This is a genomic window from Noviherbaspirillum phoenicis, from assembly GCF_047237965.1.
Lineage (GTDB): Bacteria > Pseudomonadota > Gammaproteobacteria > Burkholderiales > Burkholderiaceae_D > Noviherbaspirillum_A.
Map to the genome: position 1 here is coordinate 2449003 of NZ_JBDFLX010000001.1, position 54999 is coordinate 2504001.

Annotated in this window: 56 protein-coding genes, 2 tRNA genes and 1 riboswitch (2 of these 59 cut by a window edge); of the genes, 16 read left to right on the plus strand and 42 right to left on the minus strand. The window is 64.9% G+C overall.

Going from position 1 to position 54999, the window contains the following annotated elements:
- Positions 1-40, plus strand: the end of a protein-coding gene (locus tag ABC383_RS11035; protein ID WP_413013924.1) for a transglycosylase SLT domain-containing protein. Its footprint begins 929 nt before the window's first position; the window shows 40 of its 969 coding nt (coding positions 930-969); its start codon lies beyond the left edge, outside the window; its stop codon occupies positions 38-40.
- A 67-nt stretch (positions 41-107) separates the two neighbouring features.
- Here ABC383_RS11035 and ABC383_RS11040 read toward each other — a convergent pair whose 3' ends face one another.
- From ABC383_RS11040 to glyA, 15 genes are all read right to left on the minus strand, one after another.
- A complete protein-coding gene (locus ABC383_RS11040) occupies positions 108-1274 on the minus strand; it encodes a pyridoxal phosphate-dependent aminotransferase (RefSeq protein ID WP_413013925.1) in 1167 nt (388 codons plus the stop codon).
- A gap of 109 nt (positions 1275-1383) precedes the next feature.
- Complete coding sequence (nusB, locus tag ABC383_RS11045) at positions 1384-1854, minus strand: transcription antitermination factor NusB (RefSeq protein WP_413013926.1); 471 nt, start codon at positions 1852-1854, stop codon at positions 1384-1386.
- A gap of 69 nt (positions 1855-1923) precedes the next feature.
- The gene (gene ribH, locus ABC383_RS11050; protein WP_217345727.1) at positions 1924-2409 is read right to left on the minus strand and encodes a 6,7-dimethyl-8-ribityllumazine synthase; all 486 of its coding nucleotides are present in this window, start codon (positions 2407-2409) and stop codon (positions 1924-1926) included.
- Between the two features lie 83 nt (positions 2410-2492).
- On the minus strand, positions 2493-3608 hold the full coding sequence (gene ribBA, locus ABC383_RS11055) for a bifunctional 3,4-dihydroxy-2-butanone-4-phosphate synthase/GTP cyclohydrolase II (protein WP_413013928.1): 1116 nt from the start codon (positions 3606-3608) through the stop codon (positions 2493-2495).
- Positions 3609-3678: 70 nt separating this feature from the next.
- Positions 3679-4605 carry a serine O-acetyltransferase EpsC gene (gene epsC / locus ABC383_RS11060; protein ID WP_413013930.1) on the minus strand — a complete coding sequence of 309 codons (927 nt, stop codon included), beginning with the start codon at positions 4603-4605 and terminating at the stop codon, positions 3679-3681.
- Between the two features lie 158 nt (positions 4606-4763).
- Positions 4764-5384: a riboflavin synthase gene (locus tag ABC383_RS11065; RefSeq protein WP_413013931.1), complete on the minus strand. Its 621-nt coding sequence runs from the start codon at positions 5382-5384 to the stop codon at positions 4764-4766.
- Between the two features lie 13 nt (positions 5385-5397).
- Positions 5398-6489, minus strand: coding sequence for a bifunctional diaminohydroxyphosphoribosylaminopyrimidine deaminase/5-amino-6-(5-phosphoribosylamino)uracil reductase RibD (gene ribD / locus ABC383_RS11070; RefSeq protein ID WP_413013933.1), 1092 nt, complete (start codon positions 6487-6489; stop codon positions 5398-5400).
- Between the two features lie 33 nt (positions 6490-6522).
- On the minus strand, positions 6523-7038 hold the full coding sequence (locus ABC383_RS11075; RefSeq protein ID WP_413013935.1) for a GspH/FimT family protein: 516 nt from the start codon (positions 7036-7038) through the stop codon (positions 6523-6525).
- Entirely contained in the window at positions 7035-7499 is a 465-nt protein-coding gene (locus ABC383_RS11080; RefSeq protein ID WP_413013937.1) for a type IV pilin protein, read from the minus strand. Before ABC383_RS11080 ends, ABC383_RS11075 begins: the two co-directional genes overlap by 4 nt.
- On the minus strand, positions 7480-9489 hold the full coding sequence (locus tag ABC383_RS11085) for a pilus assembly protein (protein WP_413013939.1): 2010 nt from the start codon (positions 9487-9489) through the stop codon (positions 7480-7482). The genes ABC383_RS11080 and ABC383_RS11085 overlap by 20 nt, the downstream gene beginning before the upstream one ends.
- 1 nt (position 9490) lies before the next feature.
- Entirely contained in the window at positions 9491-10081 is a 591-nt protein-coding gene (locus tag ABC383_RS11090) for a pilus assembly PilX family protein (RefSeq protein WP_413013940.1), read from the minus strand.
- Positions 10078-10953: a PilW family protein gene (locus ABC383_RS11095; protein WP_413013942.1), complete on the minus strand. Its 876-nt coding sequence runs from the start codon at positions 10951-10953 to the stop codon at positions 10078-10080. The genes ABC383_RS11090 and ABC383_RS11095 overlap by 4 nt, the downstream gene beginning before the upstream one ends.
- The gene (locus ABC383_RS11100; RefSeq protein WP_413013943.1) at positions 10950-11375 is read right to left on the minus strand and encodes a prepilin-type N-terminal cleavage/methylation domain-containing protein; all 426 of its coding nucleotides are present in this window, start codon (positions 11373-11375) and stop codon (positions 10950-10952) included. The genes ABC383_RS11095 and ABC383_RS11100 overlap by 4 nt, the downstream gene beginning before the upstream one ends.
- Positions 11376-11584: 209 nt before the next feature.
- Positions 11585-12055 carry a transcriptional regulator NrdR gene (nrdR, locus tag ABC383_RS11105; RefSeq protein WP_413013944.1) on the minus strand — a complete coding sequence of 157 codons (471 nt, stop codon included), beginning with the start codon at positions 12053-12055 and terminating at the stop codon, positions 11585-11587.
- Positions 12056-12163: 108 nt separating this feature from the next.
- On the minus strand, positions 12164-13411 hold the full coding sequence (gene glyA / locus ABC383_RS11110) for a serine hydroxymethyltransferase (RefSeq protein WP_413013946.1): 1248 nt from the start codon (positions 13409-13411) through the stop codon (positions 12164-12166).
- 99 nt (positions 13412-13510) lie between these two features.
- Positions 13511-13615: riboswitch (ZMP/ZTP riboswitch) on the minus strand.
- A 129-nt stretch (positions 13616-13744) separates the two neighbouring features.
- Between glyA and ABC383_RS11115 the strand changes: the two genes are divergently transcribed.
- The 10 genes from ABC383_RS11115 (at position 13745) to ABC383_RS11160 (ending at position 20249) form a co-directional block, all read left to right on the plus strand.
- Positions 13745-14494 carry an SDR family NAD(P)-dependent oxidoreductase gene (locus ABC383_RS11115; RefSeq protein WP_413013947.1) on the plus strand — a complete coding sequence of 250 codons (750 nt, stop codon included), beginning with the start codon at positions 13745-13747 and terminating at the stop codon, positions 14492-14494.
- A 60-nt stretch (positions 14495-14554) separates the two neighbouring features.
- Positions 14555-14980, plus strand: coding sequence for a tol-pal system-associated acyl-CoA thioesterase (gene ybgC, locus ABC383_RS11120; RefSeq protein WP_413013948.1), 426 nt, complete (start codon positions 14555-14557; stop codon positions 14978-14980).
- Positions 14981-15074: 94 nt separating this feature from the next.
- A complete protein-coding gene (gene tolQ / locus ABC383_RS11125) occupies positions 15075-15773 on the plus strand; it encodes a protein TolQ (RefSeq protein WP_194711527.1) in 699 nt (232 codons plus the stop codon).
- On the plus strand, positions 15773-16204 hold the full coding sequence (locus tag ABC383_RS11130) for an ExbD/TolR family protein (protein WP_413013950.1): 432 nt from the start codon (positions 15773-15775) through the stop codon (positions 16202-16204). The genes tolQ and ABC383_RS11130 overlap by 1 nt, the downstream gene beginning before the upstream one ends.
- A gap of 16 nt (positions 16205-16220) precedes the next feature.
- Entirely contained in the window at positions 16221-17297 is a 1077-nt protein-coding gene (gene tolA / locus ABC383_RS11135) for a cell envelope integrity protein TolA (RefSeq protein ID WP_413013951.1), read from the plus strand.
- 3 nt (positions 17298-17300) lie between these two features.
- On the plus strand, positions 17301-18578 hold the full coding sequence (gene tolB, locus ABC383_RS11140; protein ID WP_413013953.1) for a Tol-Pal system beta propeller repeat protein TolB: 1278 nt from the start codon (positions 17301-17303) through the stop codon (positions 18576-18578).
- A 28-nt stretch (positions 18579-18606) separates the two neighbouring features.
- Positions 18607-19137, plus strand: a complete 531-nt coding sequence (pal, locus tag ABC383_RS11145) for a peptidoglycan-associated lipoprotein Pal (protein WP_413013955.1) — start codon at positions 18607-18609, stop codon at positions 19135-19137.
- A 5-nt stretch (positions 19138-19142) separates the two neighbouring features.
- The gene (gene ybgF / locus ABC383_RS11150; RefSeq protein WP_413013956.1) at positions 19143-19892 is read left to right on the plus strand and encodes a tol-pal system protein YbgF; all 750 of its coding nucleotides are present in this window, start codon (positions 19143-19145) and stop codon (positions 19890-19892) included.
- Positions 19893-19978: 86 nt separating this feature from the next.
- Positions 19979-20054 (plus strand) — tRNA-Lys (locus tag ABC383_RS11155).
- Between the two features lie 119 nt (positions 20055-20173).
- Positions 20174-20249 (plus strand) — tRNA-Lys (locus tag ABC383_RS11160).
- Positions 20250-21189: 940 nt separating this feature from the next.
- On the opposite strand, the gene cydB is transcribed toward ABC383_RS11160, so the two are convergent.
- The 3 genes from cydB to ABC383_RS11175 all read right to left on the minus strand — a co-directional run bounded on the left by cydB (position 21190) and on the right by ABC383_RS11175 (position 23876).
- The gene (gene cydB / locus ABC383_RS11165) at positions 21190-22203 is read right to left on the minus strand and encodes a cytochrome d ubiquinol oxidase subunit II (RefSeq protein ID WP_413013958.1); all 1014 of its coding nucleotides are present in this window, start codon (positions 22201-22203) and stop codon (positions 21190-21192) included.
- Positions 22200-23597, minus strand: a complete 1398-nt coding sequence (locus tag ABC383_RS11170; protein ID WP_413013960.1) for a cytochrome ubiquinol oxidase subunit I — start codon at positions 23595-23597, stop codon at positions 22200-22202. The genes cydB and ABC383_RS11170 overlap by 4 nt, the downstream gene beginning before the upstream one ends.
- 126 nt (positions 23598-23723) lie before the next feature.
- A complete protein-coding gene (locus ABC383_RS11175; protein ID WP_413013962.1) occupies positions 23724-23876 on the minus strand; it encodes a hypothetical protein in 153 nt (50 codons plus the stop codon).
- 50 nt (positions 23877-23926) lie between these two features.
- Here ABC383_RS11175 and ABC383_RS11180 point away from each other — a divergent pair, with 50 nt between their 5' ends.
- Positions 23927-25159, plus strand: a complete 1233-nt coding sequence (locus tag ABC383_RS11180; RefSeq protein ID WP_413013964.1) for a PEP-CTERM sorting domain-containing protein — start codon at positions 23927-23929, stop codon at positions 25157-25159.
- Positions 25160-25261: 102 nt separating this feature from the next.
- Complete coding sequence (locus ABC383_RS11185) at positions 25262-25462, plus strand: heavy-metal-associated domain-containing protein (RefSeq protein WP_413013966.1); 201 nt, start codon at positions 25262-25264, stop codon at positions 25460-25462.
- Between the two features lie 90 nt (positions 25463-25552).
- Here ABC383_RS11185 and aspS read toward each other — a convergent pair whose 3' ends face one another.
- The 13 genes from aspS to ABC383_RS11250 all read right to left on the minus strand — a co-directional run bounded on the left by aspS (position 25553) and on the right by ABC383_RS11250 (position 40011).
- A complete protein-coding gene (gene aspS, locus ABC383_RS11190) occupies positions 25553-27352 on the minus strand; it encodes an aspartate--tRNA ligase (RefSeq protein WP_413016307.1) in 1800 nt (599 codons plus the stop codon).
- 11 nt (positions 27353-27363) lie between these two features.
- The gene (locus ABC383_RS11195; RefSeq protein WP_413013968.1) at positions 27364-28035 is read right to left on the minus strand and encodes a DUF502 domain-containing protein; all 672 of its coding nucleotides are present in this window, start codon (positions 28033-28035) and stop codon (positions 27364-27366) included.
- 39 nt (positions 28036-28074) lie between these two features.
- Positions 28075-28368 carry an FmdB family zinc ribbon protein gene (locus ABC383_RS11200; RefSeq protein ID WP_413016309.1) on the minus strand — a complete coding sequence of 98 codons (294 nt, stop codon included), beginning with the start codon at positions 28366-28368 and terminating at the stop codon, positions 28075-28077.
- Between the two features lie 66 nt (positions 28369-28434).
- Positions 28435-29871: a high affinity choline transporter 1 gene (locus ABC383_RS11205; RefSeq protein ID WP_413013970.1), complete on the minus strand. Its 1437-nt coding sequence runs from the start codon at positions 29869-29871 to the stop codon at positions 28435-28437.
- 88 nt (positions 29872-29959) lie between these two features.
- Positions 29960-31531, minus strand: a complete 1572-nt coding sequence (gene ubiB, locus ABC383_RS11210) for a ubiquinone biosynthesis regulatory protein kinase UbiB (RefSeq protein WP_413013972.1) — start codon at positions 31529-31531, stop codon at positions 29960-29962.
- Entirely contained in the window at positions 31528-32103 is a 576-nt protein-coding gene (locus ABC383_RS11215; protein WP_413013973.1) for a ubiquinone biosynthesis accessory factor UbiJ, read from the minus strand. Before ABC383_RS11215 ends, ubiB begins: the two co-directional genes overlap by 4 nt.
- 78 nt (positions 32104-32181) lie before the next feature.
- Positions 32182-33090, minus strand: coding sequence for a Tim44 domain-containing protein (locus ABC383_RS11220; protein ID WP_413013975.1), 909 nt, complete (start codon positions 33088-33090; stop codon positions 32182-32184).
- A gap of 9 nt (positions 33091-33099) precedes the next feature.
- Positions 33100-33831 (minus strand): bifunctional demethylmenaquinone methyltransferase/2-methoxy-6-polyprenyl-1,4-benzoquinol methylase UbiE, encoded by a 732-nt coding sequence (gene ubiE, locus ABC383_RS11225; protein WP_413013977.1) that lies wholly within the window; start codon positions 33829-33831, stop codon positions 33100-33102.
- 136 nt (positions 33832-33967) lie between these two features.
- A complete protein-coding gene (locus tag ABC383_RS11230; RefSeq protein ID WP_413013978.1) occupies positions 33968-34489 on the minus strand; it encodes a GNAT family N-acetyltransferase in 522 nt (173 codons plus the stop codon).
- A gap of 395 nt (positions 34490-34884) precedes the next feature.
- Positions 34885-36327, minus strand: coding sequence for an HDOD domain-containing protein (locus ABC383_RS11235; RefSeq protein WP_413013980.1), 1443 nt, complete (start codon positions 36325-36327; stop codon positions 34885-34887).
- A gap of 22 nt (positions 36328-36349) precedes the next feature.
- On the minus strand, positions 36350-38050 hold the full coding sequence (locus ABC383_RS11240) for a putative bifunctional diguanylate cyclase/phosphodiesterase (protein ID WP_413013982.1): 1701 nt from the start codon (positions 38048-38050) through the stop codon (positions 36350-36352).
- A gap of 218 nt (positions 38051-38268) precedes the next feature.
- Positions 38269-39300 carry an LLM class flavin-dependent oxidoreductase gene (locus ABC383_RS11245; protein WP_413013984.1) on the minus strand — a complete coding sequence of 344 codons (1032 nt, stop codon included), beginning with the start codon at positions 39298-39300 and terminating at the stop codon, positions 38269-38271.
- A 111-nt stretch (positions 39301-39411) separates the two neighbouring features.
- Positions 39412-40011: a hypothetical protein gene (locus ABC383_RS11250; protein WP_413013986.1), complete on the minus strand. Its 600-nt coding sequence runs from the start codon at positions 40009-40011 to the stop codon at positions 39412-39414.
- A 282-nt stretch (positions 40012-40293) separates the two neighbouring features.
- On the opposite strand from ABC383_RS11250, the gene fnr reads away from it, so the two are divergent.
- A complete protein-coding gene (gene fnr / locus ABC383_RS11255) occupies positions 40294-41055 on the plus strand; it encodes a fumarate/nitrate reduction transcriptional regulator Fnr (protein ID WP_413013988.1) in 762 nt (253 codons plus the stop codon).
- Positions 41056-41072: 17 nt separating this feature from the next.
- On the opposite strand, the gene ABC383_RS11260 is transcribed toward fnr, so the two are convergent.
- From ABC383_RS11260 to ccoN, 7 genes are read right to left on the minus strand one after another with little or no spacing between them, the layout of a single operon-like run.
- A complete protein-coding gene (locus ABC383_RS11260; RefSeq protein WP_413013990.1) occupies positions 41073-41312 on the minus strand; it encodes a hypothetical protein in 240 nt (79 codons plus the stop codon).
- 11 nt (positions 41313-41323) lie between these two features.
- Positions 41324-41845: a FixH family protein gene (locus ABC383_RS11265; protein ID WP_413013992.1), complete on the minus strand. Its 522-nt coding sequence runs from the start codon at positions 41843-41845 to the stop codon at positions 41324-41326.
- A 12-nt stretch (positions 41846-41857) separates the two neighbouring features.
- Complete coding sequence (ccoG, locus tag ABC383_RS11270; protein ID WP_413013994.1) at positions 41858-43270, minus strand: cytochrome c oxidase accessory protein CcoG; 1413 nt, start codon at positions 43268-43270, stop codon at positions 41858-41860.
- Positions 43271-43299: 29 nt separating this feature from the next.
- Positions 43300-44235, minus strand: coding sequence for a cytochrome-c oxidase, cbb3-type subunit III (ccoP, locus tag ABC383_RS11275; RefSeq protein ID WP_413013996.1), 936 nt, complete (start codon positions 44233-44235; stop codon positions 43300-43302).
- On the minus strand, positions 44228-44416 hold the full coding sequence (locus tag ABC383_RS11280) for a cbb3-type cytochrome oxidase subunit 3 (protein WP_413013997.1): 189 nt from the start codon (positions 44414-44416) through the stop codon (positions 44228-44230). Before ABC383_RS11280 ends, ccoP begins: the two co-directional genes overlap by 8 nt.
- 28 nt (positions 44417-44444) lie before the next feature.
- Positions 44445-45059 (minus strand): cytochrome-c oxidase, cbb3-type subunit II, encoded by a 615-nt coding sequence (gene ccoO, locus ABC383_RS11285; RefSeq protein WP_413013999.1) that lies wholly within the window; start codon positions 45057-45059, stop codon positions 44445-44447.
- Between the two features lie 21 nt (positions 45060-45080).
- On the minus strand, positions 45081-46508 hold the full coding sequence (ccoN, locus tag ABC383_RS11290) for a cytochrome-c oxidase, cbb3-type subunit I (RefSeq protein ID WP_413014000.1): 1428 nt from the start codon (positions 46506-46508) through the stop codon (positions 45081-45083).
- Between the two features lie 886 nt (positions 46509-47394).
- Between ccoN and ABC383_RS11295 the strand changes: the two genes are divergently transcribed.
- Entirely contained in the window at positions 47395-48543 is a 1149-nt protein-coding gene (locus tag ABC383_RS11295; RefSeq protein WP_413011093.1) for an IS481 family transposase, read from the plus strand.
- Positions 48544-49144: 601 nt separating this feature from the next.
- Here the strand turns inward: ABC383_RS11295 and ccoS are convergent.
- Genes ccoS through hemN form a run of 4 tightly spaced genes read right to left on the minus strand, consistent with a single transcriptional unit; the run spans position 49145 to position 53943 of the window.
- Positions 49145-49297 carry a cbb3-type cytochrome oxidase assembly protein CcoS gene (gene ccoS, locus ABC383_RS11300; protein WP_413014002.1) on the minus strand — a complete coding sequence of 51 codons (153 nt, stop codon included), beginning with the start codon at positions 49295-49297 and terminating at the stop codon, positions 49145-49147.
- A gap of 3 nt (positions 49298-49300) precedes the next feature.
- Positions 49301-51748, minus strand: a complete 2448-nt coding sequence (locus ABC383_RS11305; RefSeq protein WP_413014004.1) for a heavy metal translocating P-type ATPase — start codon at positions 51746-51748, stop codon at positions 49301-49303.
- Positions 51745-52515, minus strand: coding sequence for a sulfite exporter TauE/SafE family protein (locus ABC383_RS11310; RefSeq protein ID WP_413014006.1), 771 nt, complete (start codon positions 52513-52515; stop codon positions 51745-51747). The genes ABC383_RS11305 and ABC383_RS11310 overlap by 4 nt, the downstream gene beginning before the upstream one ends.
- A gap of 6 nt (positions 52516-52521) precedes the next feature.
- Positions 52522-53943 (minus strand): oxygen-independent coproporphyrinogen III oxidase, encoded by a 1422-nt coding sequence (gene hemN / locus ABC383_RS11315; protein ID WP_413014007.1) that lies wholly within the window; start codon positions 53941-53943, stop codon positions 52522-52524.
- 295 nt (positions 53944-54238) lie between these two features.
- On the opposite strand from hemN, the gene ABC383_RS11320 reads away from it, so the two are divergent.
- Positions 54239-54999 carry the 5' portion of a multidrug effflux MFS transporter gene (locus ABC383_RS11320; protein WP_413014009.1) on the plus strand. Its footprint extends 490 nt past the window's final position, so 761 of the gene's 1251 nt are visible here — the first part of the coding sequence; its start codon is at positions 54239-54241; its stop codon lies beyond the right edge, outside the window.

Sequence of the window (54999 nt, forward strand, 5' to 3'; positions counted from 1 at the left end):
GAACACGCAGGACCGGGACGGCATCGTCGCCGCGCTCTGACAGCTTGGCGGTCTCCCAGCCTGATCGCCTTCCAACCTGAAAGCCGCCGGCAGCCCGGCGGCTTTTTTCATGCCTTGAAAAACACGCGCAGCCGGCTGACCGCTTCCTGCAGGTTTTCCATCGACGTCGCATAGGAAACCCGGATGTACTGGTGAGCGGTGTACGGCCCAAAGTCCAGGCCAGGCACCATCACCACGCCCGCCTCGTTGAGCATCTGCAGCGTCAGGCGGTCGGCATCGTCGGACAGCGCGCTGCAATCGGCATACACGTAGAACGCGCCATCCGGCGTCACCGGCACGTTGAATCCCAGTTCCCGCAGGGCCGGCACGATATAGTCGCGCCGGCGCCGGAACTCGGCCTTGCGCTCTTCATAAATGGCTATCGCTTCCGGCGTGAAGCAGGCCACGCCGGCATGCTGGGCGATGCTGGAAGCGCAGATGAACAGGTTTTGCGCCAGTTTCTCGATGGCCCGGACCATGTTTTCCGGCACCACCAGCCAGCCCAGGCGCCAGCCCGTCATGTTGAAGTACTTGGAAAAGCTGTTGATGACGATGATGTCCTCGCCCAGCGACAGCGCCGAGAACGGCGCCTCATCGTAGGTCAGCCCCTGGTAGATCTCGTCGACGATAGTGAAGCCGCCCTTCTCCCGCACCATGCCGGCGATGCGGCCCAATTCGTCATGCGCGATCGAGGTGCCGGTGGGATTCGACGGCGAAGCCAGCAGCACGCCGCGGGTGGCGTCGTTCCAGTGTTCCCGCACCATCGCCTCAGACAGCTGGAAGCGGTGTTCCGGGCCGCTGGGCACCATGCGCGCCCGGCCTTCGAAGGCGGCAACGAAATGCCGGTTGCAGGGATAGGACGGGTCGGGCATCAGCACTTCGCTGCCCGGCTCCACCAGCGCCGCGCAGGCCAGGAGCAGCGCCGCCGAGGCGCCGGCGGTGATGATGATGCGGCCGGGCGCGATGTCTAAGCCATACACCTGGCGGTAATGGTCGGAAATCGCATCGCGCAGCGCCGGCAGCCCGGTCGCGGCGGTGTATTGCAGCTGGCCGTCGGCCATCGCGCGGGTGGCGGCCGCCACCACCGGCGGCGGCGCGGTGAAGTCCGGCTCGCCGATGCCCATGTGGATGATGCTGCGCCCTTCCCGCTCCAGCCGGGTCGCCATCTTGGCCAGCTCCATGACATGAAACGGTGCGATATGGTCGAGGCGGGAGGCGAGATGGTTCAGATCCATGAACAGCAATCCTTGACGGTCGGGGTGGGAACGGGAAAGTGATGCGGCCGGAGCAGGCTCCGGCCGGAAGTGTGATGCTTGCAGCCTGCTTGCCGGGCGCTGTTCAGGCTCAGGCGCCGCGGGCGGCGCCGGTTTCCACCGTGCGCACCCTGGCGGCCAGCTTGTCGAGCACGCCGTTGACGTACTTGTGGCCGTCGATGCCGCCGAAGGACTTGGTCAGCTCGACCGCCTCGTTGATCACCACCTTGTAGGGAATCTCCAGGTGGTGTTCCAGCTCATAGGCGCCGATCAGCAGCGCCGCATGCTCGATCGGCGAGAGCTGGTCCAGCGGCCTGTCGATCAGCGGCGCGATCTGGGCGCGCAGCTTGGCGACGTCGCGGATGGCGCCGTGCAGCACCGTGTCGAAATGCGCGGCATCGGCCTTGTCGAAGCCATGCGCCTGGCGGATATGGGCGTCGATCACGCCCGAGTCTTCATTGTTGAGCAGCCACTGGTAGAGGCCCTGGAGCGCGAACTCGCGCGCGCGGTGGCGCGGGGTGCGGTTCTTGCTGGGATTGGCATGCTGGGATTTCTGGTTCATGACGGCCTTGGTCCGCGCGAGGCGGACATACGTTCGGATTAACTAGGTAAGGGGAAGCGTCCTTTCGGATCACTCTTCTTCGCTGACTTCGGCCAGCTCTTCCAGCGCCATCGCCAGATTGGCCATCTCGACCGCGACGCGGCCGGCATCGGCGCCCTTCTCTGCCATGCGCACTTCCGCCTGCTCATCGTTTTCGGTGGTGAGCACCGCATTGGCGATCGGGATGCCGTAGTCGAGGCCGACGCGGGTGATGCCGGCGCCGGACTCGTTGGACACCAGTTCGAAGTGATAGGTCTCGCCGCGGATCACCGCGCCGAGCGCGACCAGCGCGTCGAACTGGTGGGTTTCCGCCATTTTCTGCAGCGCCAGCGGGATTTCCAGCGCGCCGGGAACGGTGACATGCAGCACGTCCTCGTCGGCCACGCCGAGGCGCTTCAGTTCGGCCAGGCAGGCGGAGAGCAGGCCATGGCAGACATCCTCGTTGAAACGGGCCTGGACGATACCGATACGCAGACCCTGGCCGTCCAGGTTGCTTTCATAGATGCCAACTGTCATTTTCTTCCTTCGTGCGCCTAAGCGTCATTCGTTGATCAGCGGAGACGGCAGCCTGCAGGCGCGCCGCCTCCCGAGTAGTCTGTTTAATTTTCCGGGCAGGCCCGAAAGCCCATCACTTCCAGGTCGAAGCCTGTCATGGACGGCATCTTGCGCGGGCTTGCCAGCAGCGTCATCTTGCCCACGCCCAGGTCTTTCAGGATCTGGGCGCCGATGCCATAGGTGCGCAGGTCCATGCGCGCGCTGCGCGACGGGGCACGCTCCTGCTGCGGCGCGGCCAGCGCTTCGAACTGGGCAAACATCTGGTCGGCCGATTCCTCGCAGTTGAGCAGCACCACCACGCCGCGCTCGGCCGCCTTGATGGCTTCCAGCGCCGAGGCCATGGTCCAGGAGTGGGTGGTCACTTGGTTTTCCAGCAGGTCCAGGATCGACACCGGCTGGTGTACCCGCACCAGGCTTTCCAGTTCCGGCGACAGCTCGCCCTGCACCAGCGCCAGGTGCGCGCCGCGGCTGGGCTTGTCGCGATAGGCGATGGCGCGGAAGGTGCCGTGCGCGGTCTGCATGGTGCGCTCGGCCACCCGTTCGACGATGCTCTCGTGCTGGCTGCGGTAATGGATCAGGTCGGCAATCGTGCCGATCTTCAGGTTGTGTTCGCGGCCGAATTCGATCAGGTCGGGCAGGCGCGCCATGCTGCCGTCGTCCTTCATGATCTCGCAGATCACCGCGGCCGGCGTCAGGCCCGCCAGTTCGGCGAAGTCGCAACCGGCTTCGGTATGGCCGGCGCGCATCAGCACGCCGCCCTTGACGGCCTTCAGCGGAAAGATATGGCCGGGCTGCACGATGTCGGACGGCCTGGCGTTGCGCGCCACCGCGGTCTTGATGGTGGTGGCGCGGTCGGCCGCGGAAATGCCCGTGGTCACGCCTTCGGCGGCCTCGATCGATACGGTGAAATTGGTGCCGTAGGACGTGCCGTTACGGGAAGTCATCATCGCCAGGTTGAGCTGGTCGCAGCGCTCCTCGGTCAGCGTCAGGCAGATCAGGCCGCGGCCGTATTTGGCCATGAAGTTGATGGCTTCGGGAGTGACGAACTCGGCGGCGAGCACCAGGTCGCCCTCGTTTTCGCGGTCTTCCTCGTCGACCAGGATGACCATGCGGCCGGCGCGCAGCTCGGCAACGATTTCTTGCGTAGTTGAAAGAGACATAAGACAGTTCCAGGGACAGACCGCTATTTTAATGGATTTGCCATGCGGCCCGGCGCTTATTGCCGCCCGATCATTCCGGGCAATTGCTGCGGGCGTCGGCCTGGGACACATTGCTGCCCGGCGCCACGTCATGGGTCAGCCAGACATTGCCGCCTATGGTCGAGCCGCGGCCGATGGTGATGCGGCCAAGGATGGTGGCGCCGGCATAGATCACCACGTCGTCCTCGACGATGGGATGACGGGCATTGCCCTTGATCAGCGCGCCGGTGGCGTCGGCCGGGAAACGGCGCGCGCCCAGGGTGACGGCCTGGTACAGGCGCACATGCTGGCCGATGATCGCGGTTTCTCCAATGACCACGCCGGTGCCGTGGTCGATGAAGAAGCTGCCGCCGATCTGCGCCGCCGGATGGATGTCGATGCCGGTGTCGGAATGGGCGATGTCGGAAATCAGCCGCGCCACCAGCTTGGCGTCGAGCCGGTACAGCGCGTGCGCCAGCCGGTAGTAGATCACGGCCACGGTGCCGGGATAGCACAGCAGGATCTCGGAGATGCTGGTGGCCGCCGGATCGCCCTGGTAAGCGGCCTGCAGATCGCTGACCAGCAGCGCCCGGATCGCCGGCAACTGGCTGGCGAATTCACGGGTGATCTGCTGCGCCCGCTCGGTCAGCTGCGCGCCGGTGAGCTTGCCGGCGTCGGTGCCGAACACCAGTCCGCGGCGCACCTGCTCCGACAGCAGCGACAGCGTGGTGTTGAGGGTATCGCCGACGAAGTAGTCGATGCTTTCGTCGGTCAGCCCGGCGCGGCCGTAATGCGTCGGAAACAGCGCCGCGCACAGGCCCTGCAGTATGCCCACCAGCGCCGCCTTGGAAGGCAGTTCACGGATATTGCCCTGGTACCGGATCTTGTGCGTGACCTCGCGCGAATCGCGCAGTTGCGCGACCACCGTGTCGAGGTTCCAGTGTGCCGGGGCGGAAGCGCCGGGAAGGGTGTCAGCCATAGTGTGTCCTGTCGGTCTGGTGCCGGTCGATGCGGATCGACGGCCTTGGATTGCAATGTCCCCGGATTATAGAAGCGCATTGCAAAACGCACAGGAAGCGCCCGCGCGACGAGGCCGCGCCAGGAGCGTGGCGACCGGGCGCCGCGCTCCAATGCGGGTCAGGACACGCCCTTGGCGCTCAGCATGCGCTCGACATAACGCGCAATCAGGTCGATTTCCAGGTTCACCTTGCTGCCGGCCTGCAGGTGCTTCAGGGTGGTGACCTGTATCGTGTGCGGGATCAAGTTGATCGAGAACTCGCAGCCGCCGGCGGTATCTTCCACCCGGTTCACGGTCAGCGACACGCCGTTGACCACGATGGAACCCTTGTAGGCCAGGTACTTGCCCAGTTCGCGCGGCGCTTCCACCACCAGCTCCCAGGACTCGCCCACCGGCTCGAAACGGCGCACCGTGCCCAGGCCGTCGACATGGCCCGACACCAGGTGGCCGCCCAGGCGGTCGGCCAGGGTCAATGCCTTTTCCAGGTTGACTTCACCCGGCCGGTCCAGTCCGGCGGTGCGGTTCAGGCTCTCGCGCGAGACATCGACGTCGAACTGGCTGTCGGTCTTGGCGACCACGGTCATGCAGGCGCCGTTGATGGCGATCGAATCGCCGATGGCGACGTCGGCCAGCGGCAGGCCGCCGGCATCTATCGTCAGGCGCACGCCGGCATCGGCGGCGCTGCCCAGGGGCGTCAGGGTCTGTATGCTGCCGACGGCAGCGACGATTCCGGTAAACATAAGCAGATTCAGTTCAGGGAAAACGGGCAAGGATACGCAAATCCGGGCCGAGTTGCTTGACTTCATGGAAGGCCAGCCGCGGCTGGCCGCCCAGTTCCTGCAGCGCCGGCAGGTCGAACATGCCCTGCGCATCGCCCAGCAGCGTCGGCGCCAGGTACAGCAGCAGCTCGTCGACGCAGCCTTCACGCAGCAGCGAGCCGTTGAGCTTGAAGCCCGCCTCGACATGCAGCTCGTTGATCTGGCGCCGCCCGAGTTCCTGCAACAGCTGCGGCAAATCCACCTTGCCGCGTGCATTCGGCAGCAGCAGCACCTCGGCGCCGCGCTCGCGCAAGCGGGCCTGTTTTTCGGCATCCGGCTGCGCAGCCACGATCCAGGCGCCGCCGCCTTCCAGGATGCGGGCGTTTGGACTGATCTGCAGGCGACTGTCGATCACGATGCGCTGCGGCTGGCGCGGCGTGTCGACGGCGCGCACCGTCATCTGCGGATCGTCCTCCAGCACGGTGCCAATGCCAGTCAGCACGGCGCAGGCACGCGCCCGCCACCAGTGGCCGTCGTCGCGCGCCGCTTGCGAGGTGATCCACTGGCTCACGCCGTTATGCAGCGCGGTACGGCCGTCCAGGCTGGCCGCCGCCTTCATCCGCACCCAGGGAGTGCCGCGCTCCATCCGCGAAAGAAAACCGATGTTCAGTTCCCGCGCCTGCTGCGCGAGCAGCCCGCTTTCGGTGGCGATGCCGGCGGCGCGCAGCACGGCCATCCCCTGCCCGGCCACCAGCGGATTGGGGTCCTGCATCGCCGCCACCACCCTCGCCAGGCCGGCCGCCACCAGCGCGTCGGCGCAGGGCGGCGTGCGGCCGTGGTGGCTGCACGGCTCCAGCGTGACGTAGGCGGTGGCGCCGCGCACATCGTGGCCTCTGGCGGCGGCGTCGCGCAGCGCCTGGACTTCGGCATGGGGACCGCCGGCGGCCTGGGTATGGCCGGCGCCCAGCAGCATGCCGTCGCGCACGATGACGCAGCCCACGCGCGGGTTCGGGGAAGTGATGAACATGCCTTTTTCGGCCCAGTCCAGGGCCAGCTGCATGGCTTGCAGGTCGGAAGTGAGATGCACGACGGTGTGTTTTGCAGGGAAGAGGCGGCTATTCTAGCAATTCGACTTGTCGCGTTCCGGATTGCAGGCGCGCGGGCGGCCGAGCAGGTTGACGATGATCCTGCGCCGGAGGTCGCCGGCGCTGAAGTCCCATGAGCCGGCCTGTGTGCCGCCGGCGCTGGTGCGGCTGCGTCCATTGGCGCCATACACGAGATAAGGCACGCGGTCGTCGTTGAAGTTGCTGGCGATGGCAATGCCGGCCGGCGGCGGGCCATGGCTGGCGACGATGTCCTCGCCCGCATCGGGCCGCAGGTTGCCATTGCGGTCGACCAGCACCATCCAGCCGCTGTCCCAGCCGGCGCCTGTCGCCAGCAGCACCACCGGCGCGCCGCGGCGCAGGGCTTCGGAGCGGGTCAGGGTCACGGCGGCGAAGAAATCATTGACGGTGGTCGTGAGCCTTTGCCGCTGCAGCAGCGCCTGCAGCGATGGCGCCGCCATCCCCAGCAACAGCGCCGCGAGCGCCAGAACGGCAAGCATCTCCAGCAGCGTATGGCCGGCGCGCCGGTTCATGGCCAGCAGGCGGCAAGCCTGCCATCGGCCCACCGCCGGCCACGGCTATCGAGCCGCAACACGCCGCAGTCGGGATCGGCATGGCTGGCCCGCGCGCCGGGGCCGCCCGGACGGGCGGCGACGCTCACGCAGCGCTCCAGGCTTTCGCCTTCGCAGGCAGTGGCGCTGAGGGTGTAGGCGCTGTCGGCCGGGCTGGCGCCGGAGTGAAATTTGAAGGGGCCGGGCGCCGCGGCATCGAAGGCATGGTAGCGGCCGTGGCGCGAAAAATGGCGTTCCTGCTGCTGCATCAGCATCAGCAATGCCGCCCTCGCCTCGGCCCGGCGCTGGCTGTGCGCCAGGCTCTGCCAGCTCGCAGCGCCGACGGCCGCCAGCGCCGCGCAAATCGCCAGCGTCACCAGCACTTCCGGCAGCGTATGGCCCGGGAGGGCATGAGCGCCCGCCCTATCTCTGCGATGCCGCATTACGCATGGCCTCCCAGTCAGCGACCTCGCGCCAGCCCAGGCGGCCGGCGCGTGACCTGCGCACGATGGACGCCGCCGGCTGGCCGCCGGCACTGCCGCCAATGACGGTATGCCGCGTTTCCACCGTGCCGGTGCCCGCACCGCCGCCTTCCGCCTGCCCCGGCTGGGCCGGTCGACGCTCGGCGATGACGTTCAGCGTCCGTGCCGCCTGCATCGGCACGGACAGCCAGGGCGCTGCGGTGCCGGACGGCGACAGGCCGTTTTGCGCATTCAGCAGATACAGGCTGGCGCTGGACCCGCATGCGGAAGCGCCGGGCAGCATGGTGACGATGGTCGCCACGCCATCCTCGATCAGCGGGCTGACAAGCAGGCGCTCGCCGGGAACCGGGAAATCGAGCAGCCAGCCTGCGGCTGCGCTGGCGCCGCCGTCAAGCCGGTAGGCCCCTGCCTTGTCCGTGACCAGCTTGCGCACGGCCAGGTCGGCACGCGTCAGGGTAGGCGTGGTCGCGGCCTGTGTGTCCGCGACGGCATAAAGCGACTGCACCGACTTGTCCTGCGCATCGTCGGCTTCCAGCAACCGGCCGGTGCCGAACAGCAGCAGCAGGCCGCCATCGCCGCGATATAGCGCACGCGGCGCGCTGGTGATGGGCTGACGCCGGCCGCTCGCATCGGTGGCGACGAACAGCGGCTGGCCGGAACCGGCGGCCTGCGGCCAGGGCGGCTGGCCGGCGCTGAAGTCGAGCCGCCACAGCCGGCCCTGCAGATCGCCGGCATAGGCCAGCCGCACGCTGCCATCGACGTCCGGAATCAGCGCCGGAGGCGCCAGGCCATTGGGCAGCGCGGCGCTGCCGGCGGGCAGCAGAAACTTGAAGTAGTTGCGGTTCTGCTGCCATGGCGCGGCTGGGTCCTTGTCGAGCGAGAGCAGGAACAGCGCGCCCGGCCCGGCCGGGTTCGACCGCCCCTCGCCGTCGGCGCGCTGGCTGTTGTAGCCGGACGCGGCCACGATGAAGTCGCCGTATTGCCCGGGGCCGGTACGAAAGCGCGCCAGTGCCGGCGGCTGAAAGACATTGCCGATATCGGGATCGTCGCTGTCGGTGAACTCCAGCAGCACGCCGTCGCCGCCGGCAAAGCGCGCCGGATTGCTGACATCGAGCGCGAACACGCCCTGCGCACCGCCGCCGAGGCCGCCGGCCAGCACGGTTTTCCAGGCGCCCCGCACCAGGGCATTGCCGGCGGCCAGGCCGCCTTCGGCATAGGGACTGGCGGCGAAGGCCGACGTGGGCAAGCGCGGCCATTGCGGCCGCAGCGCCAGCGGCAGGTAGGCAAACAGTTCATTGCCGGTGGCCGCGTCGAAGCCGTGCAGCATGCCGTCGTTGGCCTGCAGATAGACCGCGGCCGGCCGGCTTGCGTACGCTGCCAGGAATGACGGATAGCGCGCATCGGCGCTTGCCGGCGGCGGCGCATCCACGAACAGCGGCGCGCCGACCACCGCCGCGCCCAGGAGGCTCGCGCGGCGCCGGTATGGGCCTTGCCGGGAACCGGCTTCCAGTGCGCGTTCGCCGCGCAGGTAGGCTACCCGGCTGGCGCCCCCGTCGTCGGCGCCGGTCGACAGCAGCGACTGGCCGGCCGGGTCCAGCATGGTCCAGTCAAGGGGAATGGTGCGCAAGCGGTTACCGTCACGCTGGCCGGTATAGAGCGCGCGCATCGCCGGATCGCGCCTTTCCAGCAGGGCAGCGGCATCCCATGCCGGTGCGTCGGCGGGCACGGGCCGGCCGGACTGGTCATGCATCAGCGCATATTTTTTCAGGCTGCCATCCATGCCTGAGTCGCTGGCGACCGCCTGATAGAGCGCGGCCGCGGCCGGATCGATGCCGCTGGCAGCGCAGGCGCCGGCCCGTGCCAGTTGCGCGGCATTGGCCAGGTCGAGCGAAGGCATGGCAGCCGCCAGCCCGGGCAGCAGCAATAGAGGGGCCAGCAATGCGCATCGCATGTCAGCCTCCCCCCACGCGCCGGTACCAGGCCTGCAGCAGCACCCAGGTATCCTCCTGGGCGCCGAAACCGACCGCGCTGATGCGATAAAGCGTGCCGGCGCCGGCCAGGTCGGCGCTGCTGCCGGCGCGGCGGTCGGGATAGGCTTCGATCAGGTAGCGCGGCCGGCGGGCCGGCAGTGCGCCGCCGCCGGCCGGCATGGCTTGGCCGGTGAAGCGTCCATATGCAATGCTGCGCATCGTGGCTTCGCCTTCATCACGGAAGTCGACGGCAAGCCAGGCCGGCGCGGCGCCCTGACCGGCGCACAGGCCCAGTAGCGGATTGGCGGCGCCGGCGCCGCAGCCGGCCGGGAACACTGGCGCGGCCGAAGCAAGCAGCGCGGCACGCGGACTGGCGCCGGCCGGCTGTTCGATATCGCGCTGGGCGTCGAGCAAGGCGGCTTCGGCAGCCTGGAAGGCCGTCTTGCGGTCGCGATCGTTGCGCGCCGCCCGCTCTTCCTGCAGCGCAATCCGGGCGCCCGACAGGCCCAGCATCAGCGCCACCGCCATCACCAGCAGGCACATCAGCAGGGCACTGCCGGCGGCACGGCTCATGGCGCCTCCTGGACGCGATTGCGCAAATACACGGTAGCGCCGTAGATCCGGCGCGACAGCCTGCGGCTGGCGGCAGGAAGCTCGGCCACCTGGATCACCGTGCCGGGATCGGCGCTGCCCTCGTAGGCCGCACCGAACAGCGCGTAGCTGCCGGCGCCGCTGGCGTCGGCGTCGGCCTGCGTGCCACGCGCCAGCAACGCGATCCTGACCGCGCCCACCGCCTGCCAGGCGCCGGCCTGCGCCTGCACGGCGGTGGCGCTGACGAAGCGGTCCGGAGCAGCCCCAGGCTGCGCCTCGATGCCGTACAGCACCTGGAAGCCCTCGATGCCGCGCACCAGCGCGTCGGACTTCCAGCCGCCGGGACCGCGGTATTTGCAGCGCAGCTCCGGTTCGCCGCCGGCGTCATTGGCGATGTAGAAAATGCTCCAGCCGCCTTGCCCGCCATCGGCGCCGACGGCCGCGCCGGCACAGTTCTGTATCGCGCCATCGCCGCCGCCCTCCCCGCTGCCCTCGAAGCGCAAGGCCAGCACGTCGCTGCCATTGACCGTGCTCCCATACGGGCCGGCTATGCCATCGGCGGCATCCCTGAGCGACCTTGCGTCCAGCCCGGCGACGGGCTGCAGCGCCGCCGCACCACTGCCGGCCACGCCCCAGTCGCGGTGGCCGGCCTGCCGCACCGCCCGGCTGATCAGTTCCAGCGCGAAGCGGCCGTTCTCTTCCAGCCGGGCTCGATCATCATGCAGCAGGTAGGCGGCGCGTACAGCCAGCAGCAGGGAGATCGCGGCCAGCACCAGCATCATGCCGATCGCCAGCGCCACCATCAGTTCGGGCAGGGACAAACCGGCCGCATGCCGGCGCGGCGCGCGCTTCATGGCTGCGCCGGCGCAACGACGATCACCACGCCCGGATGCGGCACGGCGCCGTCGGCCCCGCTGCGCCAGCCCAGCTTGACCACCTGCGGGCCGGGCGGCTCGCCGCCGCAGGCCCATCGATAGGCGCCGGCCGCCTCATCCCAGGGCGAGGCATCCTGGCAGATCAGCGCCCGGCCGGCGGGAAGCGCCGCGGCAACCCGGGCCTGCCAGGCTGCCTGTTCGGCCGCATCGGGCGCTGCGCCGGCGCGCAGGCGTTCAGCCATGTCGACCGCCAGCTGCATTGCCACGCCATGCAGCGCGGACTGCCGAGTGGCATGCAGCGAACGCCATTGCAGTTCAAGCAGGCTCAGTGCACCCAGCGACATCAGGCACAGCACGATCAGCACTTCGATCAGGGTAAAGCCGCGCGCAGTATTTCCCATGGTCGCAAACTCCGGCAATAGCCCGCCAGCCGCAGGAGCGGCGGGACGGGACATGCGAGACGAAAGGCGTGGGCAGTGTTCTTGCGACCGTCCGGCTCAGGCTGGACAGATCAGGCGAACACCGTTCCGGACTGCGACCCGATGGGCACGCGCAGCGAGACAGGCGGACAGACAACCGACTTCTGTGTATGGACTTTTGAGGCTACGGACTATTTCTGGGGCTTCTTGCGGTCGGGGTCGATTTCCGCGATCACATCGCGGAATTCGGCGACATCCTGAAAACTGCGGTACACCGAAGCGAAGCGTATGTAGGCAATCTTGTCCAAACGCTGCAATTCGGCCATGACGAGTTCGCCGACCTGGCCGGACGGAATTTCGCGCTGGCCGCTGGAACGCAGCTTTTCCTCGATGTGCTGGATCGCGGTGTCCACCGCGTCGGCCGGCACCGGCCGCTTGCGCAGGGCCAGCATCATCGAGGCGCGCAGCTTGGATGGTTCAAAATTGGTGCGGCTGCCGTTTTTCTTGACGATGACCGGCATTGCCAGTTCCACCCGTTCATAGGTGGTGAAGCGCTTTTCGCAGTAATTGCAGCGACGCCTGCGGCGGATGCTGTCGCCTTCCTCGGACACCCGGGTGTCGAGGACTTGCGTGTCTTCGTGCTGGCAGAAAGGACATTTCATGAGCGGGCACCGGAAGCGACAGCCATTGGAGAATGGGCAACGAGTATAAGGGCCGCCTGTCGGCTCGTGCAACCGGCAGGCGGGATGCGCCGCGATGGCGCCCGGCGATTACGCCGCGTAGACCGGGAAGGCGTCGGTCAGCTTCTTCACCTCGGCCTTGACGCGATCGATGGTGGCGGCGTCATGCGGATTGTCGAGCACGTCGGCGATCAGGTTGCCGACCTTGACTGCCTCGGCCTCGCCGAAGCCGCGGGTGGTCATCGCCGGGCTGCCCAGGCGGATGCCGGAAGTGACGAATGGCTTTTCCGGGTCGTTCGGGATCGCGTTCTTGTTGCAGGTGATGTGGGCCGAACCGAGGATGGCTTCGGCTTCCTTGCCGGTGATTTTCTTGGCGCGCAGGTCGACCAGCATCACGTGCGACTCGGTGCGACCGGAGACGATGCGCAGGCCGCGCTCGATCAGCGTGTTGGCCAGCGCCGCGGCATTCTTCACCACCTGCTGCTGGTAGGTCTTGAATTCCGGGCTCAGCGCCTCCTTGAACGCCACCGCCTTGCCGGCGATGACATGCATCAGCGGGCCGCCCTGGATGCCGGGGAAGATCGCCGAATTGATGGCCTTCTCGTGCTCGGCCTTCATCAGGATCACGCCGCCGCGCGGGCCGCGCAGCGACTTGTGGGTGGTGGAGGTCACGAAATCGGCATGCGGCACCGGGTTCGGGTACACGCCGGCGGCGATCAGGCCGGCATAGTGGGCCATGTCGACCATGAAGTAGGCGCCGACTTCCTTCGCGATTTTCGCGAAGCGCTCGAAATCGATGCGCAGCGCGTAGGCGGAAGCGCCGGCGATGATCATTTTCGGCTTGTGCTCGCGGGCCAGCCGCTCCATGGCTTCATAGTCGATCTCTTCCTTCTCGTCCAGGCCGTAGGACACGACGTTGAACCATTTGCCGGACATGTTCAGCGCCATGCCGTGGGTCAGGTGGCCGCCTTCGGCCAGCGACATGCCCATGATGGTGTCGCCGGGCTTCAACATCGCGAAGAACACGCCCTGGTTGGCCTGGGAGCCGGAATTGGGCTGGACGTTGGCGGCTTCGGCGCCGAACAGCTCCTTCAGGCGGTTGATGGCCAGGGTCTCGGCCACGTCCACGTACTCGCAGCCGCCGTAGTAGCGCTTGCCGGGATAGCCTTCCGCATACTTGTTGGTGAGCTGGCTGCCCTGGGCTTCCATCACCGCGGGCGAGGTGTAGTTTTCGGAGGCGATCAGCTCGATATGTTCCTGCTGGCGGGTGTTTTCGAGCTGGATGGCGGACCAGAGTTCAGGATCGACTTTGGCGATGGTGTGGTCTTTGGCAAACATGGAGTACTCCAATCGATGGGGACGGACAGCAACGATGCGATGGGATGAAGGCCAGCCGGAATGCAGGGGGAATGACGGCAGCCTCAATCTACTTACCATCTTGGCTGCCCAGGCGCACGGCTGTTGAAATCTCACGCTTCCCGGTGGATGCCCACCTTGCGCCGGATGCAGAGTTCCGGCTTTTCGCCAGTCACGTGAGACGAAATGGTCCGCGCATTGTAGATTAACGGCCCATTTTGAGCAAGATTGGTGCGCCGCCGCACCTGCGGCTGCTTACCCTTTCAGCTACAATTTCCGCTTTTCGGTTCGTTCATCCACCGTTTAGGAATTTCCATGATTGTTCTGGTTACTGGCGCAACCGCCGGCTTTGGCGCCGAAATGGCCCGTAAATTCGTGGCCCATGGCCACAGGGTGATCGCGGCCGGCCGCCGCAGGGAACGCCTGGACGCGCTCGCCGGCGAACTGGGCGCGGCGCTGCTGCCGGTCGAAATGGATGTGACCAGCAAAGACTCCATCGACGCCGCGCTGGCCGCGCTGCCGGCGGACTGGAAAGAGATCGACGTGCTGGTCAACAATGCCGGCCTGGCGCTGGGCGTGGAGCCGGCGCACAACGCCTCGCTGGACGAGTGGGAAACCATGATAGACACCAACTGCAAGGGCCTGGTGACGATGACGCGGCGCGTGCTGCCGCAGATGGTGGCGCGCGGCAGCGGCCTGATCATCAACATCGGTTCGGTGGCCGGCGGCTATCCCTACCCCGGCGGTAATGTCTACGGCGCCACCAAGGCCTTCGTCGACCAGTTCACGCTGAACCTGCGCGCCGACCTGGTCGGCACCGGCGTACGCGCGACCAATATCGCGCCCGGCCTGTGCGGCGGCACCGAGTTTTCCAATGTGCGCTTCCGCGGCGACGATGCCGCCGCCGCCAAGGTGTACGAAGGCACCGAGCCGCTCACCGCCGCCGACATCGCCGAAACCGCTTACTGGATCGCCACGCTGCCCAGGCATGTGAATATCAACATGATCGAGATGATGCCGACTTGCCAGGGCTTTTCGGCATTTACCGTCAAACGCAAGCAGTAGTAGAATGTTTGCGCCGCAACATAGGCGCATTTCACAAGGGAAAGTTCTGAAAGTCGTTCGATGACCGCAGCACAGTTCACCTGGACGATACGCGTCTATTACGAAGATACCGACACGGGCGGCATTGTTTTCTATGCCAATTACCTGAAGTTCTTTGAACGGGCGCGTACCGAATGGCTGCGCGCGGCTGGTGTGGAACAGCAACAACTGGCGCAGTCCCATGGCGTGATGTTTGTTGTGCGCAGCACCGCAGTGGACTACCATGCGCCGGCGCGGCTGGATGATGAATTGACGATCAGCGTGAAGGTGGAGCGGCTGGGCCGCGCGTCGGTGCAGTTTTTCCAGGAAGCCTGGCGCGCCACGCCGGCCGGGCCCGAACTGCTCAGCACCGGCCGGATCAAGGTCGGCTGCGTTGACACCAATACCCTGCGCCCCGGCGCGATACCGGCGCAAGTATATGACCGGATCACGGACGACGCCGCATGACCGACTCCGCCAGTGCCGCCTTCAACGCCATGTGCCGTGTTGAACAGCGCCGCGCCTAACCAGACTGAATTCGTTTTACCGACAAGCCGATTCCATGACTCCCACCGCAGACCTGTCTTTTCTCCACCTGATTTCCAACGCATCGATTCTGGTGCAGCTCGTGATGGCGCTGCTGCTGGCCGTCTCGGCAATGAGCTGGACCTACATCTTTCGCAAGATGTTCGCGATCCGCAACGCCCGCGCCCAGACCGATGAATTCGAGCGGCTGTTCTGGTCGGGCGGCAATCTCGACGCGCTGTACCAGGACGCCACCTCGTCGCGCCGGCAGTACAAGAACGACAGCGGCGCGCTGGAGCGCATCTTCGAATCCGGCATGAGCGAGTTCAACAAGGCGCGCGCGATCGGCTCGCGGGCCGATGCCCAGGGCGCCGGCCCGCTGGAAGGCGCCCGCCGCGCGATGCGCGCGGCCTACCAGCGCGAGATGGATGCGCTGGAATCGCACCTGGCCTTCCTGGCTTCGGTCGGTTCGGTCTCGCCCTACGTCGGCCTGTTCGGCACGGTGTGGGGCATCATGAATGCCTTCCGCGGCCTGGGCAATGTGCAGCAGGCCACGTTGGCGACCGTCGCGCCGGGCATCGCCGAAGCACTGATCGCCACCGCGATCGGCCTGTTCGCGGCGATTCCGGCGGTAGTGGCCTACAACCGCTATTCCCATGACATCGACCGCCTGGCGATCCGCTTCGAAACCTTCATCGAAGAGTTTTCCAACATTCTGCAAAGGCAGGCGCGCTGATGGCCAATTCAAGCATGCGCGGCGGCCGTTCGCGCAAGTTCAAGTCCGAGATCAACGTCGTGCCGTATATCGACGTGATGCTGGTGCTGCTGGTGATCTTCATGGCCGCCGCGCCCATGGTGAACCCGAGCGTCATCAACCTGCCCACCGCCGGCAAGTCGGCGCTGCCGCCGCCGGAGTACATCCAGATCTCGCTGAAGCCGGACGAGGCGGCCAGTATCGGCATCACCGGAGGAAAGAGCGCGGGCTCGCAGCAGACCGTGTCGAGCCGGGCCGAACTGGTGCGGCGCCTGAAGGCGATGCATGCCGAGAATCCGGAGACGGCGATCATGATCGCCGCCGACAAGAACATCAAATACGATGAAGTGATCCAGATGGTGTCCGAGGCCAAGAAGATCGGTTTCGAGCGCGTCGGCCTGGCCACCCGCTAACACTGTCAACACGTCCATGAACGACAAGGCAACGCCCTATACCATCCCCAAGGAACCCGGCGGCGGCCGCGCATTCGCGCTGGCGGTGCTGGTGCATCTGGCGCTGGTGGCGCTGTTATGGATAGGCGTGCGCTGGCAAAACGAGACGCCGGTGGCGGTCGAGGCGGAGATCTGGAACCCGCAGGCACAGCAGGCCGCGCCCAAGCCGCAACCGGAGCCGGAACCCGAACAGCCGCCACCGCCGCCGCCGCAACCGGCGCCGCGCGTGGCGGAAGCGCCCAAGCCGACGCCGGCGCCGGCGGTTGAAAAGCCGGTGGAGAAACCGGTGCCGAATCCCGACATCGCGCTGGAACAGGAAAGGAAGAAGCGTCTCGAGAAAGAGCGCCGCCTGGAAGAGGAGCGCGAGGAACGCGAGGAACAGAAGAAGCTGGCGCTGAAGAAGGAAAAGGAACAGGAGCAGGCCCGCAAGAAGGAACTGGCCAAGGCCGAAGCCGAAAAGGAAAAGCGCCTGGAAGCGGAAAAGGAACGCCGCGCCGAAGCCGAGCGCGAGCGCAAGCTGCAGGCCGAAGCCGAGAAGAAGCGCGCCGCCGAGGAAGAAAAGAAGCGCGTTGCCGAGGAAGAGAAGAAGCGCGAACTGGCTGAGGCCGAGAAGAAGCGCAAGCTGGCGGAAGCCGAGAAGAAGAAACGCGCCGAAGCCGCCGCGGAAGCGGCCGCGGCGGAACAGCGACGCCTGGAGGACCTATCGCGCATGACGGCGCAGGCCACCGGCTCCGGCGGCAGCGGCCAGGCAGCGAAATCGCAGGGCGCATCGCGGGCAGATGCCGGCTATGCGGCCAAGGTTGGCGGCAAGATCCGCTCCAACACCGTGTTCAATGTGCCGGACGAGCTGTCCAACAACCCGGCTGTCGAGTACTCGGTCGACCTGCTGCCGGACGGCTCGGTGCGCAGCATCCGCAAGATCAAGAGCTCGGGCGTGCCCGGCTTCGACGAGGCGGTCAAGCGCGCCATCGAGAAGTCGCAGCCCTTCCCGCCCGACAGTTCCGGACGTGCGCCGTCGGGCTTCACCGTCTCCCACAAACCGAAGGACCAGTAAGCCATGATCAAGAAATTACTCGTACACGCGGTCGCTGTGGCTGCCCTGCTCACCGGCGCGACGACCCAGGTGCACGCCCAGTTGCGGGTGGAAATCGCCGGTGTCGGCGCGCAGCAGATCCCGATCGCCGTGGCCGGTTTTGCTGATGAAGGCATCGCGCCGCAGCAGGTCAGCGCCATCATCAAGGCCGATCTCGAACGCAGCGGCATGTTCAAGGTGATGGATGCCGGCGTGATGTCGGATGCCGCCCAGATCAACTACGGCGAATGGAAGTCGCGCGGCGCCGAGGCGCTGGTGGTGGGCAGCGTGCAGCGCCTGGCCGACGGCCGCTTCGATGTGCGCTATCGCCTGCTCGACACCCTGAAGTCCAGCCAGCTGTCCGCGCTGGCCCTGGCCGCGCAGCCGCAGTTCACCCGCGTGACCGGCCACAAGATTGCCGACGACATCTATGAAAAGCTGGTCGGCGTGCGCGGCGCCTTCGCCACCCGGGTCGCCTATGTGACCAAGGTCGGCAATGAATACCGGCTGGAAGTGGCCGACGCCGACGGCGAAGGCGTGAACGTGGCGCTGCGCTCGAACGAGCCCATCATCTCGCCGGCCTGGTCGCCGGACGGCACCCGGGTTGCCTATGTGTCGTTTGAGAACAAGAAGCCGGTGGTCTACGTGCAGAACCTGGTGACCCGCCAGCGCACCGTGGTGGCCAACTTCAAGGGCAGCAACTCGGCGCCGTCCTGGTCGCCGGACGGCAGCAAGATCGCGATCGCGCTGGCGCGCAACGGCCTGACCCAGGTCTATACCGTCAATGCCGACGGCAGCAACCTGCAGCGCCTGACCAATACCGACGGCATCGACACCGAGCCGCAATTCTCGGCCGACGGCAAGTCGATCTATTTCACCAGCGACCGCAGCGGCGGTCCGCAGATCTACCGCATGCCTGCCACTGGCGGCAATGCGCAGCGGGTAACCTTCACCGGCAGTTACAACATCAGTCCGCGCATCTCGCCGGACGGCAAGTCGCTAGCCTATATCTCGCGCCGCGACGGCCGTTTCCAGCTGTATGTGCTGGACCTGTCCAACAACCAGGAACTGCGCCTGTCGGATACCACCAAGGATGAATCGCCCAGCTTCTCGCCCAACGGTAAATACATCATGTATGCCACCGAATCGGGCGGACGGCGCGGCACGCTGGCGGTGGTTTCGGTCGATGGCCGAATCAAGCAACGTGTTACCACCCAGGCAGGCGATATCCGGGAGCCCAACTGGGGCCCCTTCATGAATTAATCCGATCACCCAAACAGGAGAACTACCCATGCGCAGCCCAAAAATCCTCGCCCTCATGCTGACCAGCGCCATGCTGGTCGCAGCCTGCTCGTCGCCCGTCAAGCTCGACGACAAGGCCGCCGTTGAAGACCGCACCGGCAGCACCACCGGCCAAAACGCCGATCCGCGCAGCGTCGGCACCGTCAACGCCACCCGTTCCGGCATGGACCCGCTGAACGACCCGCAAGGCGTACTGGCCAAGCGCAGCATCTACTTCGACCTCGACAGCTACAGTGTCAAGGACGAGTTCAAGCCGGTGCTGGACGCCCACGCCCGCTACCTCAACGCCAACAAGTCGCGCCAGATCGTCATCCAGGGCAACACCGACGAGCGCGGTGGCCGCGAATACAACCTGGCGCTGGGCCAGAAGCGCGCCGAGGCCGTGCGTCGCGCACTGTCGCTGCTGGGCGTGCAGGAAAGCCAGATGGAAGCCGTTTCCTTCGGCAAGGAAAAGCCGAAGGCCCTGGGCAGCGACGAAGCCGCATGGGCTGAGAACCGCCGCGCCGACATCGCCTACTGATCGCCATGCGCACCCTGATCAGATCCGCACTGGCGCTGGCCGTGACCGCGGCCGCGCTGGCTTCGCCGCTGCAGGCGCATGCCGGCCTGTTTGACGACGATGAAGCACGTCGCGCCATCCTCGACATTCGCGCCCGCATCGACGCGGTCAATGCCCGCGTCGACGGCAAGGCCGACAAGACCACCAGTCTCGACCTGGCAAGCCAGAACGAACAGCTGCGCGGCGAGATCGCGCGGCTGCGTGGACAGATCGAGGTGCTCACCAACGAGCTGGCCAACGAGCAGCGGCGGCAGAAGGATTTCTACGCCGACCTCGACGGCCGGCTGCGCAAGCTCGAGCCGCAGCGCATGACGGTGGATGGCCGCGAGGTCGATGTGCAGCAGTCCGAGCAGCAGTCCTATGACGCCGCGCTGGCCCAGTTCAAGGGCGGCGACTACAAGGGCGCCGGCCAGTCCTTCTCCACCTTCCTGCGCAGCTATCCGCAGTCCGGCTATGCGGCATCGGCCCAGTACTGGCTGGGCAATGCGCTGTATGCCGAGCGCGACTACCGCGGCGCGATCGCGGCGCAGCAGGTGGTGGTAAGCCGTTACGCCGACAACCCGAAAGCGCCTGACGCGATGCTCAACATCGCCAGCTGCTACACCGAGTTGAAGGACAAGACGGCCGCCAAGAAGACGCTGGAAACCCTGATTGCGCAGTATCCCGACTCGAACGCGGCGCAAACCGCGCGCCAGCGTCTGGTCGCATTGAAATAGATGTGGCGGGAGCCTGACCGGCCAGCTGTTAAATCAGTGCAACGATTTGACAGTCCAGGGTCGGCTCCCTATAATGGCGGTCTTTCGGGTCGTTAGCTCAGCTGGTAGAGCAGCGGACTTTTAATCCGTTGGTCGCAGGTTCGAATCCCGCACGGCCTACCACGAATACCGCAGCATGTTGTATTCAAGGACTACCGCGAGGCAGTCCTTTTTTAATGCGGTGGTTCAGCATGAATGCAGCATCGTTGCATGCAGGTTTGAAGTTGCAGTAAGAAGTTTTTGGGTCGTTAGCTCAGCTGGTAGAGCAGCGGACTTTTAATCCGTTGGTCGCAGGTTCGAATCCCGCACGGCCTACCAAATACGAAGGGCTTGCATGGCAACATGCAAGCCCTTTTTGTATTGGGGCTGGCGGTTGTGACTGCTTTCCGGCGAGCGGTGGCTGTGACCGTTGCAGTTGCAGTTGCAGTTGCAGTTGCAGTTACAGTTGCCTTTGACGTGGCTATTGCCGTTGCTGTTGCCGTTGCAGTTAGGGTCCCCGTCTGTGTACCGCCGTGACGGCGATGCCCGGAGCGGGAAAAGGTGCGGCGTCTGTCTGAGCGCCGCGCAGCGGAGCGAGTTTAGCCGCGCCCCGCTCCGGGCATCGCCGGCGCGGGAACCCCGCGCAGCGGGGCGGCACAGTCGGGGTCGCCTTTTTTGGTTACTTTTTTGGCGGAGCAAAAAAGTGACTCGCCCGCCGGGGCGAACACCCGGCCTGGTCATGACGGCAGTGCAGTCGGCTTGTTTCACCCGGCGTAAAGACGTCACTGCGAAGCAGCAGTTGCTTTTGAAGTTTGAAGTTTGCCGACAAACGTCAAAAGCAAAGACGACAGTGCTGCCCGGGCGTTGCCGGGTGACGCAAGGCGGCTGCACTGCCGTGGAGACAAGCCGGGAGTCCGTCCCGGCGGCCGGGTCACTTTTTTGCTTCGCCAAAAAAGTAACCAAAAAAGGCGACCCGATGATCGCGCCCCCGCTGCGCGGGGGTTCCCGTGTCAGCGGTGCCCGGAGCGGGGCGCGGCTAAACTCGCCAAGCTAAAGCTTGGCTCAGACAGACGCCGCACCTTTTCCCGCTCCGGGCACCGCTGACACGGCGCGCTCAACGGGATTTCACTGCAACGGCAACGGCCACTTCAAAAGCAACGGCCACCGCCACCGCCACCGCCACCGTCACCGCCACCGCCACCGCCACCGCCACTTCAACTGTCGCTGCGCGTACGTCAAAAGCAACCGCATGCCTGCAACTTCATCGCCCATGCGCCCCTTAGTGATACCCCTCCCCCGGCTTCACCTTGCCCCGAAACAGCCAGAACACCAGCACCGTATAAACCAGAATCATCGGCATCAAAATCGATGCGCCAATCAGGTAGAACACCTGCGATGACGGATGCGACGCCGCCTGCCAGATCGTCATCGACGGCGGCACGATGTACGGCGCATTCGATGCCACCAAGCCGAGATAGGCCAGCAGGAACAGGCCAACCGAGGTGGCGAACGGCAGGATCGGACGGCCCTTTTTAATGCCGTAATAGCAGAGCCAGGCCACCAGCAGCGTGGCCACCGGGATCTGGCTCAGGAAGAAGATATTGGGCATGCTGAACCAGCGCTCGGCGATGCGCCCGATCTGCAGCGGCGTCCAGACGCTGACGATGGCGATGAAGGCCATCAGCGCCGCCAGCAGCGGCAAGGCCAGCTTGCGTGAGCGCTGCTCCACGCCATCGACGGTCTTCATCATCAGCCAGGTGGCGCCCAGCAGCGCATAGCCAACCACTACGGCCACGCCGCACATCAGGCTGAATGGCGTGAGCCAGTCCAGCGGGCCGCCGGCGAACTGGTTGCCGCTGATGCGGATCTCCTGCAGCAGCGCACCCAGGATCAGGCCCTGCGCGAAGGCAGAGACGATGGAGCCGACCGCGAACGAGATATCCCACTTGCGGTGATGCGGCTTGGCCACCCAGCGGAATTCGAAGGCCACGCCGCGGAAGATCAGCGCCAGCAGCAGAAACATCACCGGCATGTAGACCGCCGGCAGGATCACCGCGAAGGCCTTCGGGAAACCGGCCCACAGGCTCACGCCGCCCAGCACCAGCCAGGTCTCGTTGCCGTCCCAGAACGGCGCCACCGAGTTCATGATCTGGTCGCGCTCCTCTTCCGTGCTGAAGAAGGGAAAGAGGATGCCGATGCCAAGATCAAAGCCGTCCAGCACCACATACATTGCCACCGTGAAGCCCAGCAGCAGCGCCAGGATGACCGGAATAGTTTCGGATACGTCGCTCATGTGGCCGCCTCCCGGGTGGTTTCCTGCGCGGCCGACAGCGGCCGGTTGGGCAGCGCCTCCTGGTCGGCCGGAATCTGCTGAGGTCCCTTGCCGATCAGCCGGCTGATGTACCAGATGCCGATCGAAAACACGACGAAATAGACCAGCACGAACAGCACCAGCGAGACCATGACTGAGCCGAAGGTCACCGGCGACACTGCGTCGGCGGTGCGCAGGACGCCGTAGGCAATCCAGGGCTGGCGTCCGATCTCGGTCACCATCCATCCCGCCAGCAGGGCGATGAAGCCGATCGGCCAGGCATGCGACAGCGGCCGCAAAAACCAGCTTGCCAGGTGCAGGCGTTTGCGCCACCAGAGAAAGACGCCGATGAAGCCGATGGCCATCATCAGCAGCCCCAGCCCGACCATCAGCCGGAACATGAAGAACACCGGCGCCACCGGCGGCCTGTCTTCCCGCTTGAAGTCGCGCAGGCCCTTGAAGCGGCCATTCCAGTCATGGGTGATGATCAGGCTGCCCAGATTCGGTATCGCAATCTCCGCATGATTGCGCTCGGCCTCCTTGTCGGGCCAGGCGAACAGCACCAGGGCGGCCGGCTCGCTGCCGTCCCAGTGCGCCTCGATGGCGGCGATTTTGGCCGGCTGGTGCTTCAGGGTGTTCAAGCCATGGAAGTCGCCCACCACCGCCTGCAGCGGCGCCAGGACGGCCAGCATGCCCAGCCCCATGTGGACCATGGTGCGCGCCTCGACCTCGAAGCGCCCCTGCACCATGTAGCGCGCGCCGGCGGCCAGCACCACCAGCGAGGTGGTGAGGTAGGTCGCGATCATCATGTGGGTGAAGCGGTAGGGAAAGCTGGGATTGAAGATGATGTCGGACCAGTCGACCGGATAAGTAATGCCGTTTTCGATGGCGAAGCCGGCCGGCGTATGCATCCAGCTGTTGGCCGACAGGATCCAGAAGCCCGAGAGCATGGTGCCGAATGCCACGATCACCGATGCCAGCGTATGCAGGCAGGGCGGAAAGCGGTTCCAGCCGAACAGCATGATGCCAAGGAAGCTGGCCTCCAGAAAGAAGGCGGTCAGCACTTCATAGCTGAACAGCGGGCCCAGCGTGTTGCCGATGATTTCCGCAAAGCGGCTCCAGTTGGTGCCGATCTGGTATTCCATCACGATGCCCGACACCACGCCCATGGCGAACGAGACCGCGAAGATCTTGGTCCAGAACCGGGCCAGCGTATGGAAATGCTGCTTGCCGCTGTAGAACCAGCGCAGTTCCAGCGTGGCGATGAAGGCGGACAGGCCGATGGTAAAGGAGGGAAAGATGATGTGAAACGCGATCGTGAAGGCGAACTGCACCCGCGCAAGCAAGGTGGTATCGATGCCGGCCAGTGTTTCCATCGAGGACTCCGAATCCAGGCTCAGGGTGTGGGAAAGCCGCTCAGGGCGGGAACGGCGAGGCTGCTGCGCCTGCCGTCCGCCTGCGCTGCCTGGTGTGGCCGGAATCCGGAGATGAAGTTCCAGCCATCAGGTCACTTCTTTAGCCCGATCAAGCTCTGGCGCCGGCAACGGCAGCGCAAGACGGTCCGGTGTTGCGTCGAAGCCGCCATGGCGGGTGTGGATGCCCGACCTCTGATTTAGCGCAGAGTTGCCTGCGGTCTGGCTGAAATAGTCATCCATGCAATCACCGCGCAGCCAGCGCAACACGGTAACCGTCACACGGAGGAGTCATGCCCGTCATCAAGCAAACCATGCCGCCCGCCCTTGCTTCCCTGTTCCTGGGACTGGCAAGCCACACCGCCATTGCCGCCGGCCCCTATGTCCTGACCGATCTCGGCACGCTGGGCGGGCCGGTCAGCACCAGCTATGGGCTCAACAATGCGGGAACGGTCGTCGGCAGCAGCGACACCGCCAACGGCGCATCGCATGCAGCCGCCTGGCGCGGCGGTGCCCGGCGCGACCTCGGCACCCTGGGCGGCAGTTACAGCGTTGCTCACGACATCAACAATGCCGGCGTAATAGCCGGCTGGGCTGGCATGGCGGGCGACACGACCAGCCGGGCCACGCTGTGGCAGGGCGGCACGCCGACGCCGCTTGGCACCCTAGGCGGCAGCTATGCCGCGGCCTATGGCATCAACAACCGCAACCAGGCGGTGGGCATGAGCAGCATTGCCGGCGACACCGCCAGCCGGGCCACGCTCTGGAATGGCCAGCGCGCGCAGGACCTCGGCACCCTGGGCGGCACCTACGGCAGCGCCTACGACATCAATGACCGCGGCCGGGTGGTCGGCTACAGCAGCATCGCCGGCAACGCCGCCAACCATGCAACGCTGTGGGAAGGCGGCCGCGCGATCGATCTGGGCACCCTGGGCGGCAGCGGCAGCACCGCGCAGGCCGTCAATAACGCCGGCCTGGTGGCCGGCAGCAGCGACCTCGCCGGCGACCGGACGCAGCATGCGACGCTGTGGCGCAATGGCGCCATCACCGACCTCGGCGCACTGTCCAGCGATGGCATGAGCAGCGCGCTGGGCATCAATGCGCGTGGGCAGGTGGTCGGCTACAGCGGTTCGCCCTTTGGCGGCAGGCCGAATGCCACCCTGTGGGAGGATGGCCGCATCATCGACCTCAACACCCTCGTGCAAAGCAGCGACCCGAATTTCCTGCTGTACCAGGCCAGCGACATCAATGACCTCGGCCAGATCGCCGCCGTTGGCCTGACCGGCGACTTCCAGACCCATGCCTATCTGCTCACGCCGACATTCACCACGCGCAGCGCCGACGAGCTACTGGCGGCGACGCTGCTCGTCAAGGATGTGGCCGGCGAAGCCGCCGACATGCCGCCTTCCGACGTTTTCGCAGCCGATGCCGGCGCCGTTCCGGAACCGGCCAGCCTGAGCCTGCTTGCGATGGGCTTGCTGGCGCTGCTCGGCGGCCGGCGCCAGGTGCTGCGGCGCCAGGCATAGCGCGCAGCACGACGGTGGATGGCTTGCGCCGACTCCGACCCCGCCAGCGCGAGAAGGTTTAGAGTGGCTCCCTCGACATCACGAAAAGCGAAAGGAAGCACCATGCTGCAATACACCGTCAACGACATGAGCTGCCAGCATTGCGTCAAGGCCATCACCGAGGCGGTGACGCAGGCTGCGCCGGGCGCCAGGGTGGAAGTGGACCTGGAGCGTCACCTGGTGCGGGTGGACCAGGCCAGCGACGATGCCGCCGTCACCAATGCGATCCGCGAAGCGGGTTATACGCCGGTGGCGCAGCAGTAGCGCGACCGGGCCTGCGCAAACAAAAAGCCGGTCGGCTCGCGCCGACCGGCTTTTTTTATCGCGCCCGCCTGGGCGGACGCGGCAGCCGCGTCAGGCCTTGACCGACGGCTCGGCGTTGCGCAGGCGGATGTGCAGCTCGCGCAGCTGTTTCTCGTCGACTTCGGACGGCGCCTGGGTCAGCAGGCACTGGGCGCGCTGGGTCTTGGGGAAGGCGATCACGTCGCGGATCGATTCGGCGCCGGTCATCATGGTGACGATGCGGTCCAGGCCGAACGCCAGGCCGCCGTGCGGCGGCGCGCCGTATTGCAGCGCGTCCAGCAGGAAGCCGAACTTCAGCTGCGCTTCCTCGGCATTGATCTTCAGCGCGCGGAACACCTTGCTCTGCACGTCGGCGCGGTGGATACGCACCGAGCCGCCTCCCAGTTCCCAGCCGTTCAGCACCATGTCGTAGGCCTGCGCGATGGCGCGGCCCGGATCGGTTTCGATGAAGTCTTCGTGGCCTTCCTTGGGCGCGGTGAACGGGTGATGCAGCGCCACCCAGCGGTCGCCCTCCTCGTCATGCTCGAACATCGGGAAGTCGACCACCCACAGCGGACGCCAGGTGTCCTCGAACAGGCCGGCCTTGCGGCCGAAGTCGCTGTGGCCGATCTTCACGCGCAGCGCGCCGATGGCGTCGTTGACCACCTTGGCCTTGTCGGCGCCGAAGAAGATCAGGTCGCCGTCTTCGGCGCCGGTCTGCTCGATGATCTGGGCCAGCGCCGCGTCATGCAGGTTCTTGACGATCGGCGACTGCAGGCCATCGCGGCCCTTGGCCTTTTCATTGACCTTGATGTAGGCCAGGCCCTTGGCGCCGTAGATGCCGACGAACTGGGTGTAGGCGTCGATCTCGGAACGCGGCATCGCGCCGCCGCCCGGCACGCGCAGGCCGACCACGCGTCCGCCCTCCATGTTGGCGGCGCCCGAGAACACCTTGAAGTCCACGTCCTTCATCACCGCGGTCAGGTCGGTGAACTGCAGCTTGACGCGCATGTCGGGCTTGTCGGAGCCGTACAGCGCCATCGCGGTGGCGAAGTCCATCACCGGGAACGGGTTGGGCAGCTCGACATCCAGCGCGTTCTTGAACACCAGGCGGATCATGTTCTCGAACAGGTCACGGATGTCCTGTTCCTTCATGAACGAGGTTTCGCAGTCGATCTGGGTGAATTCCGGCTGGCGGTCGGCGCGCAGGTCCTCGTCGCGGAAGCACTTGGTGATCTGGTAATAGCGGTCGAAGTTGGCCACCATCAGCAGCTGCTTGAACAGCTGCGGCGACTGCGGCAGCGCAAAGAAGTGGCCGGGGTTCACGCGCGACGGCACCAGGTAGTCGCGCGCGCCTTCCGGCGTGGACTTGGTCAGCATCGGCGTCTCGATGTCGATGAAGCCGTTGGCGTCGAGGAATTTGCGCACTTCCATCGTCACCTTGTAGCGCAGGCGCAGGTTGTTCTGCATCTGCGGACGGCGCAGGTCGAGCACGCGGTGGGTCAGGCGGGTGGTTTCCGACAGGTTGTCGTCGTCGAGCTGGAACGGCGGCGTCACCGACGCGTTCAGCACTTCGAGTTCGTGGCACAGCACCTCGATCGCGCCCGACTTCAGGTTGGCGTTGCCGGTGCCCTCGGGGCGGCTGCGCACGATGCCGGTGATGCGCAGGCAGTACTCATTACGCACCGATTCGGCAGCCTTGAAGACCTCGGCGCGGTCCGGATCGCACACCACCTGCACCAGGCCCTCGCGGTCGCGCAGGTCGATGAAGATCACGCCGCCGTGGTCGCGCCGGCGATGCACCCAGCCGCACAGGCTCACGGTTTGGCCCAGCAACGCCTCGGTGGTGAGGCCGCAGTAATGAGTTCGCATAGAAGACATAGTCAGTTTCCAGTTTCAGTTTGCTTTGCTTGATGCCGGTCGGTCGCTTCAACCTTGGCCGGATCGATGATCAGTTTCTTTTCGAAGTGCTCGGGCGATACCACGCCCATGGACACGATGTATTTCAGCGCCTCGTCGACGTTCATGTCGAGCTCGATGGTGTCTGCCCGCGGCACCATCAGGAAGAACCCGGAGGTCGGGTTGGGCGTGGTCGGTATGTAGATGCTGACATAGTCGCCCTGCAGGTGATTGCGCACGTCGCCGCCCGGCACGCCGGTCAGGAAGGCGATGGTCCAGCTGCCCTGGCGCGGATACTGCACCAGGAGCGCCTTGCGAAAGGCATTGCCCGACGACGAGAACAGCGTGTCGGACACCTGCTTGACGCTGGAATAGATCGAGCGCACCACCGGAATCCGGGTCAGCAGCCCTTCCCAGGCCCAGACGATGCGCTTGCCGATGAAGTTGCGGGTGGCAAGGCCGGTCAGGAAGATGAACAGCAGCGTCAGGATGGTGCCAAGGCCGGGAATGTGGAACCCGACCACCGCTTCCGGCCGCCAGCGCTCCGGCAGCAGCAGCAGCGACTGGTCCATGGTGCTGATGATCAGGTTGAGCACCCAGATCGTGATGGCCAGGGGCACCAGGATCAAGAGGCCGGTGACGAAATATTTGCGCATGGAGGACGGCTCAGCGGGCGATTGCGCAGGCGGCACGCATCAGTCCGACGAGCCGCTGCTGGCGGCCGGCGCCGGCGCGGCGGGCGCCGGCTCGGATTTCGCTTCGCTCTTTGCCGGGCCGGACGTGGCCGGCGCGGCCGTGCCGCCCGAGCCGCCGCGGAAATCGGTCACGTACCAGCCCGAGCCCTTGAGCTGGAAACCGGCGGCAGTCACCTGCTTTTTAAACTCGGCCTTGCCGCATGAAGGGCATTGGGTCAGCGGGGCATCGGACATTTTCTGAAGAACATCCTTGGCAAAACCACACGCTTCACAGCGATATGCATAAATCGGCATGAAAATTCCCTGCAAAAATCATCCAAAACCCTGAATTATAGAGGGTTTCACAGTGACGCCGCAGGTTTATCGCGGCACGGTCGCCCCGGCCGTGGCGCGCGTGTATTGCGGCAGCAGCGAACCCAGCAGCATGCCAGCAAAACTGACCAGCAGGCCCGCCAGTTGCGGCGGCCAGATCGAGTCGCCGCCGAAGCGCTCCATCAACAGCCAGGTCGCCAGGCCGCCAATGACGGCGCACAGCGCGCCCTGGTTGCTTGCGCCCTTCCAGTACAGCCCCATGACCAGCGGCACGAAGGCGGTTACCAGCGTGACCTTGTAGGCGTTGCCGACCATGTCGTAGATGGAAGTGCCCTGGGACATCAGCGCGAAGACCGTCACCGCAATGGCGAAGCAGACCACCACAATCCGGGTTGCCAGCAGCATCTGCGCGTCATTCATCGGAAAGATCTCGCGCAGGATGTTTTCGGTCAGCGTGATGCTGGGCGCCAGCAGCGTGCCGCTGGCGGTCGACATGATGGCCGACAGCAGCGCGCCGAAGAACATCACCTGGGCAAACACCGGCGTGTTGTTCAGGATCAGCGAGGGCAGGATCATCTGGGCGTCGCTCTCGATCAGCGCATCCACCATCTTCGGATCGATCACATAGGCGGAATAGGCCAGAAACATGGGAACGAAGGCAAACAGGAAATACAGCACGCCGCCCGAGATCGAGCCGGCCATGCCGACGGTTTCCGAGCGGGCCGACATCACCCGCTGGAAAACGTCCTGCTGCGGAATGGAGCCGAACATCATGGTGACCAGCGCGCCGACGAAGGCCAGCACTTCCTTCGCGGTAACAGCCGGGGCGATATGAAACTTGCCGGCCGCGGCGGCGTGGGAGATCACCTGCGACGCGCCGCCTGCCATGCCGGATACCAGGTAGGCGATATACAGCAGGCCGGCTGCGATGATGGTCATCTGGAAGAAATCAGTCAGCGCAACCGACCACATGCCGCCAAACAGGGTGTAAAGAAGAACGATGCTCGCGCCGACGCACATGCCCACCGGCATGGAGATCGCGCCCTGCGACAGCACATTGAACACCAGGCCCAGCGCGGTGATTTGTGCCGATACCCAGCCGAGGTAGGACGCCACGATGCACAGCGACACCAGCACTTCCACGGTGCGGCTGTAACGCTGGCGATAGTAGTCGCCGATGGTCAGCAGGTTCATCCGGTACAGCTTGCGGGCAAAGAACAGGCCGACCAGCACCAGGCACATCGATGCGCCGAACGGGTCCTCGATCACGCCGGCCAGGCCTTCCTTGACGAACTTGGCCGGAATGCCGAGCACGGTTTCGGAGCCGAACCAGGTCGCGAACACGGTGGCGATCACGATGTACAGCGGCAGTGAACGACCGGCCACCGCATAGTCGCCGGACGTTTTTACCCGGCGCGACGCGAACAGGCCGATGGCAACCGAGATGGCCAGATAGAGAATGACGAAGACTGACAGCGTGGTCATTTCTTGAGCGCTTTAAGGAAGGTTCGGAAAGGTTCCGGATTATAGCTTCATGGCAATATCAAGAGGCATGCACCGCCAAAACCGGCGTCTACTCGATCAGGTAGTACCAGCGCATCAGCAATTGCACCAGCACCACGCCCGCCGCCAGCCCGCCGCCGAAATACACGGCCACGCCCAGCAGCATGTTGGTGCGCCTCTGCTCGGCCAGCACGCGCTTGAGCAATTCCGTGTTTTCCTGGTTCGAATGGCCCTTGCTGTCCTGCAGAGCCTGCACCGCCAGCCGCGGCAGCTGCGGCAGCAGCTGGCTGTAGCGCGGCGCTTCCTCGCGCAGCTTTTCCAGCAGGCCGCGCCATCCTATCTGCTCGCTCATCCAGCGCTCCAGGTAGGGCCGCGCGGTTTTCCAGAGGTCGAGATCGGGGTCGAGCTGGCGGCCCAAGCCTTCGATATTGAGCAGGGTCTTCTGCAGCAGCACCAGCTGCGGCTGCACTTCCACATTGAAGCGGCGCGAGGTCTGGAACAGGCGCAGCAGCACCTGGCCGAAGGAAATGTCGCGCAGCGGACGGTCGAAGATCGGTTCGCAGCAGGCGCGCACCGCGGCCTCGAGTTCGTCGACCCGGGTTTCCCTGGGCGCCCAGCCGGACTCGATATGCGCCTCGGCCACCCGCTTGTAGTCGCGCCGGAAGAACGCCAGGAAATTCTGCGACAGGTAATCCTTGTCGAAATCGGTCAGGGTGCCGACGATGCCGAAGTCCAGCGCGATATAGCTGCCGAAGGTATCCGGCTCGACCGACACCAGGATATTGCCGGGGTGCATGTCGGCATGGAAGAAGCCGTCGCGAAACACCTGGGTGAAGAAGATCTCCACGCCGTCGCTGGAGAGCTTCTTCAGGTCCACGCCCTCGGCCAGCAGCCGGTCGATCTGGGAAATCGGGATGCCGCGCATGCGCTCCATCGTGATCACCGATTCCGAGCAGAAGTCCCAGTACATTTCCGGCACCAGCAGCATCTTCGATTCGGCGAAATTGCGCCGCAGCTGGCTGCCGTTGGCGGCCTCGCGCATCAGGTCCAGCTCGTCGTGCAGGTACTTGTCGAACTCCGCCACCACCTGGCGCGGCTTGAGCCGGCGGCCGTCGGCCCAGAAGCGCTCGACCCAGCCGGCCACGATCTGCATCAGGGCCACGTCCTCGTCGATGGTCTTCTTCATGTTCGGCCGCAGCACCTTGACCGCGACCTCGGTGCCGTTGCGCAGCCGGGCGAAATGCACCTGGGCGATCGAGGCCGAGGCGACCGGCTTGCGGTCGAACCAGGCAAACAGCTGGTCCGGATGCGCGCCCAGCGAGCGCACGATCTGGGCAATGGCCAGGTCGGAGTCGAACGGCGGCACCCGGTCCTGCAGCAGCGCCAGCTCGTTGGCAATGTCAGGCGGCATCAGGTCGCGCCGGGTCGACAGCACTTGGCCGAACTTCACGAAGATCGGGCCAAGCTCTTCCAGCGCCTGCCGCAGCCGCTCGCCGCGCGGCGCGCTGATGTCGCGCCAGAACAGCAGCCGGTTGGTCAGGAGCGCGATGCGCGGGGTGACGCCCGACATCGCGATATTGTCCAGACCATAGCGCAGCGCTACCGACAGAATCTTGAATACCCGCAGCACCCGCCGGATCATGCCAGCCCTCCGCGCAGGCGCTCGATGCGCTTGGCTAGGCGCTCGACATCGTCGCGCAGCTCGGCCACGTCGGCGCTGAATCCGGCCACGGCTTCCGGCCGCACCAGCAGCGGCTGCTCCTCCAGAAAATACTCGGCGAGGTTTTCCTCGATGCGGCGGCGGGTGGACTGGGCCGCGCCGAACACGGCGCGGCCGCCGGCGACGATGCGGCGGGCAGCGATGTCGCCCACCAGCCGCGCCAGGTCGTCCTCGGCTTCCCAGCGCACGCCCTGCGCGACCTGCGACACCGCGTTGGCAAACTCGGCGTCGCCCTCGACCTGGACGTAGGAAAAGGCGCGCTCGCGGTTTTGCATCATCAGCGGCAGGTCGGAGAGCTTCATGCGGATGGTGACATTGGCCGATGCGTCGGGTGCGTCTTCCACCATGCCGTCGGCGGCCACGCGCAGCTGCACGGCCACTACGCCGGTATCGATGCGCGCGACCTTGCCGGCATGCAGGGCCAGCTTCTTGCCGGCCCAGGCTTCCTGCGCGAGCAGATGATTGAGGATGGCGGGAAAGGGAGAGGGAATCATGAGCGGTCAAAAAGAAACCGCCCGTGAGGTTTCACGGGCGGTCTGGAGTTTAGCAGTTGCTATAAAAGACGTGTTTGCTCAAGACAAGGAGAGTTGCTGAATGCCGGCCAGCACCCAGCCGCCCTGCCCCGACTTGGGCTTGGACAGGTTCCAGACTTCGGCGAACTCGGCGGCCGACGCGTCCGGCGCTTCCTTGATCAGGCCGGAAAACTTCACGCTGGCCAGGTAGTCATGGTTGGCGCTCTCGATGCCCAGCAGCTCGGCATTGAGCTGCACCACGTCGGTGACATTGAGCGCCGCGCCGCGTTCCTCGATCTGCATGCGCAGTTCGGCGAACATTTCAGGATTGGTGAATTCGCGGATGTCATTCACGTCGCCCTTGTCCCAGGCATCCTGCAGGCGCAGGAAATAGCTCTTGGCATGGCGCAGGAAGGCCGGCACGTCGAAGTCGGCCGGCACGCCCCAGGGCGCGGCCGCATTGGCCGCAGTGGCAGCAGCGCCGGCCGCCGGCACCGACTGCGGATAGGACTGCACGCCGGAACCGATCTCGGGCGTGGTGTTGCGGGCATAGCCGCCGGCCATTGCCGGGCTGACGCTGTCCTTGCGGCGGAACAGACGCAGGATGAACATCAGCGCCATGGCCAGCAGCGCCACCGTCAGCACGGTGCCGATCACGCTGGCCAGCGCGCCGCCGATACCCAGGTGCGACAGCAGCGCGCCCAGGCCCAGGCCCAGCAATGCGCCGCCCAGCATGCCGCGCCACGGGCTGGCCGGGCGGGTGGCCGGCGCGGCGGCCGGCGGCGTGGCCTGACGCGGCGCGGCCTGCTGCATCGGCGCGCTTTGCGGCGAGGAGGGAACGGAACGGCTTACGCCCTGTGACTGCCGACCGAAGGAACCGCCACCGCCGAGGCGCTTGGCATCGGCCTCGACCGCCACCATCGACAGCGTGCTGGCGACCAGCATCATCATGACCAGATACTTTTTCATTTGAGGCTCCTAGAGTTTGATGCCGGTATGCAGCGCAGCCACGCCGGCAGTCAGGTTGTAGTACTCGACACGTTCCAAACCTGCGTCCTGCATCATCTTTTTCAAGGTGTCCTGGTCCGGATGCATGCGGATCGACTCGGCCAGGTAGCGGTAGCTTTCGGCATCGTTGGCGATGCGCTTGCCCAGCCAGGGCAGGACCGAAAACGAATACACGTCGTACGGCTTCTTCAACGGCTCCCAGACCTTGGAAAACTCCAGCACCAGCAGCTTGCCGCCGGGCTTCAACACGCGTCGCATCTCGGCCAGCGCCGCGTCCTTGTGGGTCATGTTGCGCAGGCCAAAGGCGACGCTGACGCGGTCGAAGTAATTGTCGGGGAACGGCAGGCGCTCGGCGTCGCACAGCAGCACCGGGTTGGTCAGGCCGTTGTTGATCAGCCGGTCGCGGCCCACGCGCAGCATCGATTCATTGATGTCGGTCAGCCAGACTTCGCCGGTCGGGCCGGCCTGCTTGGCAAAGGCCTTGGCCAGGTCGCCGGTGCCGCCGGCGATGTCGAGCACCTTGAAGCCCGGCCGCACGCCCGCCTGGGCGATGGTGAACGCCTTCCAGATGCGATGCAGGCCGGCTGACATCAGGTCGTTCATCACGTCGTACTTGGCGGCGACCGAGTGAAAGACCTCGGCGACCTTGTGCACCTTGTCTTCTTCCTGGACGGTCTGATAGCCGAAATGGGTCTGGGTCATGGCGGGGAAAGCTTGATTGAACGATTGCGCATTATACAAGTGAGCAGACCGGCTGGCGCCGGCGCTGGTTCCCGCCTACCTTGGCGCAGACGCAAGGCTTTGTGCTGTCGCTGCCCAAACAGTGCGCCGCGCCGGCTCAGCCGTCGACCGGCTGCAGCGGCGTGTCCAGCGTGAGTTGGTAGAAACCCAGGTCGAGCCAGCGGCCGAACTTGAAGCCGGCCTGCCGGATGGTGCCGGCATGCACGAAACCCAGCCGGGTGTGCAGCGCGATGCTGGCCTGGTTTTCCATGTCGATGCCGCCGATCAGCACATGGTATTGCTGGCTGCGGGCAGCGGCGATGAGCTGCTGCATCAGCGCCAGCCCGATACCCTGCCCGCGCCGTGACGGATGCACATAGACCGAATGCTCGACCGTGTACTTGTAGGCCGGCCAGGCGCGGAACGTGCCGTAGCTGCCGAAGCCGGCCAGGCTGCCGTCCTCGTTTTCCAGGCCCAGCACCGGGAAATCGCCGCGCGCCTTGGCGGCGAACCAGTCATCCATGTTCTGCGCGGTGCGCGGCTTGTAGTCGTAGAGGGCGGTGGAATGCAGGATGGCATCGTTGAAGATGTCCAGGATAGCGTCGCCGTGGCGCTCGCGGGTGCACTGCACTGCTCGCATGTCGTTGTCCCGAAAAGAATCAGGCTGGCATTGTAGCGGGCGAAAAAAAACCCGGCGCAAGGCCGGGGGAAAGTCGTCGCTTGGGCAACCACTGGAGGTATATTCCTTTGAGCAATTGCCATGCCAGCCTTCAAGCCGGCTTCCGCACCAGCGCGGTGCAAGAGCCAACGACGAAAAACAGGCCAAAAAGCAGGACAAAAAAAACCCGCTGACCTTGCGGTAGCGGGTTAATCCATCCTTGGGAGGGTGGAGGAGACGGTTCAACTATAGTCCGGGAAATTGTGCAGCGCAATAGAAAAATGGCATTCCGGACGATTTTCTTGATTCTTTCGTCTCACTCCTTGAATTTTGCAGCGCAAAAACCACGTTACGCAGTGAGGTCCATTCCCGGGCGCCTAGTGCGGCTGCTTGCTCATCACCAGCGCGCGCAGTTCATTCAGGGCCGCGATTTCCCCCTGCTCCAGCGCCACCGGCAGGGCGTCATCCCAGTCGCCGTAGATGAAGCCGACCGGATGCCGATTGACCGTCAGCGGCAGCACGATGAAGCTGCGTACCGTCGGGAAGGCATCCTTCCACCAGCGCGGCAGCTTGGCGCGGAAAGCCGGGTCGCAGGCGTCCTTGACGCAGACCATCTTGTCGTTGGCCAGCGCGGCATGGAACACGTCGGGCTGATAGGCGTCATTGAATACCAGCCGCGGCGCCAGGTGCTCGATGTCGTCGCCAAAACACATTCCGGCCAGATACTTGCCTTCCTTGCGGTTGCGCAGGAACGCCACCGCGCGTTTCAGGTGCAGCCCCTTGTAGATGGTTTCCAGCGCCATGGTCATCAGCTGGCCGGTGTTGATGGTGCTGATCACGTTGCGCATGTCGGCCACGCCGCGCGCCAGCGCCGGCGTGGCGTCGCGGCGCCGCTCGTCGCTTGCCGGCGCTTCCGGCGCCGCCTGCACCGTGGCGGGGCGGACCAGCGCCGGGTCGTCGCGCGCGGTTTCGCGGGCGGCGCTGACGGCGGCCAGCACGGTTTCGCTCTCCATGCCCAGCATGTCGGCATAACCGTCGACGATGGCCGCCAGCGCCTCGTCGTTCTCGCCCTTTTCGCACAGCACCCGTGCGCAGGACGAGGACATGGTCGACAGCGCGGCCAGCCAGCCGGCATGGTCGAGCGGTTCGCCGGCTTGCGGCATCACGTCATGCAGGCTTTCGATCAGGTCGCGCGGCAGGCCCCAGCGGCGGGCGATCAGCCGCCCGATGTCCACCATGGTCATGCCCAGCACCTTGACCACCGCCACCGCCTCGTCATTGCCTTCGGCCGTCAGCGCCTGGATCGCTTCCCAGTAATGCGGCAGGTAGAACGCCACCACCATGCGGCCCAGGCCGTGCAGCAGCGAGCAGACCACGGCTTCCTCGGCGTCGCGGGTGCTGGCCTGGGCCGTCACCTGGCGCGCGATATGGCCGGCCAGCACTGCCTTTTCCATTTCGGTGCGCACGCCGACCGAGGTGCTGGACACGGTGGCCAGGCTGTCGACCAGCTTCAAGCCCAGCGCCAGATGGCCGATGGACTCGGTGCCGAGCACCATCACGGCGCGCGACACGGTATTGATCTCGCCGAACATCGCATACATCGCGCTGTTGGCCAGGCGCAGCACCCGGTGCGTCAGCGCCGGGTCCGACAGCACCGTGCGCGTCATGCTGAATTCGCGCTCGTTCTCGCTCTGCATGGCGCCCACGATCTGCTGGACGACATTGGAAAATCCGGGAAGATGGCCCTGCTCCTTGATCTGCTTCCACAGCAGTTCCTGGGTCTTGCGCGAGTCGCCCAGCTCGGGCGGCATGGTGGTCATGGTCTGCATTCCTCGTTGATTGTCATGGCAGCGCCAGTTCGGCGGCGCCCGCGCCCAGCACATCCATGGCGTCGTCGAACATCATCGGGCGGCCGGTATGGTAGCCCTGTATCAGGCTGCAGCCCTGGTGGGACAGGAACTGCAGCTGCTCTTCGTTCTCGACGCCTTCGGCGACCGTGGTCAGGTTCAGGTGCTGGGCCAGGCTCAGCACCACGTTGCAGATCGCGGCGTCCTTGACCGATTGCGGCAGGTCCTTGATGAAGGCGCGGTCGATCTTCAACGTGCTGATCGGGAAGCGCTTCAGATAGGCCAGCGAGGAATAGCCGGTGCCGAAATCGTCGATGGCGATGCGCACGTCGCGCGCGGCGATCTGCAGCAGCAGCGCTTCCGCATGCGCCGGGTCCGACATCAGGATGCCTTCGGTGATCTCCAGCAGCAGCTGCCGTCCGTGCAGCCCCGACAGCTTCAGCGCGTCTTCCATCAGGGCCAGGAACTGGTCATTGCGGAACTGGCGCGGGCTGACGTTGACCGACACGTACAGTTCGCGCCCGGCGACTTCCTGCAGCCGTTTCAGCTGCACGCACGCCGCCTTGAGCACCCAGGCGCCCAGCAGGTTGATCAGGCCGTTGCTTTCGGCCATCTGGATGAACTGGCTGGGCGCGATCAGCCCGAGTTCCGGGTGCATCCAGCGCATCAGCGCCTCGAAGCCGACGATTTCCCGGGTGACGGCATTGACGATGGGCTGGTAGTGCAGGAAGAACTCGCCGTTGCGCACGGCCTCGAACAGCGCCGCCTCCATCGACACATCGTGGTCGGGGGCGCTGAAGGTGGCGCGGCTGTAGATGACGCAGCGGGCGCGGCCGGTTTCCTTGGCGCGCGCCATCGCGGTGTCGGCATGGGCCAGGAGCCGCACCTCGTTGTCGCCGTGCTCGGGGTAGACGGCGGCGCCGATCGAGGTGGACAGATACAGCGACTGGCCCTCGATCTCGAACGGCAGCTGCACCGCGCTGATCATGCGGCGCGCGATCGGATTGATTTCATCGGGATGGACCGCGCCCGACAGCACGGCCATGAATTCATCGCCGCCGATGCGGGCCAGGGTGTCGTTGTCGCGCAGCGCCTTTTGCAGGCGGCTGGCGGCCTCGCGCAGCAGCGCGTCGCCGGCGCCATAGCCGAGGGCATCGTTGACTTTCTTGAAACCGTCGAGATCGAGCGCCAGCACGGTGAAGCCGCGGCCGGTACGGCGGGCGTGGGCAATCGCCATGCGCAGCCGGTCCGACAGCAGCGCGCGGTTGGGCAGGCCGGTCAGCGCATCGTGGGTGGCCAGGTGCAGCAGCCGCTCCTTGGTTTCCTGCTGGCCCGAGATATTGCGACCCACCACCAGGACTTCGGTCTGCCCGTCGAGGTCGCGGTGGGAAGACAGTTCCAGTTCGAACCAGTGCAAGCCGGTGCTGGTATGCACCCGCACATTGACCCTGTCGTGCAGGCCGCTGGCCACCACCTGTGCCATGACCGACGCCAGGCCAGCCCGGTCCGGCGTATCCACGCGCTCGTGCAGCATGCTGCCGCACAGCACGGCGCCCGGCGCGATGATGCCGATGGCGCGCTGGCTGGCGTGCAGAATCTCGCCGTTCTCGGAGAGCGTGAACACCAGATCCCCGGCCGACTCCGTCAAACGCGTCAGCTGGCCTTTCAGGTGTTCTATCAAAACGTCATTTGGCATCGAAAACATGTTCGGTGATGGTTATGGGCTGAATTTCCAAACGCTCGTTCCTGAAGCCACCAGGGCAAAGTTCGGACGCCGCACCGTGCAAAAAAGCAATAACCCGCTCCGATCGGCGCTGCCGTCTTTCCCCGGAGGCGCCTGAGCGCATCCACGGTACCGAAAGCCTATCTTCGGGTGAGACCCCAAACTTATTTACGGCAGGAAATAATCTAACTTTAACCGAGAGCTTGCCCGGAAGGAAGTCCCGTGAGGCCGAACGCCTTGGCCAGCAGGGTGTAGGAGTGGCGCCGGGCCGCCGGGTCGTGGGTCCAGGTGTTGACCACGATTTCATCCAGTTTCAACTCGGCTGCCAGGGCATGCAGCCGGTCCGCCACCTGCGCGGCCGTGCCGACGATGGCGCGGCGGCGCAAAGCGGCGATACGGGCCTGGTCCGCCTCGTCGTAGACGGCGGCCGCCGCCTCTTCCGGGGAAACCAGGGGAAGGCGCAGGCCGCGCTCGAAGCCGATACGCCAGTGCTCGCGGGTCCTGAGCAGATGCCGCGCCTCGTCCTCGGTATCGGCTGCCAGCGCCCAGACGCAGATCGTGGCCTGCGGCATCGGATGACGTTCGCTGGGCTGGTACAGGCTGCGGTACAACGCCAGCGCCTCTTCCACGCCCTCGCCTTCGCTGAAGAAATAGGCATAGGCATAGGGAAGGCCGAAGTGCGCCGCCAGTTGGGCGCCATAGTTGGAACTTCCCAGAATCCAGATTTCCGGCGAGGTCGGGCCTTGCGGATGGGCGCGGATCGCGCCGAACGGATGGCCGGGCGCGAGCGGCATGCCGCTGACCCAGGCCTGCAGATCCTGCACCTGCTGCGGAAAGCGTTCGGCAGCCTGGCCGGCGTCCGGATTGAGCGCATAGGCGGTGAGCCGGTCCGAACCGGGCGCCCGGCCCACGCCGAGGTCGATGCGGCCGGGCGCGATGCCTTCCAGCACCCGGAACTGTTCCGCCACTTTCAGGGCGGCGTAATGCGGCAGCATCACGCCGGCGCTTCCGACCCGGATGCGTGACGTGGTCGCAGCAATGGCCGCCATCAGCACCTCCGGCGCGCTGCCGACGATGCTGCCGCTGTGATGGTGTTCGGAAACCCAGTATCGGTGGTAGCCCAGCCCGTCGCAGTGCCGGGCCAGCGCCAGCGATTCGGCGATGGCGTCGGTCTGGGGCCGGCCGCTGACGGCGGTGGACTGGTCAAGAACGGAAAGTTTCATGGTGTGTCCGCAAGCTGCCGAAGAAAAACCGATACTGTAATGCAACACGGCGCGTCATGCGCGCCGTGCCATTTCTGCAAGCCGTGCCGGGGAAAACCCCGGCGGAGCGGCTTACTTGCCTGGAGCCGGATTGCCGGCGCCAGCGCCGCCATCGGCCGGCATGGTGCGGGTGCCTTCGGTGCCGGCTGCCTTGCCGCTGGCTGCCGTGCGGCTTTCAGCGCGCTTGGCGCGACGTTCGGCGGCACGCTGCTTGCGCGCTTCGCGACGGGCGGCACGCTCTTCGGGCGTCAGGGCCTTGGGATTGTTCAGATTCTGCTGCGACGAGGTGCCCGGTGTCGGCACTTCGGTGTTGGCGCGCAGCTGGCCGGCGCCTGCATTGCGTTCAGCCTTGACCTCTGCACGGCTCTTGTTGCCTGAAGGCATACCAGCCGTCGGCTTGTCCTGGAACTGGTTGACCTTGTCGAATTCGGCAGCGCTGGCGCCGGACTTGACTTCGGCACGGCTGGTGCCGCTGCCCTTCACGGCTGCGCCGGGACGGTCGTTGAACTGGTTGACGCGGTCTGCATTCGCCGCGCTGGCGCCGGACTTGACTTCGGCGCGGGATTGGCTGGCCGATGGATCGGTGGAAGTGGCGGCAGGCGCTTGCGCGAAAGCCGAAACCATTGCGGCCTGAGCCAGGGGAAGTGCCAACAGCGTTAACATTTTTTTCATTTTGCGCATCCAGTCGTTGAGGGTGAAGAAAGGGGAACACCAGCACAGCCATATCGTGTCAAAAAGATACCCATCTTTCCTCCGATCGACTGTGCGCTAACGAACACAACCCACATTTTGCTTAACATTTTGATACGCCGCTAATATCTGTTGTATCCGCGTTACGATGTGTTTGCTACACTTCGCCGTACCGACCGTTCTAATCCGCAGATCAGTCTTGCGGCACGTTTCATACCGTAGCGTTTCGCGTTTTCAACGGCTTGAGATATATCATTGGCGACCATGATCCAGTCCATTCCAGTCAACAGCCAGACCACGCCCATCAACGTCAACGCCCTGAAGGCAAGTTGCGCGGCGTGCAGCATGCACCAGCTTTGCCTGCCCATGGGCCTGGACGATACCGACATGTCGCGTCTCGACGCCATCATCGGACGCCGGCGCAAGGTGCCGCGCGACACCCATCTCTACCGCATGGGCGATCCGTTCACCAACCTGTACGCGATCCGGCTTGGGCATTTCAAGACTTTCCAGATCAATGTCAGCGGCGAGCAGCAGATTACAGGCTTCCAGATGGCCGGCGAGCTTCTCGGCATGGACGCCATCGGCACCGAGCGCCACCATTGTTCGGCGGTGGCGCTGGAAGACAGTGAAGTCTGCGACATTCCATTCAGCCGGCTGGAAGAGTTGTTCGGCCACATTCCCACGCTGCTGCACCATTTCCACCGGATGATGAGCCAGGAAATCACGCGCGAGCAGAGCGTCATGCTCCTGCTGGGCAATATGCGCGCCGGCCAGCGCTTCGCCGCCTTCCTGGTCAATCTCACGACGCGCTATGCCGCCCGCGGCTATTCCTCCACCGCCTTCCAGCTGCGCATGTCGCGCGAGGAAATCGGCAATTATCTCGGACTCACCATCGAGAGCATCAGCCGCCTGCTGTCACGCTTCAAGAAGCTGGGCGTGCTGCAGGTAAGCAACCGCGAAATCGTGATTCTCGATCCGCCCCGCCTGAAAGCCATGGCGGCCGGCACCGAGAAATGCGATTAGGCTCGGCCCTGTCGCCGTCATAGCGGCGGCTGGCGGTCGGCCGGCACATTGGCCAGGTAATAACTGAGCATCGCCGCCAGCGCGCAGAACAGCCAGAACAGGAAGAATCCCACCGTATAAGCCGCCAGCGGCGACAGCGTGAACTCGGCGCCGCCCAGGTGCAGATCCTGCGGATCGAGCAGGGAAAAGAAAAAACCTTCCGCCATCGCCGCCACCAGGAAGGATGGCCACAGGATCACCATTGCAAGACGCCGCATCTATGCCTCCTTCAGGATTGGTCGGCCGACAGCGTCGCCGTCGCCTGCTGCGGCCAGGGCCACACGCCATTGATGCGCCAGGTCCGGCCCTGGTCTTCCAGCATCACCTGCCAGCGCGCCATCTCCAGCATCGGCAGGCTCACGGCAAAGTGGCCTTCCGCATCCGCCACCACCGGCAGCACGATATCCTTTTCCGGACGCGTGGAATGAACCAGGCGCAGCGTCATCGCGCCATGCGGAATCCCCTGCGCGCCGCGCATCGCGCCTGTCAGCCGGCCCGCGGCGGCATCGAAGTGCAGCGCCAGCGACAGTCCCAGCCGGCTGGCGGCCTGATCGCGCCGCAGGTCCTGGTTGATGGCCTTGCCCTGCCGGTAATAGTCGCCCACCACCAGCGCATCCTGCTGCGAGTAGGAGAGCCAGATCGTGTAGCTGCCCGCCAGCACCACCAGGAACGGACCCAGCATGATCAGCCAGGGCCAACGGTGCTTGTACCAGGGCGTGGACGGGCATTCGAGCGTATTCATTGACTGCATTTGCATTCTCCTTCAGCGCGGCACGTAAAAGACCGCTTCTTCCCTGACCTTCAGCCCGGAGTCATCCAGCGCCTGCAGGCCGATATGTATCTTGTTAGACCCCCTGGCGGCCTGTCCGCCATCGATGCGCAGGCGCACCGGCACGGAACGGGTCTCGGTGCCATTGAGCGTGACCTCGTCGGCGCCGGCAAGTCGCAGCGACGGCAGGCCATCCACAACGATGCGGTAGCGGTGCGCGCTCTCGGAGGTGTTCATGATCTGCAGGCGGTAGACATTTTCTATCATGCCGTCCTCGATCTCGCGGCCCATCGCGCCGCGGTCGCGCAGCACGTCCATCTTCAGCGGCGTGCGCATCGCCAAGGACATGCCGAAGGCGGTCACGATGGCCAGCAGGATGGCCAGATAAATCAGCACCCTGGGCCGCAGCGCCCGGCGCCGGATGTCGGCGCTGGACAGGCCCTGCTTCATCGCATGGTCGGTGCTGTAGCGGATCAGGCCGCGCGGCAAGCCGACCTTGTCCATCACGCCGTTGCAGGCGTCGACACAGGCGGCGCAGCCGATGCACTCGTATTGCAGGCCGCGGCGGATGTCGATGCCGGTCGGGCATACCTGCACGCACATGCTGCAGTCGATGCAGTCGCCCTGCTTTTGCTTCTGCGTTGCATCGGCCCTTGCGCTCTTGGCGCGCGCGCCGCGCGGCTCGCCGCGCTTTTCATCGTAGGTGATGATCAGCGTGTCCTTGTCGAACATCGAGCTTTGAAAACGTGCGTACGGGCACATGTACTTGCAGACCTGCTCCCGCATCCAGCCGGCATTGCCGTAGGTTGCAAAGGAATAGAACAGCACCCAGAACCACTCCCACGGACCCAGCCCCAGGGTGGCGACTTCGCGCGCCAGCGTATGGATAGGCGTGAAATAGCCGACGAAGGTAAAGCCGGTCCACAGCGCCACAGCGCCCCAGGCGGCATGCTTGCCGAACTTGCGGGCAAACTTTCCCAGCGAGGCCGGCTGGCGGTCCAGGCGCATGCGGGCGCTGCGGCTGCCTTCGATCTTGCGCTCTATCCACATGAAGATCTCGGTATAGACCGTCTGCGGACAGGCGAAGCCGCACCATACGCGGCCGGCAATGGCCGTGGCCAGGAACAGCAGATAGGCCGAAATGATGAGCAGCGCGGCCAGGTAGATGAAGTCCTGCGGCCACAGCACGATGCCGAAGATATAGAACTTGCGCGCCAGCAGGTCGAACAGCACGGCCTGGCGGCCGTTCCAGTTGATCCACGGCAGGCCGTAGAACAGGATCTGGGTCAGCCACACGCAGACCCAGCGCAGGCTGGCATAGCGCCCCTGCACTTCGCGCGCGTAGATTTCCTCGCGCGCCGCATACATCTTGACGACCGCCACTTCGGGCGTGGTATTGCTGCTCATTTCAATGCTCTTTAGCTGTAGCCGGGGCCTTACTGCGGCGCCGCTCCCTTGACATTGGACAGGCCCCATACATAGGCGGCCAGCACATGCACCTTCGCCTCGCCGAGGAAGTCCTTGAATGCCGGCATGGTGTTGGTGCGGCCCTTGCGGATGGTTTCCATGATGGTCTCAAGGCTACCGCCATACAGCCAGGTCTTGTCCGACAGGTTGGGTGCGCCCAGCATCTGGTTGCCATGGCCATCGGCGCCATGGCAGGCGGCGCAGGCAGCGGAGAACTTGGGCTTGCCCAGCACCGACTTGATCGGGTCGGAGGTCGAACCCGACAGGCTCAGCACATAGTGCGCGACATTCTCCACGTCCTTCTCCGAGCCGACCGCGGCGGCCATTGGCGGCATCATGCCGTTGCGGCCGTTCATGATGGTGGTCTTGATCACATCGGGCTCGCCGCCATGCAGCCAGTCATTGTCGGCCAGGTTGGGAAAGCCCTTGCTGCCGCGGGCGTCGGAACCATGGCACTGCGCGCAATAGGTCAGGAACAGCCGCTCGCCGATGGCGCGGGCCTGCGGGTCGGCGGCCACCGCCTTGAGGTCCTGCTGCTGGTACTTCGCGAACAGCGGGCCATATTCTGCCTCGGCCTGCTTGAGTTCCTGCTGATAGGCGCCGGCCGACTTCCAGCCCAGCTTGCCAGCGTACTCGCCCAGGCCCGGATACAGCACCAGGTAAGCCAGGCTGAACACGATGGTGATATAGAACAGCCACATCCACCAGCGCGGCATCGGCGTGTTCAGCTCGGTCAGGTCCTCATCCCACACATGGCCCGTGGTCTGGGTCTGCGCCTTGGCGCCGGGCGGCAGCGTGATCTTGTGCTGGGACTGCGACCACAGCAGCAGGCCGCAGCCGAGGATGCCGATCAGCGTCAGCACCACGATGTAGATGTTCCAGAAACCGCTGGTGAAGTCAGACATGGCCCTGCTCCTGCTGTGCTTGATCGGATGCGTCTTCGTCAGCGAAAGGCAGCTGCGCAGCGGCGTGGAAGTCGCAGTCCTTGTGACGAATGAAGGTCCACCACAGGATGCCGATGAAGGTGACGAAACTCACCACGGTCATGGCGCTGCTGGCCTGGTCGAATAATGTTTGGATATTCATGATGACAATGTCGATGGATTAAGCAGGCCTAGTTGCGGGCCTTGATCTGCGTGCCCAGGCCCTGCAGGTAGGCGACCAATGCGTCCTGCTCGGTCTTGCCGGCCAGCTCGGCGGGCGCGGCGGTGATTTCCTCGTCGCTGTAGGGCACCGACAGGCGGCGCAGCGCGCGCATCTTGGGCTGCACTTCCTGCGGGTCCAGCCTGGTCTTTGCCAGCCACGGATAACCGGGCATGTTGGACTCGGGCACCAGGTCGCGCGGGTTGTCGAGGTGGGCGCGGTGCCACTCGTCGCTGTAGCGGCCGCCGACGCGGGCCAGGTCCGGACCGGTGCGCTTGGAACCCCACTGGAAGGGCCGGTCGTACACGAATTCACCCGCCACGGAATAGTGGCCATAGCGCTCGGTCTCGGCCCGGAACGGACGGATCATCTGCGAATGGCAGCCGTAGCAGCCTTCGCGCACATAGATGTCGCGTCCCACCAGGCGCAGCGGGGAATAAGGCTTCAGTCCCGCGACCGGCTCGGTGGTGGATTTCTGGAAGAACAGCGGAATGATCTCCACCGCGCCACCGATGCTGACCACCAGCACCACCAGCGCAATTAGCAGCCAGGGGTTCTTTTCTATCGACTCATGCGAAAACTTCATATCGTGCTCCGTCTTTCTTGATCAAGCATGCGCGGCATGGATTGCCGGGATACGCGCGGCAACCGGCTTGGCGTCACGCACCGTCATGTAGGTGTTGTAGGCCATCAGCAGCATGCCGGTCAGGTACAGCGTGCCGCCGGTGAAGCGGATCACGTAATACGGGTAGGTTGCCTTGACGCCTTCCACGAAGCTGTAGGTCAGTGTGCCGTCGGCATTGACCGCGCGCCACATCAGGCCCTGCATCACGCCGGCGATCCACATCGATGCGATGTACAGCACGATGCCGATGGTGGCGACCCAGAAATGCAGGTCGATCAGGCGGGTGCTGTACATGGCCTGCTTGCCCGACAGGCGCGGCAGCAGGTAGTACAGCGAACCCATGGTGATGAAGCCGACCCAGCCCAGCGCGCCGGCATGGACGTGGGCGATGCCCCAGTCGGTGTAGTGGGACAGCGAGTTGACGGTCTTGATCGACATCATCGGGCCTTCGAAGGTGGCCATGCCGTAGAACGACAGCGACACGATCAGGAACTTCAGGATCGGATCGGAACGCAGCTTGTGCCAGGCGCCCGACAGGGTCATCACGCCGTTGATCATGCCGCCCCAGGAAGGCGCCAGCAGGATCAGCGAGAACACCATGCCGATCGACTGGGTCCAGTCAGGCAGCGCGGTGTAGTGCAGGTGATGCGGGCCGGCCCACATGTAGGTGAAGATCAGCGCCCAGAAGTGGACGATGGAGAGACGGTAGGAATACACCGGGCGCTCGGCCTGCTTGGGAATGAAGTAATAGACCATGCCCAGGTAGCCCGCGGTCAGGATGAAGCCCACCGCGTTGTGACCGTACCACCACTGGATCATTGCATCCTGCACGCCCGAATAGGCCGAATAGGACTTGGTCAGCGAGGCCGGCATGCTCATGCCATTGACCACATGCAGCAGCGTCACAGCCAGGATGAAGCCGCCGAAGAACCAGTTGGCCACATAGATATGCGCGACCTTGCGCTTGACGATGGTGCCGAAGAACACCACCGCATAGGCAACCCACACCACCGCGATCAGCAGCGTGATCGGCCATTCCAGCTCGGCGTATTCCTTGCCGCGGGTCAGGCCCATGGGCAGCGTGATGGCGGCGGACACCAGCACCAGTTGCCATCCCCAGAAAGTGAACGCAGCCAGCTTGTCCGAGAACAGCCTTACCTGGCAGGTACGCTGCACGACGTAATAGGACGTGGCGAACAGGCCGCAGATACCAAATGCAAAGATCACCGCGTTGGTATGCAGCGGACGCAGCCGGCCATAGGTCAGCCAGGGGATATCGAAGTTCAGGGCTGGCCATGCCAGCTGGGCGGCGATGAATACGCCGGCCAGCATGCCAATAACGCCCCACACCACAGTCGCGATCGCGAATTGCTTCACGATCCGATAGTTATAGTTCAGTGCAGTGTCCACGCAAACGCTCCAGAAGAAACAAGTAATGTCATTGCTGGAGGGTACGTTTCGGGTGTTCGAAAATCCTTGATATGAGTCAAAAATGACCGGGTTGTGAAGAAGCGGTGCGAGGACGATGAATCGCCGGTTTAAAAAGCATGACAATGACGCCATGCTTGTGGACGAAATACATCAGCAACATGGAAAGGTGGAATTTGTCCTTTGTTTAAAGGCTATTTTTCAACTTGCCTTATTGCGATGGCTGGAGCTCTCTGTCATCCAGCATACATAGCAACTGTGGCGCACGTTGTGAAGTCAGGCTTCAAAGCAGTTGCGGTGGTCATGCAAGTGTCGCGTTGAACGTCATCTCGGCGGTGCCTGGCGTGGACAAAGTGCGGCGTCTTCCTGAGCTCTTGCAGGGTGCAATGCTCCGCACGGGCATTGCACGATGGGTCGATCAAGCAAGTCAGCATGACAAGGCACGTCCCGCTTGGGACCGTAGTGCAATGCCCTTCGGGTATTGCACCTTACAAAAGCGGCTGAAAGCCCTTCTAACGTTTCAATGGTTTCTGCCGTTGCCGTTGCCGTTGCCGTTGCCGTTGCCGTTGTTTTTGCAGTGGCCGTTGCCGTTAGGGTCCCCGTCTGTGTACCGCCGTGTCAGCGGTGCCCGGAGCGGGAAAAGGTGCGGCGTCTGTCTGAGCCAAGCGCAGCTTGGCGAGTTTAGCCGCGCCCCGCTCCGGGTACCGCTGGCACGGGCACCCCGCGCAGCGGGGCGCGATCACCGGGTCGCCTTTTTTTGGTTACTTTTTTTGGCGAAGTGTATAGACCGGGGACATGGGTAACAACTGTGCCGGGACATGGGTAACACTTTGGCGTATTCCATATCAAGCCAAAGGATTCTCTAACCATGCCCTGGAAAGACGTTGACATGATGACCCTTCGACAAGAATTTACGGCGCTAGCGCAGCAGGATGGCGTGAACTTCAGTGCCCTATGCACGCGTTTTGGAATCAGTCGCAAGACAGGATACAAATGGCGTGAACGCAGCATGACGCAGGGCCCTGCTGGCCTGCAGGACTGCTCGCGCAGACCCTGCAATACGCCACTGCGTACCAGCCAGGCAAACGAAGAGCTGGTAGTGAAGGTGCGTCTGAAACATCCCACCTGGGGCGGCCGCAAGATTCATCGCAGCCTGCTCAATCAGGGTCACATCCAGGTGCCAACCCCCAGCACCATTACCCGGATTCTGCATCGACATGGCTTGATCTCAGAAAAGGCAAGCGCAAACAGCACCGCCTGGCAGCGCTTCGAGCATGCCCAGCCCAATGATCTCTGGCAGATCGACTTCAAGGGCCATTTCCAGACCGGCCAGGCCACGTGTCATCCACTGACCGTGCTGGATGATCATTCACGCTACAACATCGTCCTGCAGGCTTGCCTGAACCCGGACACTGCCACTGTGCAGGCAGCTCTGGAAACTGCCTTTCGCCATCACGGCATGCCAGTACGGATCAACGCTGACAACGGTTCTCCATGGGGCAGTCCGTCGCAGCACGAACACGGCATCACCAAGCTCACCATCTGGTTGATTCAGTTGGGCATTCGCATCAGTCACAGTCGTCCGGCTCATCCACAGACCAATGGCAAGGACGAACGTTTCCATCGCACGCTCAAGGCAGATGTGCTGCACGGGCGTCACTTCGTTGACCTTGAGGAGGTCCAGAACGCATTCGACCGCTGGCGAATGATCTACAACAACGAGCGGCCGCATGAAGCCATCGGCATGGCCACGCCGGTAACCCGGTTCCGGCAAAGCCGTCTGGCCTATCCCGAGCGATTGCCAGAGATTGTTTATCCGCAGGAAGACCTGGTGGAGACCGTCGGGTGGAACGGGCATGTGAAGTTCCACAAGCGCAGCTTTCGCGTCTCCAGCGCCTTGCACAGGCATCGTATTGCGGCCCGCGCCCTGTCAGGCCAGGACGGCATCTATGACCTGTACTTTGCGCATCAGCGATTTGGCCAAATCGACTTGCGCGATGCCGAAAAGCACGATTAAATCTGTTACCCATGTCCCGGCACATGTGTAACCTATGTCCCCGGTCTATACAGCGAAGCAAAAAAAGTGACCCGGCCGCCGGGACGGATTCCCGGCTTGTCTCCACGGCAGTGCAGCCGTCTTGCGTCACCCGGCAACGTTCGGGCAGCACTGTCGGTGTTGCCTTTAGCAGTGATCGCAGCGCATTGCTAAAGGCAACTGCAACTGCTGCTTCGCAGTGACGTCTTTCCGCCGGGTGAAACAAGCCGACTGCACTGTCGTCATGACCAGGCCGGGTGTTCGCCCCGGCGGGCGAGTCACTTTTTTGCTTCGCCAAAAAAGTAACCAAAAAAGGCGACCCCGACTGTGCCGCCCCGCTGCGCGGGGTTCCCGTGCCGTCGATGCCCGGAGCGGGGCGCGGCTAAACTCGCTCCGCTGCGCGGCGCTCAGACAGACGCCGCACCTTTTCCCGCTCCGGGCATCGCCGTCACGGCGGTACACAGACGGGGACCCTAACGGCAACGGCCACTGCAAAAACAACTGCAACTGCAACTGCAACTGCAACTGCAACGGCCACTTCAAAAGCAACGGCCACTTCAAAAGCAACGGCCGCTGCCGCGGCCTAGCCCTCTCCCCTGTCATCATCCTGCAGCACCCGCAGCGCCGGCCCCACCATATCCTCGAACTGCCCACTATCAGACATCCGAAAAAACACCCAGATCGCCGCAAACACGATCACGATACTGAGCGGCACCAGCAGATATAAGGCATCCATTTCCTAACTTCCTTTCCGTCCGCCACGCAGACGCAGCGCGTTGGCAATCACCAGCATCGAACTGACCGACATGCCTATGCCCGACATCCATGGACTGATCAGCCCCGCCGCCGCCGCGGGAATGGCGATCATGTTGTAGACCATGGCCCATGCCAGGTTTTGCCGCACCACCGCCATCGCGGCGTCGGCGCTTTCCGCGGCATCGGCCAGCGCTTCCAGCCTGCCTGTGAGCAGCACCGCGTCCGCATGGCTCTGCGCCAGCGCGGCGCCGCTGCCCATGGCGAAGGAGACATCGGCCGCGCCCAGCACCGCGCAGTCGTTGATGCCGTCTCCCACCATCGCCACCACCGCGCCTTCATGCTGCAGGCGCTGCACATAAGCCAGTTTCTGTTCCGGCAGCTGGTTGCCCAGCGCGTCGGCAATGCCGAGCTTCTGCGCCACTTCCTGCGCCATTGCCTGCTGGTCGCCGCTCAGAAGCATGACCTGCTTGCCTGCCTTCCTGAAGCGCTCGACCACGTCATGCGCATCGTCGCGCAAGCCGTCCGCCAGGTCGAAGCGGGCCAGCAGGCGGCCCTCGCGGCCAAGCCATACGGCGCTGACGCCAGGCATGCCGGCCGGCGCCAGGAAACGCCCGCTCAGCTGCGCAACGAAATCAGCGCGGCCGAGCCGGTATGGGATGCCGTCGACCGAGCCGGCGATACCCTGTCCCGGAAACTGCATCAGCTCGCTGGCGCTGGGCCGCTTCCCGCCGGCAGCGGCCGCCAGCGCTTGCGCCAGCGGATGCGCGCTGCACGCTTCGAGCGCGGCGGCGATGTCGAGGCAGGTCTCGCGTTCAACGTCGCCATACAGGCAAACATCACGCAACACCGGCTTGCCCATTGTCAGCGTGCCGGTCTTGTCGAACACCACATGGGTGGCGCGGTGCAGGGTTTCCAGCACATGCGGCCGCAGGATCAGTACGCCGCGGCGCAGCAGGCTGTCGGTGGCGGCGGCCAGCGCGCTCGGCGTGGCCAGTGACAGCGCGCACGGGCAGGACACCACCAGCACAGCGATCGCCACCGGCCAGGCGCGGGCGGCATCGTGCCATTGCCAGAACAGGAACACGGCGCCGGCCAGCAGCAGCAAGCCTGCGACGAACCAGGCCGCAACCCGGTCGGCCCATTGCGACAAAGCCGGCTTGCCCTGGCCGGCGCTTTCCGCCATGCGCACCAGCGAGGCCAGCGTGCTGGCGCCGGCACGGCGGCTCACCTGCAGCAGCGCCGCCTGGCCGGCATTGACGGCGCCGCCGGGAATGGCGTCGCCCGCCAGCTTCCTCTGCGGCGCGCTTTCGCCGGTCAGCAGCGAGACGTCGATGCTGGTCTGGCCTTCCAGCAGCACGGCGTCGGCGGCAACAGGTTCGCCGGGCCGCACCAGAATCACGTCGCCCGGCTCCAGGTCTGCCGCCGCCACCGTCACCGTGTCGCGGCTGGCCGGATACGCCGGCAGCCTCTGCGCGGCATCGGGCAGGCCATGCTGCAGACGCTCCAGCGCATGGGCGGCGCGACGGCGCGCGGTCAACTCCAGCAGCCGGCTGCACAGCAGCAGGAAGATGAACATCGTCACCGAGTCGTAATAGACCTCGCCGCTGCCGCGCACGGTGGCGGCCACGCTGGCGATGAAGGCCGCGCCGATGCCCAGCGCCACCGGCACGTCCATGGTCAGCGCGCGCTGGCGCAATGCCGCCCACGCGCCGCGGAAGAAGGGCTGCGCCGAATAGACGACCGCCGGCAGCGTCAGCAGCAGGCTGGCCCATTGCATCAGCGCTGCCATGTCCGATTCGAGCGTGCCGTCGGTGGCAAGATAGGCCGGCACCGCATACATCATCACCTGCATCATCGACAGGCCGGCGATGAACAGTTGCCGGCCCAGCGTCCTGCCGCTGCGGCGCAGCTGCGCCTCATGCCGGGCCGGATCGAAAGGATAGGCGGGATAACCGATTTCCCGCATCGCGCCCAGGATGCCGCTGAGCTTGCATTGCGCCGGATCCCAGCGCACGAACAGGCGTCCGGTGGCGACATTCATGTTGGCCGCCATCACACCGGGCAACTGGCCGAGGCGCCGCTCGATCAGCCAGACACAGGCGGCGCAGCGCAGGCCGTCGACCGACAGCGTGGCTTCCAGCATGCCGTCGGGATTGCGTGATGCATCCTTCGACGCGGCCTGGTCGTACAGCCGCAGCTGCGCCGGCAGCGCAGCGCCCTGCTCCGCCGTGACGGCGAAGTCGGTACGGTTGCGGTAGTAATCCGTCATGCCGTTCTGCACGATGGCCTGCGCCACCGCCTCACAGCCCGGGCAGCACATGCTGCGGGAAAGGCCGTCGATCTCCACTGCCCAGTGACTGTTCGCCGGGACCGGCAGGCCGCAATGGAAGCAGCCGTCGTGGGCCCTGATTTCTCTCGGCAGCGCGCTCACAGCCCCACTCCCATGGCCGCTGGCGTCAGGCACAGCGCATCCAGCCAGCCTGCGCTGATGCCATGGCTGGCGCGCGCCAGGCCAAGCAGGCCGAAGGGGAGCACCAGCAGCCCGGCGCCCAGCCGCACTTCACGCTTGCGGGTCCATGTCTGCAGGCGGTTGCCAAGCAGGCCCATGGTCACCAGTGCAGGCATGGTGCCCAGCCCGAAGGCCAGCATCACGGCTGCGCCGCCGGAGGCCGAACCGGTCAGCATCGCTGTCAGCAGCATGCTGTAGACCATGCCGCATGGCAGCCAGCCCCACAGCGCGCCCAGTGCCAGCGCCTGTCCGGGATGCCGGATCGGCAACAGGTGCCGCGTCAGCGGCTGCAGCCGTTGCCACAGGAAGCGGCCGCTCGCTTCCAGCCTGGCCAGGCCGCGCCAGGCGTCCATCAGGTACAGGCCCAGCGCCACCAGCATCAGATTGGCCAGCCAGTAGGCAGCCATCTGCAGGGGCGCTACGCCCGCCAGTTGACGCACGCCGCCCAGCATGCCGCCGGCCAGCGCGCCAGCCGCCATGTAGCTGCCGAGACGGCCAGCATTGTAAGCCAGCACGCGCAGGCCGCCGTCGACCACGGCCGCGGCAGGAATGGTAGTCACGGCAATGGGAAACGCCGGCCGCGGCGCGGCCATCGAAAAGGCGCTGACGATGCCGCCGCACATGCCCACGCAATGGACGCTGCCCACCAGTCCGGCGACAAAGAAGGGAAACAGGGACAGCGCGCTCATGGACGTTCAGATGGTGCGTGAATAGCGCGGCGCTTCCGCCTGGCGCGACTGGAGGTAGCGGTCGAACACCATGCAGATATTGCGTATCAGCAGGCGGCCGCGCGGGCTCACCGAGATCCATTCGGCATCGATGGCCAGCAGGCCATCCTCTTCCAGCTTCCTCAGCTGGGCCAGTTCGGACGCGAAGTAGGCGGCGAAGGTAATCGGATATGCCTGCTCGACCGATGCGATGGACAGCTCGAAATTACACATCAGCATCTGGATGATGAGCCGGCGCAATACGTCATCCATGGACAGCCGGATGCCGCGCGCAATCGGCAGCTCGTTGCGGTCGAGATGGCTGTAGTAGGCATCCAGCGTCTTCACGTTCTGGCTGTAGGTCAGGCCGACCGCGCTGATGGCCGACACGCCGCATGACACCAGGTCTGCGTCCGCATGCGTCGAATAGCCCTGGAAGTTGCGGTGCAGCCGGCCCTGGCGCTGTGCCACGGCGAGTTCATCGTCTGGCTTGGCGAAATGGTCCATGCCGATGTACACATAGCCGGCGGCGCGCAGCTTGTCGATGCACAGCTGCAGCATGCGCAGCTTCTCGTCGGGCGCCGGCAGTTCGGCATCGAGGATGCGGCGCTGCGGCTTGAACAGATGCGGCAGGTGCGCATAGTTGTAGATGGAAAGTCGGTCGGGGCTGGCGGCGATCACGCGCTCGATCGTGTCTTCCATGGTGGCCTGCGATTGCCGCGGCAAGCCATAGATCAGGTCGATGCTGACCGAGCGGAAGCCGGCGTCGCGCGCGGCCTGGATGATTGCGCGGGTTTCCTGTTCGGGCTGGATGCGGTTGACCGCCTTCTGCACATCGGCATTGAAATCCTGCACGCCCAGGCTGATGCGATTGAAACCCTGCTGCCGCAGCGCATGTACGCGCTCGACGCTGACCGTGCGCGGGTCCACTTCGATCGAATACTCGCCAACGGCATCGGGGGCGAAGTGGAAGCAGCGGCGCAGGTGCGCCATCAGGTCGGCCATCTGCTCGTTGGACAGATAGGTCGGCGTGCCGCCGCCCAGGTGCAATTGCTCGACGTGGTTGAACCCGGCAAACAGTTGCCCCTGCAGCTCGATCTCGCGCTTCAGGTAGCTCAGATAGGTCACCGCCTTCTCGCGGTTCTTGGTCACGATCTTGTTGCAGGCGCAGTAGTAGCACACCGTATCGCAGAACGGGATATGCAGATACAGCGACAGGGGATGCAAACCGCCGCGGTTACGCACATTGGCAACCGCTTGCAGATAATCACCATAATCAAATGATTCGGAAAACCGGTCGGCGGTGGGATACGAGGTATAGCGCGGACCAAGCTGGCTTTGTCGCTTGATCAATGCGGCATCGAACTCCACGACTGGAGCAGCGCACGCGGCTGCATGGGGGCCCAACATAATCTTTCTCCTGCGGCCTGACGGGTGCGGACTGCATCATCGATTCAGGCGAGTGCAGTGTAAGAACCGGGTGGCCTGATTTCCTTGATGTAAGTCAAAATGGTCCGAGCCCCTTGTTTTAGCGGTCTTTTTCGCCTTGGCGAATCTGCAAGGCATGGGCATTTAGGCTATCCTTGTCGCCTTTCGCAGACCGCCATCCTCTCGCCTTGCCCATCCGGAGCGACGTCCTTGTTCCAGGCCCCTCCAGGCCTGGACTGCACCGCGCGTCGCGCTGCGGCAGCATCGCCAAAAAACAATGCATAAACCCGATCAGACCGACCAGGCCATTCCCGCGACACCAGGGCCGTCACTCCATCCCGGCATTACTTCATCGGCGCTTGCCATCATGCTGGCCGCACTGGCCATGCTGGGGCCGTTCGCCGTCGACACCTACCTGCCCGCCTTCCCCGACATCCAGGCCACGCTCAATGCCAGCGCCATCCAGGTGCAGCAAACGCTGACTGCCTACATGCTTTCCTTCGGCATCATGACCTTGTGGCATGGCGCGCTGTCCGATGCCTATGGCAGGCGCAACATCATCCTGATCTCGCTGGCCGCATTCGCGGTCGCCACGCTGGCCTGCGCGTCGGTGCACAGCGTCGAGTACCTGTGGATCTTCCGCGTGATGCAGGGCATGTCGGCCGGCGCCGGCGTGGTCATCGGCCGCGCCATCATCCGCGACCTGTATGCCGGCGCGCCGGCGGCGCGGCTGCTGTCGCTGGTGACCATGATTTTCTCGGTGGCGCCGGCGATCGCGCCCATCATCGGCGGCTGGATCGTCAAGCTGGCCAACTGGCGGGCCATCTTCATCGCGCTGTTTTTCTACACGGTGCTGCTGCTGTGGTACTGCTATCGGCGGCTGCCGGAAAGCCTGCCGCCGGAAAAGCGGCAGCCATTCAACCCGAGTCACCTGTGGCAAAGCTATCGTTCGGTGTTTCGCTCGCAGCTGTTCCACCTGGAGGCCGGCGCCATCGCCTTCAATTTCGCTGGCCTGTTCCTGTATGTGTCGGCGGCGCC

Excerpts from the sequence above, each read along its gene's own strand:
- ABC383_RS11040 (WP_413013925.1), bottom strand. The coding sequence starts at position 1,274 with ATGGATCTGAACCATCTCGCCTCCCGCCTCGACCATATCGCACCGTTT.
- nusB (WP_413013926.1), bottom strand. The coding sequence starts at position 1,854 with ATGAACCAGAAATCCCAGCATGCCAATCCCAGCAAGAACCGCACCCCG.
- ribH (WP_217345727.1), bottom strand. The coding sequence starts at position 2,409 with ATGACAGTTGGCATCTATGAAAGCAACCTGGACGGCCAGGGTCTGCGT.
- ribBA (WP_413013928.1), bottom strand. The coding sequence starts at position 3,608 with ATGTCTCTTTCAACTACGCAAGAAATCGTTGCCGAGCTGCGCGCCGGC.
- epsC (WP_413013930.1), bottom strand. The coding sequence starts at position 4,605 with ATGGCTGACACCCTTCCCGGCGCTTCCGCCCCGGCACACTGGAACCTC.
- ABC383_RS11065 (WP_413013931.1), bottom strand. The coding sequence starts at position 5,384 with ATGTTTACCGGAATCGTCGCTGCCGTCGGCAGCATACAGACCCTGACG.
- ABC383_RS11075 (WP_413013935.1), bottom strand. The coding sequence starts at position 7,038 with ATGAACCGGCGCGCCGGCCATACGCTGCTGGAGATGCTTGCCGTTCTG.
- ABC383_RS11080 (WP_413013937.1), bottom strand. The coding sequence starts at position 7,499 with ATGCGGCATCGCAGAGATAGGGCGGGCGCTCATGCCCTCCCGGGCCAT.
- ABC383_RS11085 (WP_413013939.1), bottom strand. The coding sequence starts at position 9,489 with ATGCGATGCGCATTGCTGGCCCCTCTATTGCTGCTGCCCGGGCTGGCG.
- ABC383_RS11090 (WP_413013940.1), bottom strand. The coding sequence starts at position 10,081 with ATGAGCCGTGCCGCCGGCAGTGCCCTGCTGATGTGCCTGCTGGTGATG.
- ABC383_RS11095 (WP_413013942.1), bottom strand. The coding sequence starts at position 10,953 with ATGAAGCGCGCGCCGCGCCGGCATGCGGCCGGTTTGTCCCTGCCCGAA.
- ABC383_RS11100 (WP_413013943.1), bottom strand. The coding sequence starts at position 11,375 with ATGGGAAATACTGCGCGCGGCTTTACCCTGATCGAAGTGCTGATCGTG.
- nrdR (WP_413013944.1), bottom strand. The coding sequence starts at position 12,055 with ATGAAATGTCCTTTCTGCCAGCACGAAGACACGCAAGTCCTCGACACC.
- glyA (WP_413013946.1), bottom strand. The coding sequence starts at position 13,411 with ATGTTTGCCAAAGACCACACCATCGCCAAAGTCGATCCTGAACTCTGG.
- ABC383_RS11115 (WP_413013947.1), top strand. The coding sequence starts at position 13,745 with ATGATTGTTCTGGTTACTGGCGCAACCGCCGGCTTTGGCGCCGAAATG.
- ybgC (WP_413013948.1), top strand. The coding sequence starts at position 14,555 with ATGACCGCAGCACAGTTCACCTGGACGATACGCGTCTATTACGAAGAT.
- tolQ (WP_194711527.1), top strand. The coding sequence starts at position 15,075 with ATGACTCCCACCGCAGACCTGTCTTTTCTCCACCTGATTTCCAACGCA.
- ABC383_RS11130 (WP_413013950.1), top strand. The coding sequence starts at position 15,773 with ATGGCCAATTCAAGCATGCGCGGCGGCCGTTCGCGCAAGTTCAAGTCC.
- tolA (WP_413013951.1), top strand. The coding sequence starts at position 16,221 with ATGAACGACAAGGCAACGCCCTATACCATCCCCAAGGAACCCGGCGGC.
- tolB (WP_413013953.1), top strand. The coding sequence starts at position 17,301 with ATGATCAAGAAATTACTCGTACACGCGGTCGCTGTGGCTGCCCTGCTC.
- pal (WP_413013955.1), top strand. The coding sequence starts at position 18,607 with ATGCGCAGCCCAAAAATCCTCGCCCTCATGCTGACCAGCGCCATGCTG.
- ybgF (WP_413013956.1), top strand. The coding sequence starts at position 19,143 with ATGCGCACCCTGATCAGATCCGCACTGGCGCTGGCCGTGACCGCGGCC.
- cydB (WP_413013958.1), bottom strand. The coding sequence starts at position 22,203 with ATGAGCGACGTATCCGAAACTATTCCGGTCATCCTGGCGCTGCTGCTG.
- ABC383_RS11170 (WP_413013960.1), bottom strand. The coding sequence starts at position 23,597 with ATGGAAACACTGGCCGGCATCGATACCACCTTGCTTGCGCGGGTGCAG.
- ABC383_RS11175 (WP_413013962.1), bottom strand. The coding sequence starts at position 23,876 with ATGGATGACTATTTCAGCCAGACCGCAGGCAACTCTGCGCTAAATCAG.
- ABC383_RS11180 (WP_413013964.1), top strand. The coding sequence starts at position 23,927 with ATGCCCGTCATCAAGCAAACCATGCCGCCCGCCCTTGCTTCCCTGTTC.
- ABC383_RS11185 (WP_413013966.1), top strand. The coding sequence starts at position 25,262 with ATGCTGCAATACACCGTCAACGACATGAGCTGCCAGCATTGCGTCAAG.
- aspS (WP_413016307.1), bottom strand. The coding sequence starts at position 27,352 with ATGCGAACTCATTACTGCGGCCTCACCACCGAGGCGTTGCTGGGCCAA.
- ABC383_RS11195 (WP_413013968.1), bottom strand. The coding sequence starts at position 28,035 with ATGCGCAAATATTTCGTCACCGGCCTCTTGATCCTGGTGCCCCTGGCC.
- ABC383_RS11200 (WP_413016309.1), bottom strand. The coding sequence starts at position 28,368 with ATGCCGATTTATGCATATCGCTGTGAAGCGTGTGGTTTTGCCAAGGAT.
- ABC383_RS11205 (WP_413013970.1), bottom strand. The coding sequence starts at position 29,871 with ATGACCACGCTGTCAGTCTTCGTCATTCTCTATCTGGCCATCTCGGTT.
- ubiB (WP_413013972.1), bottom strand. The coding sequence starts at position 31,531 with ATGATCCGGCGGGTGCTGCGGGTATTCAAGATTCTGTCGGTAGCGCTG.
- ABC383_RS11215 (WP_413013973.1), bottom strand. The coding sequence starts at position 32,103 with ATGATTCCCTCTCCCTTTCCCGCCATCCTCAATCATCTGCTCGCGCAG.
- ABC383_RS11220 (WP_413013975.1), bottom strand. The coding sequence starts at position 33,090 with ATGAAAAAGTATCTGGTCATGATGATGCTGGTCGCCAGCACGCTGTCG.
- ubiE (WP_413013977.1), bottom strand. The coding sequence starts at position 33,831 with ATGACCCAGACCCATTTCGGCTATCAGACCGTCCAGGAAGAAGACAAG.
- ABC383_RS11230 (WP_413013978.1), bottom strand. The coding sequence starts at position 34,489 with ATGCGAGCAGTGCAGTGCACCCGCGAGCGCCACGGCGACGCTATCCTG.
- ABC383_RS11235 (WP_413013980.1), bottom strand. The coding sequence starts at position 36,327 with ATGACCACCATGCCGCCCGAGCTGGGCGACTCGCGCAAGACCCAGGAA.
- ABC383_RS11240 (WP_413013982.1), bottom strand. The coding sequence starts at position 38,050 with ATGCCAAATGACGTTTTGATAGAACACCTGAAAGGCCAGCTGACGCGT.
- ABC383_RS11245 (WP_413013984.1), bottom strand. The coding sequence starts at position 39,300 with ATGAAACTTTCCGTTCTTGACCAGTCCACCGCCGTCAGCGGCCGGCCC.
- ABC383_RS11250 (WP_413013986.1), bottom strand. The coding sequence starts at position 40,011 with ATGAAAAAAATGTTAACGCTGTTGGCACTTCCCCTGGCTCAGGCCGCA.
- fnr (WP_413013988.1), top strand. The coding sequence starts at position 40,294 with ATGATCCAGTCCATTCCAGTCAACAGCCAGACCACGCCCATCAACGTC.
- ABC383_RS11260 (WP_413013990.1), bottom strand. The coding sequence starts at position 41,312 with ATGCGGCGTCTTGCAATGGTGATCCTGTGGCCATCCTTCCTGGTGGCG.
- ABC383_RS11265 (WP_413013992.1), bottom strand. The coding sequence starts at position 41,845 with ATGCAGTCAATGAATACGCTCGAATGCCCGTCCACGCCCTGGTACAAG.
- ccoG (WP_413013994.1), bottom strand. The coding sequence starts at position 43,270 with ATGAGCAGCAATACCACGCCCGAAGTGGCGGTCGTCAAGATGTATGCG.
- ccoP (WP_413013996.1), bottom strand. The coding sequence starts at position 44,235 with ATGTCTGACTTCACCAGCGGTTTCTGGAACATCTACATCGTGGTGCTG.
- ABC383_RS11280 (WP_413013997.1), bottom strand. The coding sequence starts at position 44,416 with ATGAATATCCAAACATTATTCGACCAGGCCAGCAGCGCCATGACCGTG.
- ccoO (WP_413013999.1), bottom strand. The coding sequence starts at position 45,059 with ATGAAGTTTTCGCATGAGTCGATAGAAAAGAACCCCTGGCTGCTAATT.
- ABC383_RS11295 (WP_413011093.1), top strand. The coding sequence starts at position 47,395 with ATGCCCTGGAAAGACGTTGACATGATGACCCTTCGACAAGAATTTACG.
- ccoS (WP_413014002.1), bottom strand. The coding sequence starts at position 49,297 with ATGGATGCCTTATATCTGCTGGTGCCGCTCAGTATCGTGATCGTGTTT.
- ABC383_RS11310 (WP_413014006.1), bottom strand. The coding sequence starts at position 52,515 with ATGAGCGCGCTGTCCCTGTTTCCCTTCTTTGTCGCCGGACTGGTGGGC.
- hemN (WP_413014007.1), bottom strand. The coding sequence starts at position 53,943 with ATGTTGGGCCCCCATGCAGCCGCGTGCGCTGCTCCAGTCGTGGAGTTC.